Origin of the sequence: Proteus sp. PR00224 (assembly GCF_016238105.1) — a bacterium.
In the GTDB taxonomy this organism is placed as follows: domain Bacteria; phylum Pseudomonadota; class Gammaproteobacteria; order Enterobacterales; family Enterobacteriaceae; genus Proteus.
Window position 1 is genome coordinate 230,685 of sequence record NZ_JAEHQU010000002.1, and the last position, 57,671, is coordinate 288,355.

53 protein-coding genes, 1 other RNA gene and 2 pseudogenes (2 of these 56 cut by a window edge) are annotated in these 57,671 nt (G+C 36.4%); 29 read left to right on the forward strand and 27 right to left on the reverse strand.

The window, feature by feature from the left end; all coding sequences use genetic code 11:
* Positions 1 to 1,219, reverse strand: partial view of a phosphoribosylformylglycinamidine synthase gene (purL, locus tag JEP71_RS04440; protein ID WP_198619727.1) — the beginning only. The gene continues 2,672 nt to the left of window position 1, outside the view; the window shows 1,219 of its 3,891 coding nt (coding positions 1-1,219); it begins with the start codon at positions 1,217 to 1,219; its stop codon lies off the left edge, out of view.
* A 264-nt stretch (positions 1,220 to 1,483) separates the two neighbouring features.
* Between purL and mltF the strand changes: the two genes are divergently transcribed.
* The 6 genes from mltF to JEP71_RS04470 all read left to right on the forward strand — a co-directional run bounded on the left by mltF (position 1,484) and on the right by JEP71_RS04470 (position 9,420).
* Positions 1,484 to 2,956, forward strand: coding sequence for a membrane-bound lytic murein transglycosylase MltF (mltF, locus tag JEP71_RS04445; RefSeq protein WP_109370972.1), 1,473 nt, complete (start codon positions 1,484 to 1,486; stop codon positions 2,954 to 2,956).
* An 811-nt stretch (positions 2,957 to 3,767) separates the two neighbouring features.
* On the forward strand, positions 3,768 to 4,316 hold the full coding sequence (locus JEP71_RS04450; RefSeq protein ID WP_109370973.1) for a fimbrial protein: 549 nt from the start codon (positions 3,768 to 3,770) through the stop codon (positions 4,314 to 4,316).
* 178 nt (positions 4,317 to 4,494) lie between these two features.
* Entirely contained in the window at positions 4,495 to 6,981 is a 2,487-nt protein-coding gene (locus tag JEP71_RS04455) for a fimbria/pilus outer membrane usher protein (RefSeq protein ID WP_198625821.1), read from the forward strand.
* 30 nt (positions 6,982 to 7,011) lie between these two features.
* Complete coding sequence (locus JEP71_RS04460; protein WP_198625822.1) at positions 7,012 to 7,776, forward strand: fimbrial biogenesis chaperone; 765 nt, start codon at positions 7,012 to 7,014, stop codon at positions 7,774 to 7,776.
* Between the two features lie 25 nt (positions 7,777 to 7,801).
* Positions 7,802 to 8,872: a fimbrial protein gene (locus tag JEP71_RS04465; RefSeq protein ID WP_198619723.1), complete on the forward strand. Its 1,071-nt coding sequence runs from the start codon at positions 7,802 to 7,804 to the stop codon at positions 8,870 to 8,872.
* Positions 8,872 to 9,420 carry a fimbrial protein gene (locus JEP71_RS04470; RefSeq protein WP_109370977.1) on the forward strand — a complete coding sequence of 183 codons (549 nt, stop codon included), beginning with the start codon at positions 8,872 to 8,874 and terminating at the stop codon, positions 9,418 to 9,420. The genes JEP71_RS04465 and JEP71_RS04470 overlap by 1 nt, the downstream gene beginning before the upstream one ends.
* Before the next feature lie 7 nt (positions 9,421 to 9,427).
* Here JEP71_RS04470 and tadA read toward each other — a convergent pair whose 3' ends face one another.
* Both tadA and JEP71_RS04480 read right to left on the reverse strand, forming a co-directional pair.
* Positions 9,428 to 9,958 (reverse strand): tRNA adenosine(34) deaminase TadA, encoded by a 531-nt coding sequence (tadA, locus tag JEP71_RS04475; protein ID WP_198625823.1) that lies wholly within the window; start codon positions 9,956 to 9,958, stop codon positions 9,428 to 9,430.
* A gap of 107 nt (positions 9,959 to 10,065) precedes the next feature.
* On the reverse strand, positions 10,066 to 10,701 hold the full coding sequence (locus JEP71_RS04480; protein WP_198625824.1) for a LysE family translocator: 636 nt from the start codon (positions 10,699 to 10,701) through the stop codon (positions 10,066 to 10,068).
* Between the two features lie 206 nt (positions 10,702 to 10,907).
* Here JEP71_RS04480 and JEP71_RS04485 point away from each other — a divergent pair, with 206 nt between their 5' ends.
* From JEP71_RS04485 to JEP71_RS04495, 3 genes are all read left to right on the forward strand, one after another.
* Complete coding sequence (locus JEP71_RS04485; protein WP_115350077.1) at positions 10,908 to 11,225, forward strand: type II toxin-antitoxin system RelE/ParE family toxin; 318 nt, start codon at positions 10,908 to 10,910, stop codon at positions 11,223 to 11,225.
* Between the two features lie 3 nt (positions 11,226 to 11,228).
* Positions 11,229 to 11,537, forward strand: coding sequence for an addiction module antidote protein (locus tag JEP71_RS04490; RefSeq protein ID WP_196569581.1), 309 nt, complete (start codon positions 11,229 to 11,231; stop codon positions 11,535 to 11,537).
* A 242-nt stretch (positions 11,538 to 11,779) separates the two neighbouring features.
* On the forward strand, positions 11,780 to 12,040 hold the full coding sequence (locus JEP71_RS04495; protein WP_069367827.1) for a YfhL family 4Fe-4S dicluster ferredoxin: 261 nt from the start codon (positions 11,780 to 11,782) through the stop codon (positions 12,038 to 12,040).
* Between the two features lie 40 nt (positions 12,041 to 12,080).
* On the opposite strand, the gene acpS is transcribed toward JEP71_RS04495, so the two are convergent.
* The 12 genes from acpS to trmN all read right to left on the reverse strand — a co-directional run bounded on the left by acpS (position 12,081) and on the right by trmN (position 22,663).
* Entirely contained in the window at positions 12,081 to 12,461 is a 381-nt protein-coding gene (gene acpS / locus JEP71_RS04500; protein ID WP_069367826.1) for a holo-ACP synthase, read from the reverse strand.
* On the reverse strand, positions 12,461 to 13,192 hold the full coding sequence (gene pdxJ, locus JEP71_RS04505) for a pyridoxine 5'-phosphate synthase (RefSeq protein WP_075673670.1): 732 nt from the start codon (positions 13,190 to 13,192) through the stop codon (positions 12,461 to 12,463). The genes acpS and pdxJ overlap by 1 nt, the downstream gene beginning before the upstream one ends.
* Before the next feature lie 69 nt (positions 13,193 to 13,261).
* Positions 13,262 to 14,002 carry a DNA repair protein RecO gene (recO, locus tag JEP71_RS04510; RefSeq protein WP_099073674.1) on the reverse strand — a complete coding sequence of 247 codons (741 nt, stop codon included), beginning with the start codon at positions 14,000 to 14,002 and terminating at the stop codon, positions 13,262 to 13,264.
* A gap of 9 nt (positions 14,003 to 14,011) precedes the next feature.
* Positions 14,012 to 14,920 (reverse strand): GTPase Era, encoded by a 909-nt coding sequence (gene era / locus JEP71_RS04515; RefSeq protein ID WP_023581601.1) that lies wholly within the window; start codon positions 14,918 to 14,920, stop codon positions 14,012 to 14,014.
* Complete coding sequence (rnc, locus tag JEP71_RS04520) at positions 14,917 to 15,597, reverse strand: ribonuclease III (RefSeq protein ID WP_075673668.1); 681 nt, start codon at positions 15,595 to 15,597, stop codon at positions 14,917 to 14,919. Before rnc ends, era begins: the two co-directional genes overlap by 4 nt.
* Positions 15,598 to 15,792: 195 nt before the next feature.
* Positions 15,793 to 16,764, reverse strand: a complete 972-nt coding sequence (gene lepB / locus JEP71_RS04525) for a signal peptidase I (protein WP_198625825.1) — start codon at positions 16,762 to 16,764, stop codon at positions 15,793 to 15,795.
* A 14-nt stretch (positions 16,765 to 16,778) separates the two neighbouring features.
* Positions 16,779 to 18,575: a translation elongation factor 4 gene (gene lepA, locus JEP71_RS04530; protein WP_109370984.1), complete on the reverse strand. Its 1,797-nt coding sequence runs from the start codon at positions 18,573 to 18,575 to the stop codon at positions 16,779 to 16,781.
* A 301-nt stretch (positions 18,576 to 18,876) separates the two neighbouring features.
* Positions 18,877 to 19,341, reverse strand: coding sequence for a SoxR-reducing system protein RseC (gene rseC, locus JEP71_RS04535; RefSeq protein WP_165122850.1), 465 nt, complete (start codon positions 19,339 to 19,341; stop codon positions 18,877 to 18,879).
* Positions 19,342 to 19,354: 13 nt separating this feature from the next.
* A complete protein-coding gene (gene rseB / locus JEP71_RS04540) occupies positions 19,355 to 20,323 on the reverse strand; it encodes a sigma-E factor regulatory protein RseB (protein WP_198619718.1) in 969 nt (322 codons plus the stop codon).
* 44 nt (positions 20,324 to 20,367) lie between these two features.
* Positions 20,368 to 20,994, reverse strand: coding sequence for an anti-sigma-E factor RseA (gene rseA / locus JEP71_RS04545; RefSeq protein ID WP_232797511.1), 627 nt, complete (start codon positions 20,992 to 20,994; stop codon positions 20,368 to 20,370).
* A gap of 38 nt (positions 20,995 to 21,032) precedes the next feature.
* Positions 21,033 to 21,611: an RNA polymerase sigma factor RpoE gene (gene rpoE, locus JEP71_RS04550; protein ID WP_006533574.1), complete on the reverse strand. Its 579-nt coding sequence runs from the start codon at positions 21,609 to 21,611 to the stop codon at positions 21,033 to 21,035.
* Positions 21,612 to 21,907: 296 nt separating this feature from the next.
* The gene (gene trmN / locus JEP71_RS04555; RefSeq protein ID WP_198625827.1) at positions 21,908 to 22,663 is read right to left on the reverse strand and encodes a tRNA(1)(Val) (adenine(37)-N(6))-methyltransferase TrmN; all 756 of its coding nucleotides are present in this window, start codon (positions 22,661 to 22,663) and stop codon (positions 21,908 to 21,910) included.
* A 264-nt stretch (positions 22,664 to 22,927) separates the two neighbouring features.
* On the opposite strand from trmN, the gene srmB reads away from it, so the two are divergent.
* Positions 22,928 to 24,283 (forward strand): ATP-dependent RNA helicase SrmB, encoded by a 1,356-nt coding sequence (gene srmB, locus JEP71_RS04560; protein WP_198625828.1) that lies wholly within the window; start codon positions 22,928 to 22,930, stop codon positions 24,281 to 24,283.
* A gap of 147 nt (positions 24,284 to 24,430) precedes the next feature.
* Here the strand turns inward: srmB and grcA are convergent, their stop codons facing one another.
* Complete coding sequence (gene grcA, locus JEP71_RS04565) at positions 24,431 to 24,814, reverse strand: autonomous glycyl radical cofactor GrcA (RefSeq protein WP_023581591.1); 384 nt, start codon at positions 24,812 to 24,814, stop codon at positions 24,431 to 24,433.
* Positions 24,815 to 25,148: 334 nt separating this feature from the next.
* Here grcA and ung point away from each other — a divergent pair, with 334 nt between their 5' ends.
* Positions 25,149 to 25,829 carry a uracil-DNA glycosylase gene (gene ung / locus JEP71_RS04570; RefSeq protein ID WP_196534132.1) on the forward strand — a complete coding sequence of 227 codons (681 nt, stop codon included), beginning with the start codon at positions 25,149 to 25,151 and terminating at the stop codon, positions 25,827 to 25,829.
* Positions 25,830 to 25,947: 118 nt separating this feature from the next.
* Here the strand turns inward: ung and grpE are convergent, their stop codons facing one another.
* On the reverse strand, positions 25,948 to 26,559 hold the full coding sequence (grpE, locus tag JEP71_RS04575; RefSeq protein ID WP_160230558.1) for a nucleotide exchange factor GrpE: 612 nt from the start codon (positions 26,557 to 26,559) through the stop codon (positions 25,948 to 25,950).
* A gap of 100 nt (positions 26,560 to 26,659) precedes the next feature.
* On the opposite strand from grpE, the gene nadK reads away from it, so the two are divergent.
* The 3 genes from nadK to bamE all read left to right on the forward strand — a co-directional run bounded on the left by nadK (position 26,660) and on the right by bamE (position 29,784).
* The gene (nadK, locus tag JEP71_RS04580) at positions 26,660 to 27,559 is read left to right on the forward strand and encodes an NAD(+) kinase (RefSeq protein ID WP_109370993.1); all 900 of its coding nucleotides are present in this window, start codon (positions 26,660 to 26,662) and stop codon (positions 27,557 to 27,559) included.
* 87 nt (positions 27,560 to 27,646) lie between these two features.
* Positions 27,647 to 29,308: a DNA repair protein RecN gene (gene recN, locus JEP71_RS04585; RefSeq protein WP_109370994.1), complete on the forward strand. Its 1,662-nt coding sequence runs from the start codon at positions 27,647 to 27,649 to the stop codon at positions 29,306 to 29,308.
* A gap of 113 nt (positions 29,309 to 29,421) precedes the next feature.
* Positions 29,422 to 29,784, forward strand: coding sequence for an outer membrane protein assembly factor BamE (gene bamE, locus JEP71_RS04590; RefSeq protein ID WP_198619714.1), 363 nt, complete (start codon positions 29,422 to 29,424; stop codon positions 29,782 to 29,784).
* A 205-nt stretch (positions 29,785 to 29,989) separates the two neighbouring features.
* Here the strand turns inward: bamE and JEP71_RS04595 are convergent, their stop codons facing one another.
* Both JEP71_RS04595 and JEP71_RS04600 read right to left on the reverse strand, forming a co-directional pair.
* Positions 29,990 to 30,286: an RnfH family protein gene (locus JEP71_RS04595; RefSeq protein ID WP_369961909.1), complete on the reverse strand. Its 297-nt coding sequence runs from the start codon at positions 30,284 to 30,286 to the stop codon at positions 29,990 to 29,992.
* On the reverse strand, positions 30,276 to 30,710 hold the full coding sequence (locus JEP71_RS04600; protein WP_006533588.1) for an SRPBCC family protein: 435 nt from the start codon (positions 30,708 to 30,710) through the stop codon (positions 30,276 to 30,278). Before JEP71_RS04600 ends, JEP71_RS04595 begins: the two co-directional genes overlap by 11 nt.
* A gap of 155 nt (positions 30,711 to 30,865) precedes the next feature.
* On the opposite strand from JEP71_RS04600, the gene smpB reads away from it, so the two are divergent.
* The 3 genes from smpB (at position 30,866) to JEP71_RS04615 (ending at position 32,756) form a co-directional block, all read left to right on the forward strand.
* Positions 30,866 to 31,348, forward strand: a complete 483-nt coding sequence (smpB, locus tag JEP71_RS04605) for an SsrA-binding protein SmpB (RefSeq protein WP_109370996.1) — start codon at positions 30,866 to 30,868, stop codon at positions 31,346 to 31,348.
* A 59-nt stretch (positions 31,349 to 31,407) separates the two neighbouring features.
* Positions 31,408 to 31,774, forward strand: a transfer-messenger RNA (tmRNA) gene (gene ssrA / locus JEP71_RS04610).
* Between the two features lie 172 nt (positions 31,775 to 31,946).
* On the forward strand, positions 31,947 to 32,756 hold the full coding sequence (locus JEP71_RS04615) for a hypothetical protein (protein WP_198625829.1): 810 nt from the start codon (positions 31,947 to 31,949) through the stop codon (positions 32,754 to 32,756).
* 200 nt (positions 32,757 to 32,956) lie between these two features.
* Here the strand turns inward: JEP71_RS04615 and JEP71_RS04620 are convergent.
* Positions 32,957 to 33,356 (reverse strand): annotated as a pseudogene (locus tag JEP71_RS04620) (HumD family translesion DNA polymerase).
* Between the two features lie 210 nt (positions 33,357 to 33,566).
* Here JEP71_RS04620 and JEP71_RS04625 point away from each other — a divergent pair.
* The 7 genes from JEP71_RS04625 (at position 33,567) to JEP71_RS04655 (ending at position 42,502) form a co-directional block, all read left to right on the forward strand.
* A complete protein-coding gene (locus JEP71_RS04625; RefSeq protein ID WP_198625830.1) occupies positions 33,567 to 33,806 on the forward strand; it encodes an HTH-like domain-containing protein in 240 nt (79 codons plus the stop codon).
* Positions 33,807 to 33,958: 152 nt separating this feature from the next.
* The gene (locus JEP71_RS04630) at positions 33,959 to 35,782 is read left to right on the forward strand and encodes an ATP-dependent nuclease (protein WP_198625831.1); all 1,824 of its coding nucleotides are present in this window, start codon (positions 33,959 to 33,961) and stop codon (positions 35,780 to 35,782) included.
* Between the two features lies 1 nt (position 35,783).
* The gene (locus JEP71_RS04635; protein WP_198625832.1) at positions 35,784 to 37,679 is read left to right on the forward strand and encodes an ATP-dependent helicase; all 1,896 of its coding nucleotides are present in this window, start codon (positions 35,784 to 35,786) and stop codon (positions 37,677 to 37,679) included.
* Positions 37,680 to 38,746: 1,067 nt separating this feature from the next.
* Positions 38,747 to 39,439 (forward strand): response regulator transcription factor HprR, encoded by a 693-nt coding sequence (gene hprR / locus JEP71_RS04640; RefSeq protein WP_099074890.1) that lies wholly within the window; start codon positions 38,747 to 38,749, stop codon positions 39,437 to 39,439.
* Entirely contained in the window at positions 39,414 to 40,772 is a 1,359-nt protein-coding gene (locus JEP71_RS04645; RefSeq protein WP_160230560.1) for a heavy metal sensor histidine kinase, read from the forward strand. The genes hprR and JEP71_RS04645 overlap by 26 nt, the downstream gene beginning before the upstream one ends.
* Before the next feature lie 108 nt (positions 40,773 to 40,880).
* Positions 40,881 to 41,891 carry a protein-methionine-sulfoxide reductase catalytic subunit MsrP gene (gene msrP / locus JEP71_RS04650; RefSeq protein ID WP_196534133.1) on the forward strand — a complete coding sequence of 337 codons (1,011 nt, stop codon included), beginning with the start codon at positions 40,881 to 40,883 and terminating at the stop codon, positions 41,889 to 41,891.
* Positions 41,891 to 42,502: a protein-methionine-sulfoxide reductase heme-binding subunit MsrQ gene (locus JEP71_RS04655; protein ID WP_198625833.1), complete on the forward strand. Its 612-nt coding sequence runs from the start codon at positions 41,891 to 41,893 to the stop codon at positions 42,500 to 42,502. The genes msrP and JEP71_RS04655 overlap by 1 nt, the downstream gene beginning before the upstream one ends.
* Before the next feature lie 113 nt (positions 42,503 to 42,615).
* On the opposite strand, the gene JEP71_RS04660 is transcribed toward JEP71_RS04655, so the two are convergent.
* The 4 genes and pseudogenes from JEP71_RS04660 to JEP71_RS04670 form a co-directional block, all read right to left on the reverse strand.
* A complete protein-coding gene (locus JEP71_RS04660; RefSeq protein WP_196534134.1) occupies positions 42,616 to 44,853 on the reverse strand; it encodes a TonB-dependent hemoglobin/transferrin/lactoferrin family receptor in 2,238 nt (745 codons plus the stop codon).
* A 174-nt stretch (positions 44,854 to 45,027) separates the two neighbouring features.
* A pseudogene (locus tag JEP71_RS17525) lies at positions 45,028 to 45,117 on the reverse strand (hypothetical protein); the annotation flags it as partial.
* A gap of 774 nt (positions 45,118 to 45,891) precedes the next feature.
* On the reverse strand, positions 45,892 to 46,779 hold the full coding sequence (locus JEP71_RS04665) for a PhzF family phenazine biosynthesis protein (protein WP_198619705.1): 888 nt from the start codon (positions 46,777 to 46,779) through the stop codon (positions 45,892 to 45,894).
* 67 nt (positions 46,780 to 46,846) lie between these two features.
* Positions 46,847 to 47,428, reverse strand: coding sequence for a histidine phosphatase family protein (locus tag JEP71_RS04670; RefSeq protein WP_198619704.1), 582 nt, complete (start codon positions 47,426 to 47,428; stop codon positions 46,847 to 46,849).
* Between the two features lie 507 nt (positions 47,429 to 47,935).
* Between JEP71_RS04670 and JEP71_RS04675 the strand changes: the two genes are divergently transcribed.
* The gene (locus tag JEP71_RS04675; protein ID WP_198625834.1) at positions 47,936 to 49,486 is read left to right on the forward strand and encodes a methyl-accepting chemotaxis protein; all 1,551 of its coding nucleotides are present in this window, start codon (positions 47,936 to 47,938) and stop codon (positions 49,484 to 49,486) included.
* 109 nt (positions 49,487 to 49,595) lie between these two features.
* Here the strand turns inward: JEP71_RS04675 and JEP71_RS04680 are convergent, their stop codons facing one another.
* The 3 genes from JEP71_RS04680 to JEP71_RS04690 all read right to left on the reverse strand — a co-directional run bounded on the left by JEP71_RS04680 (position 49,596) and on the right by JEP71_RS04690 (position 51,968).
* On the reverse strand, positions 49,596 to 50,174 hold the full coding sequence (locus JEP71_RS04680; protein ID WP_198619702.1) for an NAD(P)H-dependent oxidoreductase: 579 nt from the start codon (positions 50,172 to 50,174) through the stop codon (positions 49,596 to 49,598).
* Between the two features lie 357 nt (positions 50,175 to 50,531).
* Entirely contained in the window at positions 50,532 to 51,431 is a 900-nt protein-coding gene (gene yafC, locus JEP71_RS04685) for a DNA-binding transcriptional regulator YafC (protein WP_198625835.1), read from the reverse strand.
* A 246-nt stretch (positions 51,432 to 51,677) separates the two neighbouring features.
* Positions 51,678 to 51,968 carry a putative quinol monooxygenase gene (locus JEP71_RS04690; RefSeq protein ID WP_198625836.1) on the reverse strand — a complete coding sequence of 97 codons (291 nt, stop codon included), beginning with the start codon at positions 51,966 to 51,968 and terminating at the stop codon, positions 51,678 to 51,680.
* Positions 51,969 to 52,267: 299 nt separating this feature from the next.
* Between JEP71_RS04690 and JEP71_RS04695 the strand changes: the two genes are divergently transcribed.
* From JEP71_RS04695 to JEP71_RS04710, 4 genes are all read left to right on the forward strand, one after another.
* Complete coding sequence (locus JEP71_RS04695) at positions 52,268 to 53,428, forward strand: MFS transporter (RefSeq protein WP_198625837.1); 1,161 nt, start codon at positions 52,268 to 52,270, stop codon at positions 53,426 to 53,428.
* A gap of 1,763 nt (positions 53,429 to 55,191) precedes the next feature.
* Positions 55,192 to 56,718: an L-lactate permease gene (locus tag JEP71_RS04700; protein ID WP_109371008.1), complete on the forward strand. Its 1,527-nt coding sequence runs from the start codon at positions 55,192 to 55,194 to the stop codon at positions 56,716 to 56,718.
* A gap of 119 nt (positions 56,719 to 56,837) precedes the next feature.
* Positions 56,838 to 57,557 carry a (Fe-S)-binding protein gene (locus tag JEP71_RS04705; protein WP_099659343.1) on the forward strand — a complete coding sequence of 240 codons (720 nt, stop codon included), beginning with the start codon at positions 56,838 to 56,840 and terminating at the stop codon, positions 57,555 to 57,557.
* Between the two features lie 12 nt (positions 57,558 to 57,569).
* A protein-coding gene (locus JEP71_RS04710; RefSeq protein WP_198620775.1) for a LutB/LldF family L-lactate oxidation iron-sulfur protein crosses the window boundary here: on the forward strand, positions 57,570 to 57,671 show its beginning. The gene runs 1,320 nt beyond the window's last position; only the first 102 of its 1,422 coding nucleotides appear in the window; its start codon is at positions 57,570 to 57,572; the stop codon falls past the right edge of the window.

The following is a 57,671-nucleotide window of genomic DNA, read 5'->3' on the forward strand; positions in this document are numbered from 1 at the left end:
GGTAACCGCGAATTTCAACACCATTGTGGCTATTTACTTGTTCTTCATAGGTTCTGAAATAACCTAATAATGCCGGACGACCGAATTCATTATTAAATGCCGCACCACCTAGTGGACCTTCAGTCATAATGTCTAATGCATTAACAATACGCTCTGGTTTGCCAAAATCTTCTTCCCAAGGCTGTTCAAATCCCGGAATACGTAAGTTAGAAACCGAAAATCCAACTAGACCAGCTTTAGGTTTTGCACCGCGCCCCGTTGCGCCTTCATCTCGAATTTCACCGCCTGAACCCGTTGCAGCCCCTGGCCAAGGTGAAATTGCTGTTGGGTGGTTATGTGTTTCTACTTTCATCAAGATATGTACGGGCTCTTGATGATAGTGATAATGCCCTTTTTCTGTATCAGGATAAAAACGCCCCGCCACAGAGCCTTCCATTACTGCCGCATTATCTTTATAAGCTGACATGACATAATCAGGCGTTTGCTCAAATGTATTTTTAATCATTTTAAATAATGATTTATCTTGAGCTTTACCATCAATTATCCAATCAGCATTAAATATTTTGTGGCGACAGTGTTCAGAGTTAGCTTGTGCAAACATATAAAGCTCAACATCTGTTGGATTACGCTGTAAGCGGTTAAAAGCATCGACTAAGTAATCAACTTCATCGTCTGCCAGCGCTAATCCCATTTCGATATTCGCTTTTACTAGTGCATCTTTGCCTTTTGCAAGCACATCAATCGTTTTTAGTGGTGCTGGCGTTTGCTCGGCAAAAAGTGCATTTACATCTTGATAATTTAAGAAGATGGTTTCCATCATTCGATCATGAATAAAACCATAAAGCTGTTGCCACTGATTGTCTGTCATCGTATCGCACTCAATAAAGTAGGCGATACCACGTTCAATTCGGACAACCTTGGCTAAACCACAGTTATGTGCAATATCTGTCGCTTTAGAAGACCAAGGTGAAATTGTTCCCGGGCGAGGTGTAACAACTCGCATTTCCCCAACAGGCTCATGTTCTGTTAATGAAGGTCCATAATGCAGTAGTTGACGTAATTTAGTTTGATCATCTTCAGATAACTGCCCTTCCACTTTCGCGAAATGGACAAATTCCGCGTATATACCTTGTACAGGAAGATCATTTTCCTGACATAGAGTGAGTAATTTATTAATACGAAACGCGGATAAAGCGGGGGAGCCACGCAGGATTTCCATAGTATTGAGTTCTCTCTTTTAGCAGCTAACCTGACCAATCATTCAGGGGAAACGCGCCTAGTATAATAGAATAACCGTTCAGACGAAACCGTTTGCGTGAACAAAATAACGGCATTTAACTTAGAGTGTTTTAATGATTAATTGGTGTAATCAAGTTGCGTCTTGCCAATATGTTAAGCAAAATGCTCGATTACTGGAAATTTATCCATGTTAAAATGACGATTTTACACACAACAATAAACAACGTTAACGAGAACCAACCTATTGAATAATATAAGGATAAACTATTTCGTTATCGTTATCATAGCGCTCTTTTCAGCGGCTATTATCGCGTTGAATATTACATGGCCAGATAGGCAAAAAGCGCAGATAAATAAGATTTTATCTCGTGGTGAGTTAAGAATTAGTACGATACCTTCACCATTGATAACGATGAACGATAAAAAGGACCCCGTAGGTTTCGATTATGAATTAGTGAAACGCTTTGCAGATTACCTAGGCGTGAAACTTGTCGTTAATATGCGGACAAATATCAACCAAATGTTTGATGATCTGGAGAATAATAAAGCTGACTTTATCGCCGCCGGATTACTTTATAATAAAGAGAGATTAGATACGACACGCAGTGGCCCTGCTTATTTTTCAGTTTCTCAACAGCTGATTTACCGTAAAGGGACATTAAGACCACGTAGTTTTGATTCGTTAGATGGGCGGCTTGTTGTCACTGCTGGCTCAGCTCATGCAAGTTTATTGCGAACATTAAAAGAGACGCAATACCCCGAGCTTGAATGGGAAGAATCAGATAATCAGACGACCTCGCAACTGCTAGAAGCATTATCAGAAGGTAAAATAACCTATGTTTTAGCAGATTCCATCAGTGTTGCAGTACAACAACGCATTCATCCTAATGTTGCCGTAGGGTTTGAAGTCACTGAAAGCCGTCCACTAACGTGGTATTTGCCAGATGGTGAAGATAATAGCTTATATGCAGCGATGCTCGATTACTTTAATCAATTATCTCAAGAAGATGTGTTAGCAAGACTTGAAGAAAAATATTTTGGCCATGTAGGTACATTTGATTACTTCGATACTATCTCTTTTATTACGGCGATAGATTCTATTTTGCCAAACTATCAGCCTCTTTTTGAAAAGTATGCAGATACTTTCGATTGGCGGTTATTGGCAGCTATGGCATGGCAAGAATCACATTGGGACCCTCATGCTACATCACCAACTGGAGTTAGAGGATTGATGATGTTAACTCGCCCTACTGCATCAAGTATGGGCGTTACTGACAGGCTTGATCCCGAAGAGAGTGTTCGAGGAGGAGCACAATATCTTAAGCATCTCCTTTCGCGCTTACCAGATTCTATTCCAGAAGATGAAAAAATTTGGTTTGCATTGGCAGCATATAATATGGGATTTGGCCATATGCTTGATGCCAGAAGGCTTACGGAGCAACAAAATGCCGATCCTGATAGTTGGCTAGATGTAAAATCAAGATTACCTCTACTTAGCCAAAAGAAATATTATGCAGACCTCCCTTATGGCTATGCCAGAGGCCATGAGGCTTATCGCTACGTTGAAAACATTCGACGATATCAACTTAGCCTTGTCGGTTACCTTCAAGCCAAAGAGAGCAAAAATAAAATATTATCTAAAGATAAAGAGAATGATAACGATGAAGAGCAAGAAAGCTCATCATTATCATTGACTCAAGATATGGCTTATCAATAATTTTTGTACTTAAAAACAGCCTATTAAACAACATAGCCTCTTTTATAGAGGCTTATTTATTTCATTTCTACTATTCAAAAATCACTCCAACCAATTAAAGCAATCCCTAAATTAATATTTTCTTAATATTAAAAATTGTTACATTTTGTCATGCCATTTTTTACCCAAAATAGGGAAAATTCATGTGTTAAAAAATGTAACACTCATTAGCCAAAACACTCACCCAATGAGTAAACTGTGTTTAAAATGATCCAATTAGTCATTTTAAGACTATCAGAATAGGTGAAACATAAGAAAAAATTAACTTAAATACGTAGGAATTATCTCATGTGTTATTATTCATTTTATGATTGTTATTTTTGGAGAAACTTTTTTCACGATAAAAATTAACCTAAAGGTGTCATCATTAACATCTAACTTATTGAATTATATATATTGCGATAATCTATAATTGATTTTATTAATTTTTCTAACCTAATGTTAATAACATTACTTTTTGTAAAGTTAAAATAATGTTAATTGCATTGTCTATTAAATTTATCTGCCTGATAAACTTTTTCACCCATAAATTGAGTAATAAAAAGAATAAACCTACATAAAACTCTATTAATATGGAATAGGCAAGATTAAATATGAAAATTGAGTAAATCAACAAAATGTTATATCAAATAGAATGCCTTTGTTGATATCATATAAACCAGTCATTATTCGAAACAACTCGAAATATAATGCAAATCAATTTTTATATTCCGACACTAATATTATTTTTCTATAAATAATAATACGCACGATCTTCAAGGGATTATCTATAATGAAACTGAGTAAAATTGCTTTAGCTGCTGCTTTAGTATTTGGTATTAATTCTGTTGCAACTGCTGAAACTTCTGCACCAAAAGTTGGCGCAACTAAAGGCGAAATTCAATTAAAAGGTGAAATTGTTAATTCAGCTTGTGGATTAGCAGCTTCTTCAAGTCCTGTTATTGTTGATTTCAGTGAAATCCCAACTTCTGCATTAGCAAATATGCAGAAAGCAGGTAACGTTAAAAAAGATATCGAATTACAAGACTGTGATACTACCGTAGCAAAAACAGCTACTGTTAGCTATACACCAAGTGTTGTTAATGCAACAAATAAAGACTTAGCATCTTTCGTATCTGGCTCAGCTTCTGGTGCAGGTATCGGCTTAATGGATGCTGGCAGCAAATCAGTAAAATGGAACACAGCAACAACACCAGTACAATTAGTTAATGGTGTTTCTAAGATCCCATTCGTTGCTTACGTTCAAGCTGAATCAGCAGACGCAACTGTAACTCCAGGTGAATTCCAAGCCGTAATCAACTTCCAAGTTGATTATCAGTAATCGTTTTATTTATTTAAATTAATTAAATAATAAATTAATTACTGCATTAACGCAGGGGACTTCCTCTGCGTTAAATTTGATAAAACACTTCAATTTAATAAGAATAAAATAAAAAGTAATAAAATAAATATTCATTATTTAATTACTTTTTATTTTATTAATAATTAGGCGTTTATTCATGTTAATTTCTTTTTTTCACAGCACAATATGGAAAAACATTTGTGCCATTTTGCTATTGTGCTTAGCGCTTTTCGCTCAAGCCGAGCCTGATGATTCTGTGGAATTTAACATTCATATGCTAGATGCCGAAGACAGAGATAATGTCGATTTATCTCGTTTTGCAACCTCTAACTACATTATTCCGGGTATGTACTACTTAGATATCCGTATAAATGGTCGTGACTTCCCTCGCCAAAACATTAATTATGTTGAAGTGAAACCCAATTACTCCATCGCTTGTATTGACCCTACTCTTCTAAAAAAGTTAACAGTTAACGAAGAAAATCAAAAATTTATCGAAGAAATCTCACCAGATTGTTTCAATATCAGTCAATTACCAGGTATCTCTATCAAAAATGATGGCGGTATTCTCGATATTGTTATGCCTCGCTCACTAATGAAATATGAAGATGCGGATTGGACACCACCTGAATTGTGGGACCCAGGTGTATCTGGGTTATTAGTTGACTATACCTTAACAGGTACATCAACTCGCCCAAATCAAGGCAATAATAACAACTCATTAACAGGATATGGGCAAGCTGGAATTAACCTTGGTGAATGGCGACTACGTGCTGAATATCAAGGAAACTATTCATCTGAATATTCATCAAATAATAGCTTTGATTGGAATCAGATATACGCCTATAAACCATTACCTAGCCTAGCTGCAAAATTAACGCTTGGTGAAACTTATTTAAACTCTCAAGTTTTTGATAGTTTTCGTTTTACAGGTGCCAATATACAAAGTGATGAAAGAATGTTGCCCCCTTCTTTGCAAGGTTATGCACCTGAAATTCATGGCATCGCAAACACTAATGCCAAAGTGACTGTAACGCAAAACGGTCGCTTAATTTATGAAACTACGGTACCTGCTGGCCCTTTTGCTATTAAACATTTACAAGATACAGTACAAGGCCAATTAAATGTCAGAGTCGAAGAGCAAAACGGTAAAGTAAGCGAATTCCAAGTACAAACAGCCAATCTACCTTATATGACTCGCCCAGGCTCAGTGCGTTATAACACATCAATGGGTCAGTCGTCGCTCAACAACCATAAAATGCAAGGTCCTGTTTTTTATCAAGGCGATTTTTCATGGGGTATGAACAACACATGGTCGCTGTATGGTGGGGTTTTGTTGACGGCTAAAGATTACAATGCGTGGTCATTAGGTTTAGGTCACGATATAGGGCGTTTAGGTACGCTTTCAGGTGATATTACTCAGTCTTATAGCAAAACCTATGATAATGAAAATATCAATGGGATATCATTCAAACTGAACTACGCTAAAACCTTTGATGAGTACCATAGTACGATTACTTTTGCGGGTTATCGCTTTTCAGAGAAAACATTCCGATCTTTCTCTCAATATATGGATGAGCGTTACAACGATATTAATAACAATGGTTATGAAAAAGAGATGTATACCATTACAGGTAACAAAACTTTTTGGGCTGATGATATTGAAAAATCGACAACACTTTATCTCTCTTATCGACACCAAAACTATTGGGATAAAAAGACACAAGAACAGTATGGTGTTACGGTAAGCCGTAATTTTTCTATTATGGGTATAGAGCAGATTAATACTAACTTATCTGCCTTCCGTACTCAGCATAAAGGTAATACTGATGACAGTATTTCTTTTAATATTTCAGTTCCATTAGGAAGTGGTAAAAGCATTGGTTATAGCTTGCAAGACAGTAACGGAAAAGTGAACCAAATGGCCTCTTATTCTGATAATAGCAATTATAATAATCTATGGCGTGTCCGTGCAGGTTTAAGCTCAGACAATAAAGCCAATACTGATGGTTATTATCAACACCGTTCGCAATATGCAGAAATTAATGCCAATGCGAGCTATCAACAAGATAATTATGTTGCACTAGGTGCAACAGTTAAAGGCGGATTTACTGCAACACGCCACGGCGCTGCATTACATAGCAGTAGCATGACATCAAGTACTGCTCGCATGATGGTTGATACTGATGGTGTTGCAGGCGTACCATTTAATAATCAAAGCACAACGACAAACCTATTCGGTATTGGGGTATTAACTGACTTAACTAGTTATAACAATGTTGATGCTCGTATTGATGTTGATAAAATGGATTCAGATATTGAAACACACAAAGCCATTACTTCTGCCACATTAACTGAAGGCGCAATTGGCTACTATAAATTCCCTGTTCGCCAAGGTGAGCGCCTAATGGCCATCTTACAAACAGTCGATCAAAAACACCCACCATTTGGTGCCGAAATCACCAATAAAAACGGTGAAAATATGGGAATGGTGATGGAAGATGGTTTAGTTTATATCGCCGGTGTTAACCTTAATGAATCATTAAACGTGATCTGGGGTGGTAAAACCCAGTGTACGATTACAATCCCAGCTGCAATTAACGATCCACTAAAACATGAATTGTTATTATGTCAGGGATTTTAATGAATAAAATGAATTACTAGAGATAATTGTATGAACTCATTCAACACACTTAAAACGCTTTTTTGTGGCTCATTAATTGCACTTAGCATTGTGAGTACGACTCAAGCGGGCGTGTCATTAGATAGAACTCGCATTGTACTAATGGGCAACGAAAACTCAGCTAGCGTAAACCTAAAAAATACTAGCCCTGATATTCCTTTCTTAGCACAATCATGGGTTGAAAATGAACACGGACAAAAAATCGCTTCTCCTTTAGTCGCATTGCCACCTTTACAGCGTCTTGATGGTGATCAAAAAGGCGTGGTTAGAATTACCAAAACAGCAGAAATTGGTCTTTTGCCACAAGATAGAGAATCACTGTTTTATTTAAATGTGCGTGAAATTCCACCAGCACCAAAACAAGCTAACGTGTTGCAAATGGCAATGCAGTCTCGCATTAAATTATTCTACCGCCCAACAGCCATTATTCCTGAAAAGCCAGGCATGGTTTGGCAAGATCAATTAGTGTTTAAAAAACAAGGCAATCAATTTATTGCAGAAAATCCGACACCTTATTACATCACAATTATCGGGCTTTCTAATAAGTTGAATGGTGAGGATAGCGATAAGTTAACTACCTTCCCTGGTTTAATGGTTGCGCCTAAAGCATCACTGGAAATTCCAGTTAAAACCAGTAACGTCAATCAATTTTACATGATGTATGTAAATGATTACGGCGGACATCCAGAATTAAAATTTGTTTGCCAACAAAATAGCTGTAAAGCAGCACCTAAAGAACAACAACCCAAATATTAATTAACTTGACGCCGGTAGGAATAAAATGAAATTAACAACAGCAAATTTTTATTTCAATACGCTAAAATTACTTTTTACTGGCGCAATGTTATGTACTCCAGTTGTGGCATCTGCTTATATTCATGGTGAAGTTCGCACTGTTGGAGGCCCTAATATTTTTAGAGTTGCATTAAATAACGCAACATTTCCTAATAACCGACCTGGCGAAACGGCCACAGTAAACTTTTCTTTGCCTGACAGATATTTAGCAACGGTTTATTGTCCTAAAGATCCTTTAGTTCCGAATTCTCGCACTTATTATATGGCAAATTCTGACCTACGCTATTTAGGCAATAATTACTATGAACTGAATGAATATGTCGATGTTCAGATCAAGTTTTCTATTTGGGGTCCTGAATCACTTCCTACTGTTCCTTTTATTGAAAAACCGAACAATCGAAATGGGCAACAAGGCTGCAGTGTCCCTGAATCACCAAAACCCAACATGTCATCAGGAAGTAGTGGTGTATTAGTCTTTCGCTTGAAAAAACCGATTATTAATGGGGTTTCATTAACAGGACAAGCTGTAGCTCAAATGTATGCACGTGTAGGTAATGGCTTATATCAAGAATATGGCCCTGAGCCAATTTCAAAATTAGTGATTAGTTCAGGAATATTAACCACGGAAGATAGATGTACATTTAATAATGGCTCTCCAATTACCTTTGATTTTGGCAATGTCGGTAATACCTCTGACTATTTAAATGGTCAAAACTACAAGATCACGCGCAATATTCCCATCAAGTGTGAAGGTGGTAGTTTTACTAACCCTAACAGTAGAATTATGTTCAAAATTCAAACTGGGAGCTCAGGTATCGCTAGTTTTAACCCTAATTATCTTGGCACAACAGGACCTGTAGATAGAACTAATTTAGGTATTGTTTTAAGAGACAAATCAGGAGCGATTGTGCCACCTAATCAATATTTTTCTGTCGGGAAACTGAATAATTTTAAAGGAAACTGGGAAGTCACAGCAGCTCCTATCGCAAAAACAGGTAGCAAAATTACAGAAGGTGAATTTTCAGCACATGCCACATTAGTTGCGGAGTTTATGTAATGGAAAACCCAATAACAAAATCTGCTATTTCTCTTTTATTATTACTTTCACCTTCCGCTTTTGCTGTGACCGAGCTTATTGGTGGTGATATGGAATTTAAAGGTGTTGTGGTTGCACATGGTTGTACTATTGTTGCTGGTGATGAAAATAAAGTAATTGATTTCAAACAGATATCAGCAAAAGATCTCTATACTTTTCAAAAAAGTGAACCTGTTGCTTTTAGTATTAGTTTAGAAAATTGCAGTCAGGATATTTATAAAAGCGTCACGATTACGTTAGATGGGAAAGAGCATCCTACAATGCCCGATCACCTTGCTGTTGTTGGCACAGGATCTGAAGATCCTAAAAGTATCGGGATTGTATTTACAGATGTTCAACGCAATGTTATTCAATTAAAAAAGCCGAGCTCAACTCGACTTCTTAATAATAAACGTATTCAGTTTAATTTTATGACATATGTTGAGGCATCACCCTCTGCACTGAAAAATCAAACATTGCTCACTGGCCCATTCCAAGCACAAGCAACGTATACCCTTAATTATCAGTAAAAAGGTATTATTCTTTTATGGCTGGTTCAGTATTCATTATAACTGGACTGGTTTTTTGCTTTTTAAGTTGTTTCTTTTCAGCCCTTCTCATTTTAAAAAATTGGCTTAAAAGCTGTGAACACTCTTCACCTAATACACCTGATGTTATCTCAACTTTATGGTTCATTCCGGGGTGCTGTAAAATATCAATAAATGAACCAGCTGCACCTGTTTTTAAATCTGAGGCGCCATAAACTACGCGTTTTACCCGACTATGCACAATCGCTCCTGCACACATCACACAAGGTTCTAGGGTAATATAAAGAGTTGCATCGAGTAGACGATAATTTTGTAAATGCTTTCCCCCTTTACGTAATGCCATAATTTCTGCATGTGCAGTGGGGTCGTTATCGATAATTGAATGATTCCATCCTTTAGCAATGATTTTATTATCAACGACTAACACTGCGCCCACTGGTATTTCACCGATTTCTTGTGCTTTTTGCGCTTGCTCAATCGCTTTATGCATCCAATAAATATCATCTTTAACTTTATTCACAAGGATATCTCTTCATGATCATATAGCGGGATATTGTACCCTGTTTTCTATTGATAACTAAAGAGATTGTCTTGAATTGTTTATGACAAAGATAGCAAGATGAAACTTTAGTTTACGCGCGCTTCTGTGGCTAATTTGATAGCTAAAGCCCCTAAGATTGTTGCCATAAACCAACGTTGAATGAGTGCCCAACGAGGCCTTTGCATAAAGAATCCTGCAATAGAGCCAGCGGCAACAACAATCAATGCATTTACTGCGATGCTAATAATAATTTGAATACTCCCTAACACTAATGATTGATTTAAAACGCTGCCATTTTGAATGCTAATAAATTGAGGCAACAGTGATAAATACATCAATGCAATCTTAGGATTCAATAGATTGGTAACAAACCCCATAACAAAGAGCTTTGTTGTATTACCTGAAAGCAATTTTTTGGGATGAAAGATAGAACGCCCACCGGGTTTAATAGATTGCCAAGCTATATAAAAAAGGTAAATCGCACCACAAATCTTCAACGCATCATAAGCATAAGGTACAGCCATAAAAATGGCCGTAATACCAAATGCCGCTAATAACATATAAAAAATATAGCCGACAGCCACACCGATTAGTGAAATAAATCCGGCTTTTTTCCCTTGAGAGATTGAACGTGAAATCAGGTAAATCATATTAGGACCTGGAGTTAATACTAATCCCAAAGATAAAAGCGCAAACGTCCACATATTAAACAGTGTTGGCATAGAATACCCCTTATGTTATTGCATTATTTAACATCAATAACAGAGTATTAGGTGTGCGGAATACCACAAAACATACTCTTTATAATTAATATTTACTCGCTTCTACCTAGGATTTTTGATTTTTATATATATTACTGATAAATTATCGTAGCTTATAAGCTACAAATATAGTTGTTGATTCGTAGCTTTTAAGCTACATTTTGCCAATGAAAACGATCAAACATTACTTAACAATAGATGGCAAAGACTTATATGCTGACTATTTCAAAAAAATACGCGATCCTGTTGCTAAAGCAAAAATTGCATCAAGAGTAAATAGAATGGCAAGTGAGCATTTTGGCGATCATAAACCTTGCCGTGATAGTGTTTGGGAATTACGAATTGATCAAGGAGCTGGATATCGGGTTTACTATAGTTTAATCGATGGCGAAATTATATTGCTACTTCTAGCTGGAGATAAGCGAACTCAGGATACTGATATTAATAAAGCTATCCTATGTCTAAAAGATTATTTGAAGAGGTAGATTATGCCAAATTCTCGTTTGCATGATGATGCAATGGTCGAAATTTTACGTGAAGACCCCGATTTTGCTAAAGCTTATTTACATCAAGCCTTCCTTGATATAGATGAAGATGGTGGGCAAGAAGCTTTTCTTATGGCGTTACGCCATGTCGTAGAAGCCCGTGGAGGCATGGCAACCATTGCAAAAAAAGCAGGTGTTTCACGTGAAACACTTTACCGAACACTATCACCAACAGGTAACCCTACATTAAAAACACTACGCCATGTCATTAATGCTACTGGTTTTCATTTCTCCTCATTGGCAAGCGCTTAATATTTTATTTATATAATCTGATAAGCCATTTGAGTGATGTTACTTTAGGAAATGTCATATAAATGGTAATCTTACCCTCCCTTGCTTATCTCTCATCGAGCAAGAAGATTTGGGCGATATCCCCATTTGAATGATAAAACGCTATTTTATCGGATATAGCTACATAAAACTGATAGATGGTAACATATAAGTGCAAGATATAAGTTACTGAAATTTAATAATTTATATATTAAGTGACTGATATGGCTTTACTAATTACGAAGAAATGCATCAACTGTGATATGTGTGAACCCGAATGTCCTAATGATGCTATTTCAATGGGGGATGAAATTTATGAAATTAATCCTGATCTTTGCACTGAATGCGTAGGACATTACGATAAACCGACTTGCCAATCGGTTTGTCCGATTACTAACACGATCATCACTGATCCTACTCATACTGAATCTCAAGATGAATTATGGGAAAAATTTGTGTTGATCCACCATGCAGATAAGATCTAAACCTTAGTCAATGATTTTGTGGGTGATAAATCTAAGAGAACTATTTTTCTAAAATAACTGTCGCACAAGCATAACGCTGTTCATCAGCAAGTGTTACGTGAATAGAGTTTATCCCCGCTTTCTCTGCCATCTCTTTTGCAACCGCTAAAAAATGCAGTGTAGGTTTGCCTAACTCATCATTACGCACTTCAAAATGATTAAAAGCCAATCCTAAACGGATCCCTGTTCCTAATGCTTTTGCCGCCGCCTCTTTTACTGCAAACCGTTTAGCTAAAAAGCGTATTGGCTGTTTATGGGATTGATAGATTTCCCATTCGGTATCAGTAAGAATGCGACGAGCAAGGCGTTCACCAGAACGCCCTATAATATCTTCGATACGCGATATCTCGACGATATCCATACCTAAGCCAACAATAGCCATTAGCGACGCGCTTCTCGCATTAAGCGTTTCATTTCTTCAACCGCTGGTGCTAATCCACTAAATACGGCTCTACCAATAATTGCATGACCAATATTCAGTTCATAAAGTTCAGGTAATGCGGCAATACGTTGTACGTTGTGGTAATGCAAACCATGTCCCGCATTCACTTTTAAGCCTTTAGATGCGGCGTAAGTCACTGCATCACGAATACGGACAAACTCTTTTTCTTGAGCCATTTCATCTTCAGCGTCAGCATAAGCACCAGTGTGGATCTCAATAAAAGGTGCACCAACACGATCGGCTGCGTTAATTTGCTCATGGTCAGGGTCAATAAACAGAGAAACTTTGATACCCGCTAAAGATAAGCGTTTAATTGCATCAGCAACTTTTGCTTCATTGCCAACAACGTCTAAACCACCTTCCGTTGTCACTTCTTGGCGTTTTTCAGGTACTAAGCAGCAAAAATCAGGCTGAGTTTGACAAGCTATCTCAATCATCTCTTCAGTAACTGCCATTTCCAGATTTAATCTTGTCTGAACCGTTTGGCTTATCAACATTAAATCGCGATCAGTGATATGACGTCTATCTTCACGTAAATGGATAGTAATACCATCAGCACCAGCTTGTTCTGCAATAAAAGCCGCTTGAACAGGATCGGGATACGTTGTGCCTCGGGCATTACGAAGGGTGGCGATATGGTCAATATTAACGCCAAGTAGAATATCAGACATGCTCTTCTCCTGAAAAATAACGTTGCATTACCTTAGTTTACACATTCCATAGAGAAGAAAAAGACAATATTACTGTTCTGCCATCAATGCTCTTTTCTTTGGGGATTTTTTAATGGCAAATTGTCTAAAAAGTTCTCTACTTTTTAATGGTTTTCCGCCTAAATAGGGCTTCAATGCCATTCGAGTAAACCTTTTCGCCGCTTTTAATGTTTCAACAGTAGGAAATTCGCGACTGGCTAAGGATTTTAATTCAAATCCAGTAAAACTATTATGATCAACCACTAAACTCGCAATAAAACCTTTTTCTTCCCGATAACGATAGGTCATCGAATCTGAAACAGGCTCTCCACTTCCGGCACAATGCAGAAAATCTAATCCATAGCCAAGTTGTGTTAATAACGCAAGTTCAAAGCGTCTTAGTGCCGCTTCGGGTGTGGTATCGCTAGCAGCAAGAATTTGCAAACAGGAGAGGTATTCAAAAAAAAGTACACTATAAGACGTACCATTTTCTAAAACGCGAGACAATAACTCATTAAGATACAAGCCACTGTATAGTACAGAGCCTGTCAGTGGTAATGCTAAAGAGATAGGTTCAGCATCACGAAGTGTTTTAACTTCTCCTCGCCCACTCCAACGAATGAGCAAAGGAGTAAAAGGTTGAAGTGCCCCTTTTAAGGGTGAACGACGGCCTCGCGCACCTTTTGACAATATGCGTACTCGCCCTTCATTTTCAGTGAAAAAATCGAGTAATAAACTCGTTTCACTGTAAGGTCGAGCATGGATAACGAATGCACGTTGCCAGCCATCCACTTCAGTTACCTACTTTAAATCGTCCACATAGCCAAGGCTACGTAAAGCACGTTCATCATCAGCCCAGCCCGCTTTGACTTTCACCCAAAGTTCTAAGTGAACTTTGTTTTCAAATAAGTCTTCCATATCCATACGGGCTTCAGTACCAATTTTCTTGATTTTCGCACCTTTATTACCAATAACCATTTTCTTCTGGCCTTCACGTTCAACCAGAATTAATCCGTGGATATCATAGCCACCACGCTCATTGGTAACGAATTGCTCAATTTCAACAGTGACAGAATAAGGTAATTCTTCACCTAAAAAGCGCATCAATTTTTCACGAATAATTTCTGATGCCATAAAACGCTGAGAGCGATCAGTAATATAATCTTCAGGGAAATGATGAGTCGCTTCTGGTAAACATTTACGTACGATTTTCGCTATCGTATCGATATTCATGTCTTTTTCAGCACTAATTGGCACAACATCAAGAAAATCCATTTGTTGGCTTAAAAAGCCAATATGTGGAAGTAACTTGGTTTTATCAGTCACGTTATCCACTTTATTAATTGCTAATAAAACAGGGCAACGTAATGATTTTAATTTATTTAACACCATTTCGTCATCAGGCGTCCAATTGGTGCCTTCAACAACGAAAATAACCAATTCAACATCACCAATTGAACTGCTTGCTGCGCGATTCATTAGTCTGTTGATTGCTCGCTTTTCTTCGATATGCAAGCCCGGTGTATCCACATAAATCGCTTGGTAAGCACCATCTGTATCAATACCCATGATACGGTGACGCGTAGTTTGCGGTTTACGTGATGTAATAGAAACTTTCTGCCCCAGTAATTGGTTCAGTAGTGTTGATTTTCCCACATTTGGGCGACCGACTATCGCAATAAATCCGCAATAGGTTTGTTCTTCGCTCATTCAAGCTCCAGTTGTATTAATGCCTGTTCAGCAGCGGCCTGTTCAGCTTTACGACGGCTTGTACCCATCCCTTTGACAGGTTGTTCGATACCGCTTATCTGACAATGGATCGTAAACTCTTGATCATGGGCTTCGCCACGAACCTGTACCACAATATAAGAAGGTAATGGTAAATGACGGCCTTGCAGATACTCTTGCAAACGAGTTTTAGGATCTTTTTGCTTATCGCCTGGACTAATTTCAGCCAAACGATTCTCATACCAGTTTAAAATAATTTTTTCGATATTTTGAATATCACTATCGAGGAAAATTGCACCAATTAAAGCTTCCACCGTATCCGCTAAAATTGATTCGCGACGAAAGCCACCGCTTTTTAATTCCCCTGGGCCTAAACGCAGACATTCACCTAATTCAAATTCACGCGCTAATTCAGCGAGTGTATTTCCACGAACAAGTGTTGCTCTCATTCGGCTCATATCACCTTCATCAACACGAGGAAAGCGATGATAAAGTGCGTTAGCAATTACATAGCTTAGAATTGAATCACCTAAAAATTCTAAACGTTCATTATGTTTACTGCTGGCACTGCGATGCGTTAAAGCCTGTAGTAATAATTCATTTTGCGTAAAAGTATAGCCCAGTTTCTTTTGTAACTGGTTTATTAATAAAGTATTCATGTGCGATCAATTTCCATAACTTAATTTGAAGCACACGCAACAAATCTGTTTAAGACAACGAGAAATTATCGAGTTGGATAACAGAACTGTTGCGTTTGCACTGGCTCCTGTCAATAACAGGAGCCAATCATATTTAAAGAAGCGACACATTCTACACTTAGATAAGAAGGAATGCTGTCGCTATTTTGTTAATAATTACTTAATGCCACCGATACGGCTAAAACGAACGCCTGTTGGCCATTCATTCTCTACTTTTTCAAAGCTCATCCAAATTGTTGTCGCTTTACCTACTAAATTTTTCTCAGGAACAAAGCCCCAGAAGCGACTATCTGAACTACCGTCTCGATTATCACCCATCATAAAGTAATGACCTTCAGGAACAATCCACGTACCGACAGGTAATCCAGGTTGGATAAACTCAGGCATCGTCATATCACCAGGTATTGTCATAATACGGTGAGAGACTTTATCAATAGTTTCTACTCTTTCTTCTTCACGTAATTGAGTTGCTGTTGAAATAGGCTCCTCAATTGGAATAGATTTCATACCATTAATACGCTGACCACCCGGTACATTTTGTAATAATAACGTCCATTCACTTGGATAAGCAGTACCATAAGTTACTGATATTTCCTCATTACAAATGGCTTTATCACAATTTGGATAGATATGAAGTTTTTTCGACACCATATCATAAACAATTTTATCGCCCGGTAATCCAATAACACGTTTAATAAAGTCAGTAGAAGGATCACGAGGATATTTAAATACAGCGATATCGCCTCGTTTAGGTTTCCCTGTATTAATTAACGTGGTTTGTGTAATTGGATCTTTTAATCCATAAGCAAACTTTTCAACCAAGATAAAATCACCAACCAACAAAGTTGGCATCATGGAGCGAGAAGGTATTTGAAACGGCTCATACACAAATGAACGCAGAACCAAAACAATAATCAAAACTGGGAATAAAGAGCCTAATGTCTCTGCCCAGCTTGGTTTATTAATTGATTTTGCTAACTCTTGCTGATCCTCGGTCCCTTGCGTCATCTCTTGAAGACGCTTTAGTTTTGCTTTTCGGGCTGGCTTGAGCTTAAAGCGCTCAATTCCCCAAAAAACTCCCGTTATTAGCGTTGCCAGTGTTAGGATCAAGGCAAACGTGTTAGCCATGTTTTCTCCTTAAATTATTTATCTTTACCAACATGAAGAATGGCTAAAAACGCTTCTTGTGGTAGCTCTACGTTACCAATTTGCTTCATACGTTTTTTACCATCTTTCTGTTTCTGTAACAGTTTTTTCTTACGGCTAACGTCACCGCCATAACATTTGGCTAATACGTTTTTACGTAACTGTTTAACAGTTGAACGAGCAATAATATGGTTACCAATTGCCGCTTGGATAGCGATATCAAACTGTTGGCGTGGAATAAATTCTTTCATTTTTTCCACCAGCTCACGACCACGATAAGGTGCATTATCGTTATGTGTAATCAATGCTAAAGCATCAACGCGATCACCATTAATCAAGACATCGACACGTACCATGTTAGAGCCTTGGAAACGAATAAAGTTATAGTCTAAAGAAGCATAACCGCGTGATGTTGATTTTAAACGGTCAAAGAAATCTAATACTACTTCAGCCATCGGAATTTCATAAGTTAATGAAACCTGATTACCATGATAGACCATATTGGTTTGAACGCCGCGTTTTTCGATACATAAAGTAATTACGTTACCTAAGTATTCTTGCGGTAATAACATATGACATTCAGCAATAGGTTCTCTGATTTCTTCGATATTATTCAGTGGTGGTAATTTAGACGGGCTATCCACTAACACAATATCACCGTTAGTCATTTCAACTTCATAAACTACGGTTGGAGCTGTTGTGATCAGGTCGAGGTCATATTCACGTTCTAAACGTTCTTGAATAATCTCCATATGAAGAAGACCCAAGAAACCACAACGGAAACCGAAACCTAACGCTGTTGAGCTTTCTGGCTCATAGAATAATGAAGCATCGTTCAGGCTTAATTTGCCTAATGCATCACGGAATGATTCATAGTCGTCAGAGCTAATTGGGAATAAACCTGCATAAACTTGTGGCTTAACTTTTTTAAAGCCAGGCAATGGCTTATCTGCTGGTTTTTGCGCTGCTGTTAAAGTATCCCCAACAGGTGCACCTAAAATATCTTTAATACCACAAACAACCCAGCCTACTTCACCACAATTAAGCGTGGTTGTATCAATTTGTTTTGGCGTAAAAATACCAATACGGTCAATGTTATAAACCTGTCCCGTACTCATTACCTTGATTTTATCGTTTTTGCTGACTTTACCGTTTTTAACACGGATCAGTGAAACAACACCAAGGTAATTATCAAACCAAGAGTCAATAATCAGTGCTTGTAATGGAGCGTCTGCATCACCTTCAGGTGCTGGAATTTCTTTAACAAGACGTTCGATAACTTCTTTAACACCAATACCTGTTTTTGCAGAGCAACGCACTGCATCTGTGGCATCGATGCCCACAATGTCTTCAATCTCTTCAGCAACACGCTCAGGCTCTGCTGCTGGTAAGTCTATTTTATTTAAAACAGGAACGACGGTGAGATCCATATCCATCGCGGTATAGCAGTTTGCTAATGTTTGCGCTTCAACCCCTTGCCCAGCATCTACGACCAATAACGCGCCTTCACACGCAGCGAGTGAACGAGATACTTCATAAGAGAAGTCAACGTGTCCTGGGGTATCGATAAAGTTAAGCTGATAAACTTCACCGTCATCAGCGGTGTAATTCAAGGTTACGCTTTGCGCTTTGATTGTAATACCACGTTCACGCTCAAGATCCATAGAATCAAGAACCTGCGCAGCCATTTCACGATCTGATAAGCCACCACAAATTTGAATAATTCGATCTGATAACGTCGATTTACCGTGGTCAATATGTGCGATAATGGAAAAGTTACGTATGTTTTTCATTCTGAAATTATTTTTCTCTATTGCTTTGCTCTATAAATCTGGCTTTGGCGTCATTCATGGACACAAAGCGAAAACTCTATATTGCAGGAGTTATTATTGATGACGCATTCTACACACTAGAGACATTATACTCAAAGAAACGTTCATCAAACACAAACATTTATGCTAAGACTTACATTTATTTGTAATTTTTTGCGGGTAATTTCCAGATATAGAAACGTGTTAATTTAAGATAGATATTATTACAAAAGTAGCATGACAAGAATAATGGGGCTGATGCCCCATTATTTTAATCAACTCATTATTCTTGAAACTGAACTTTAAGTTCATGAGGAGGAAGCCCTATTTGCAATACAATAGGTTCAAAACCTTCATCTTTGCTCCACCAAGTCGCCACTTTTTTGGCAAATAAAAAACCAAGAGCACCACCCACAAGTCCACTGCAAAAAATAGCAAATTCACTCGAAAGCCAAAGGCTCGCAATGCCTGCGACAATAAATAAGCCAATAAGTGGCGTTAAATACACTAGCATTGCGGAAAGAAGTAGATTATTTTCAGGAATACCGACTTCCACTTTTTGCCCTTCAACTAAAGGTTGTGCAACGGGAAGTTCGAGTTGATGAACTGTCTCTGGCCCTATTTTATTTAATAAATAAGAGCCACACGCAGCGCGAGCTTGGCAACTACCACAGCCAGAAGAAGATCCGTAGCGTAATAACGCCCGTCCTTCATGCCAATGTATAACTGTTGCCCACTCTTTAACCATAACTTATACCCTTTTACTTTTTCGTAAATACAACACTATTAACTATTGCTTGTGCCGTAGGAAATGGTAGCTGACCAATAAAGGTAATTTCATTACCTTCTTTGTCATAGGTATAAATTGTATTACGACCATACCTCAACATTTTATCGCGTTCGGGCGAATTAACGTGTTGACCACTTTTATTAACATAAATAGAGAAGTCAAATAATCCATCACTAAATAAAATAGACTGACTAAACTCAGTCTCAGAAATTTGATGATTACTGCGTTTTACCTCTTTAAAACCTTCAGGCAATTGGCTAACCGACCAGTTATAAACCAAGGGCTTAGCTTTTGGTACAAGTAATAAAGGTGGCATATTGACGGTACGTAACGAATTAAGTTCTGCTCCGACTTCACTCCCTTCATTAACTGTAATCACTCGAAATTGTTCAATGATGTCATTATTCTTATCTAGTAGATCGACTCTTAAAGGTAGATATCTTTCTTCATCTATAAACAAGACATAATCATAACGGTCATTATTTTTTGATAGCACGCGAACAACTCGGCTTGGAATATCACCAATATGCGTTCTACCTGCATCAATAAAATTATAATAACCTGATAATTCATTGAAATCTTGGTAAATGATAGAAGGGATATAATCAACGATATGATCATTTCTTAAGCTGAAAGCATCTAAGCCTGGCTCAAAATAGCTGATCTCATCACCACGTTGAACTATTTCACGGCGAGTACTATCCATTTGCATTAATTGTGCAAGCGGTTTGCCATCGATAAGAGTGTGGCGGTAGCGAATAGGAACAATACCTTGAGAATTGATATTGATAAAAGATAATTCATAGGTAGAGCTTTGACTTGTCTGACCCATCTTTTGCAACAAAGCCTCGACACTACCTGTTTGAGGTTGCGCCAAGGCTTGTATCGGCATTGACAGGCTGCCCACCAGCAATAAGGTGGATAACCATGATTTTTTCATTACGACTATTTCATTCCCACACGTTATTTATACATTCACATCTATTACTGTGCAGCTACGGGTTGAGTTTCACCTTGAGCGCTAACTGGCGCTTCATTTTGTGGTGCATTATAAATGCGACGATCTAACTCATACTGTTGCAACATTAATCCAAGGCGCTGATTACGCTCTTGTAAACGTGTTTGCTGGTCTTTACCTAAAGTATCATTTTGAAGATTTAAGCTTACTGGTGAACCTGAACCCATAATAGGTTGAGTATTAAATACAGGTGTATCTACTTGGAAATCTTCAGAACCACTTTTTCCATTATATTGCTGAACACCAACAATAACAGCTAATGAAACACAAGCCGCGACACCGATTTGAGTTAACTGACTTGCCCAAGGACGTAACGTTTGTAAGAAAGAGTGCTGACGCCATTGTGATGGCGCAGGTTGCTGCTCTTGTTGTTGTTCAGGACTTATGCGAACAGGTTCATTCTCTAAAGCGAGCGCAACGCGACTTGCGATATCGAAGTGGACTACTTCACCTACATCACCACGCATTGTGTCACGAATTAAATGGTAGCGTTGCCATGTCTCTTTCATGGAGTCATCACGAGCAATTGTACCCATTAATTCTTTATCAAGAACTTCGCCATCCATAAATGCAGAAAGTTTTTCTTTTTGCATGTAAAAGTACCCTTCAGTCAATGATGGTTCACCCACAATTAAAACTCTTGTATTAATGGTTGAACCTTATTATCAATAGCTTCTCGCGCCCTAAAAATACGTGAACGTACTGTTCCGACAGGGCAATCCATAATGACCGCTATCTCTTCATAGCTTAGCCCGTCAAGTTCCCGAAGTGTAATAGCAACCCTTAAATCTTCAGGTAATGACTCTATGGTGTGAAAAACCACTCTCCGTAACTCTTCAGACAACATTAAATTCTCAGGGTTCGAAATTTCTTTTAGTGCATTGGGTGATTCGAAATTTTCAACATCACTCGCATCTAAATCATTCGAAGGCGGACGTCGCCCCTGTGCGACCAGATAATTTTTTGCTGTATTCACAGCAATGCGATAAAGCCATGTATAAAAAGCACTATCTCCACGGAAAGAACCGATGGCACGATAAGCTTTAATAAAGGCTTCTTGCGAAACATCTGGTACATCGCCCTGTGGTACATAACGGGAAATCAGGCTTGCTACCTTGTGTTGATAGCGGATAACCAGCAAATTAAAGGCTTTCTGGTCACCATTTTGTACCTTTTCAACCAACATTTGGTCCGTTAACTGCTCGCTCATTAGAGATGGACTCTCCCGAAGTCAAGCTTCGCACTATTTTTAAATGACTCCGTCATATTTACTCTCGTTATTCCTTCTCGTTTTTATGAGCTACAAGACTTAGAGCGCAAAAATAGTATGAAGTTCAATTCAATCATTATTTTAAGAGATGAATCACAAAAAAATCATCATGATGATCACCCAACCAAAATGCAATCTGCCAATAAAAAAACGATAACACAATGATATTATTTGAATATATACGATTACTTACAACAATATATATTATCTTAAACAAGATATTATTAAATATAGATTTAATAATATAAATAAAAGTCAGTCACCCAAGATTGGAACTTGTCGGTATAATGCCCTTCATTATTACGAATAATAAGTTCATCTATACTACATGCAACACTGCCTTGATTTTGTCTTTGAAATGCTAACAAAACTCGATGATAAGGCTTATCTGCACTGTCTTTAATATTAACGCGTTTCGCAACATTCCACTCTTTTTTTTCTGCAATTTCAATAAATTGCTCACCAATAGAATAAGGTAATACAACACAGAACAAACCATCTTCGGTGATAAGTGATTGCGCACTATCCAGTAATCCCTCATGCGTTAAAGTTTTGGTATAACGCGCTTGCTCACGAACATCATTACGACAAGCAATTGCTGGCTCAAAATAAGGAGGATTACTAACAATCAAATCATACTTATTTTGCGTTTGCTCTGCATAATGATGAATATCACTATGATGGATATGAATAAATGAATGCCATTGTGACTCCTGAGCATTTTCCGTCGCTTGTAATGCGGCTTTCTCATCAAGTTCAATGCCATCAATACACTCAATTTTAGTCGCTCGTTGAGCTAGCATTAATGCAATTAGTCCACTTCCTGTACCAATATCAAGTGCTCTTTTTACATTATCGATAGGCGCCCAAGCCCCTAATAAAACACCATCTGTACCCACTTTCATTTCACACTTATCATGAGCAACAAAAAATTGTTTAAATGTAAAACCACCTTTGCGTAATCCTGCTTTTTTCACTTTCTTTTGATTCATCTATTGGCTCTATTGATTTGTACAGCAATCTCTTTTTTATTGCTTATCAATCATGTCACGGAAAAAGAGATATATGATAAGATAACGTTTCTACAACCCCTATCTTAACATTAAACTATTTGTATACGATGCACGCTTATTTAGATTAAGCCTAAAAACAACGAATACCTTCGTCTATCGGTAATATATAATGTGATAGCGGTAAATCCTCTGGCTTTTAGCGGGGGATAATGTCAAAATCCGCGCCCTAAACAGAGGTATACAATGACAGCCACGACATTTTCCAGTCTTGAACTTGATGAAAGTTTATTGACCGCATTAGAAGAAAAAGGATATCAACGTCCTACAGCTATTCAAGCAGATGCAATTCCTGCTGCAATGGATGGACGCGATATTTTAGGCTCTGCGCCAACAGGCACAGGGAAAACTGCGGCCTTTTTGCTTCCGGCAATTCAACACTTGCTTGATTATCCACGTAAAAAATCAGGCCCGCCGCGTATTCTTATCCTGACACCAACACGCGAACTTGCTATGCAAGTTGCCGAGCAGGCAAAAGAATTATGTGCGCACACACATTTAGATATCGCCACAATCACGGGCGGTGTTGCTTATATGAATCACGCTGAAGTCTTCAGTGAGAACCAAGATATCGTTGTTGCGACAACAGGTCGTTTATTACAGTACATCAAAGAAGAAAATTTTGACTGCCGCGCAGTGGAAATGCTGATTTTAGATGAAGCAGACCGTATGTTAGATATGGGTTTCGCTAACGATATCGAAACTATTGCAGGCGAAACTCGCTGGCGCAAACAGACATTACTGTTCTCTGCAACACTGGAAGGTAATGCGGTTATTGATTTTGCACAGCGCATCCTCAACGAACCTGTTGAGCTTAATGCCGATCCTTCTCGCCGTGAACGTAAAAAAATTCAGCAGTTCTATTATCATGCTGATAATCTTGAACATAAAACAGCGTTACTTGCTGCATTACTTAAGCAAGACGATGTTAAAAAATCGATTGTCTTTGTTCGTAAAAGAGAGCGTGTAAGAGAGCTTGTCACTGCGTTAGAAAAACAAGGTATTAAATGCAGCTACCTTGAAGGTGAAATGGCGCAAACACAGCGTAACGATGCAATCAAACGTTTAGAATCAGGCAAAATGAATGTGCTTGTTGCCACAGACGTTGCTTCTCGTGGTCTTGATCTAGATGATATCACACACGTTTTCAACTTTGACTTACCTCGTACTGCGGATGTTTACTTGCATCGTATTGGTCGAACAGGACGTGCGGGCCGTAAAGGTATCGCAATTTCATTAGTTGAAGCTCATGATCACCCATTATTAGGGAAAATTGGCCGTTACGTTCAAGAGCCAATTAAATATCGTGTTGTTGCTGAACTACGTCCAGAAACCAAAGCACCAAGCCTGAAAGCAACATTCAAACCTTCTAAAAAAGTACTTGCTAAACGCAAAGCGAAAAAAGAAGAAGAGAAAAAAGCAGTTAAAGAAAAAGTGCGAACTCGCGATCGTAAAAATATTGGTAAACGTCGCAAAGCAGTTGCTGAACATACAGAAAAAAAATGTTGCACCTACTGCACCAGTAAAAGAAACGAATACTGATAACGAATAATCTGTGCTCTTTCTGAACCTATAAAAAAACCGTAGCTATATAATATAGTTACGGTTTTTTATTTTTTTCTTTTGTATAGAAAAAAAGCCCGATATTTTCATATCGAGCTTATTATTAACTTATTACTTTAGTGAAAATTACAGACTTTCTGTGAAAGTACGAGTAATAACATCACGTTGTTGTTCTGGAGTCAGTGAGTTAAAACGCACAGCATAACCAGAAACACGAATAGTTAATTGAGGATATTTCTCAGGATTGTTAACAGCATCTTCCAGTGTTTCACGGCTTAATACGTTAACGTTAAGGTGTTGACCACCTTCTACACGAACAACCGGTTTAGATTCTACAGGCACTTCACGATATTCGATATTGCCTAACTCTTTACGGTTAATCACTTGGCCTTCTTCAAAACCTTTTTTAGCACAGATGCAACGAGCTTCGCCGTTTTCATCATCTAATAACCAGAAAGAGTGTAATAAATCGTCGTTATCAGCTTTAGTAATTTGGATACCAGTAATCATTTCGACCTCCAATTTGGGCACAAAATCAAATTCCAATCTCATATCAGAACTTGGGTATTTGGTCTAACCAATGTTTCTGTCTACTTATATACCAGTATAAATGGCGCCATTCTTTGATAAATATCAATAAAATTCATAAGCACTTTATCCAAGAGGGTGCAAAGTGTTGTTTTAAATCAATAATCATTTATCACTGATTTGCAATTTTTTTTGTAAATTTTCAAATAAAAGTTGAGGACTCAATTAATTTTTATTTTTAGCCCGTAATATTTTCATTCCCTTGATGAAATCGGTAAGCTTAGACACTATAAGATATCAACAAGGATTTTAGGTTATGACTACACCATTAACTTGGCATGATGTGATAGGCGCTGAAAAAGAAAAGCCTTACTTTCATCAAATTATGTTTCAAGTCGCACAACAAAGAGCCGCTGGTAAAATTGTTTATCCTCCTCAAGAAGATATTTTTAATGCTTTTCGTTTTACGCCTTTTGATAATGTGAATGTAGTTATTTTGGGGCAAGATCCTTATCACGGCCCTAATCAAGCACATGGACTCTCTTTTTCAGTACGACCAGGCGTGCCAGCACCACCTTCATTAGTCAATATGTATAAAGAACTAGAAAAAGAATACCCTGATTTTAAACGCCCTAACCACGGCTATTTAGAAAGCTGGGCAAAACAAGGTGTTTTATTACTTAATACCGTATTGACGGTAGAGAAAGGCCAAGCACATTCTCACGCTAACTATGGTTGGGAGATCTTTACTGACGCAGTAATCGAACAGATCAATCAGCGTAGAGATGGGGTTATTTTCTTACTTTGGGGCGCTCATGCTCAGAAAAAAGGACGTTTTATTGATACAAATAAACACGTTATTTTAAAAGCACCTCATCCATCCCCGCTTTCTGCTCATAGAGGCTTTTTAGGTTGTGGTCATTTTAAACAAGCCAACGATATTTTACAGCAGCAAGGCCGCAAACCAATCAATTGGCATCTTGATCCCATTGAATAAAATTCCCCTATAAAACATAAAACCGCACAATAACAAGAATATTGAATAATCTTCGTATTGTGCGGTTTACTTTATCTACATGTAATAACTCATGTGATAACGAATGTTTTAATCAATGTTATTTAGAAACGATAACCATAGCTGGGCGCAGTAAACGGCCGTTTAAGGTGTATCCTTTTTGCATAACATCAACAACATGATTAGAGTCATGTGCTGGGCTATCAATTAATGTCATCGCTTGGTGAACTTCAGGGTTAAATACCACATTTTTTTCTTCAACCACTTCAATGCCAAATTTATGAACAGCATCTAAGAATGATTTCAGCGTTAACTCTAACCCTTCAATCATAGGTTTTAGCGATTCATTTTCATGATCAGCCGCAGATAAAGCACGCTCTAAATTATCAAGTACAGGCAGTAACTCATTAGAAAATTTCTCAAGCGCAAATTTATGTGCTTTCTCAACATCTTGTTGAGTACGGCGACGAATGTTCTCAACTTCAGCTTGAGCGCGGATCATTGCTTCACGCTCTGTCTTTTGAGATTGCTCAAGTTGTTTTTCAAGAGAATCAACACGCGCTAATGCTTCCACTAATTCAGCTTGAGCATTAAAGTCCGCTTGTGCTTCTTCGGTCATTGTTGGCTCTTGAGACTCATTCATTGCAGATCCCATTCCTTCTTTTTCTTTTGAGGCTTGCTCTTCATGTACATTTTGTTCTTTACTACTCATGAACATCTCCGCGTAGTTTTGGTATTCATCTTCATATTTAGTTTATTATGGGGATCAATAAACGGGTTTCAAGGAATTGGCGCAAAACGAGGGTAAAAAAATGCCAGATAATACCGTAACAGAAGAAAAACACTTTAAATGCATTGGCATTGTCGGCCATCCCCGTCATCCTGAAGCAATTTCAACGCATGAAATGCTCTATCATTGGCTATTGGCTCAAGGTTATGACGTTATTATTGATACACAAGTTGCTCAAGAACTAAAACTAGAAAATGCACAAACAGGTGATTTAACACAAGTGGGCAAAGTTGCTGATCTTGTCATTGTTGTTGGTGGTGATGGCAATATGCTTGGCGCTGCGCGCGTTTTATCTCGCTATAACATTAAAGTAATTGGCGTTAACCGAGGTAATTTAGGTTTTCTTACCGATCTCGACCCTGATAATGCCTTACAGCAATTAACCAATGTGTTAGCTGGGCACTATCATGAAGAAAAGCGTTTTTTACTTGAAGCACGCGTCTATGCTGAAGGTCAAAGAAATCGCATTGGTACAGCAATCAATGAAGTCGTGCTTCATCCTGGCAAAGTTGCTCATATGATCGAGTTTGAAGTTTACATTGATGATCGTTTTGCTTTCTCTCAACGTTCTGATGGCTTAATTATCGCAACACCAACAGGATCAACGGCCTATTCACTCTCTGCCGGTGGTCCTATTTTAACACCCAATCTTGATGCTATTGCGCTTGTGCCTATGTTTCCACATACCTTGTCAGCACGCCCTTTAGTTATCAGCAGTGATAGCCAAATTCGCTTAAAATTCTCACAAACAAATATCGATTATGAAGTCAGTTGCGATAGCCAATTAGTGTTACCCATTAAAGAAGGTGATGAAGTTATTATTAAGAGAAGTCGTCAAAAACTCAATTTAGTTCATCCGACTGATTACAATTATTTTAATACGCTCAGCTCAAAATTAGGTTGGTCGAAAAAAATGTTTTAATTTTTGTGCCTCACTACTTTACTGTATAAAAAACCAGTTTATACTGTATGTAATTACAGATATGTTTTTATACACAGGAGAGGCACTATGCTGACTCAATTAACCATTAGTCATTTTGCCATAGTCCGTGAACTTGAAATCGATTTTTCTGGTGGCATGACCACCATTACAGGCGAAACTGGCGCAGGTAAGTCTATTGCAATTGATGCACTAGGTTTATGTTTAGGTAACCGTGGTGATGCCAATATGGTGCGCCCAGGTGCAACTAGAGCCGATTTATGTGCACGATTCTCACTCTCTGACACGCCATCAGCACAACGTTGGCTTGAAGAACATCATCTTGATGATCATAATGAATGCCTATTAAGAAGAACTATCTCTGCTGATGGGCGTTCTCGTGGTTTTATCAACGGCACTTCCGTACCACTTTCACAATTAAGAGAGCTTGGTTCTTTACTTATCCAGATCCATGGACAACATGCTCACCAACAACTTCTAGAGCCTCGCTATCAAAAACAACTGCTTGATATCTATGCCCATGAACCGGCTTTATTAAAAAGCATGAAGTCGGCTTATCAAACATGGCATCAAAGTTGCCAAACTTTAGCCGCTTTTCAACAACTCTCTTTAGAACGAGAAGCAAGGCAACAACTGGTTGATTACCATTTAAAAGAACTCAATGAATTTCAACCAGTACAAGGCGAATACCCAGAATTAGATCAAGAATATAAACGTCTTTCTAACTGCGGGCAATTTTTGACTTTAAGCCAAAATAGCTTACAAATTTTAAGCGATAACGAAGAGCAAAATATTTTAAGTATGCTCAATGTGGCTAAACATGAAATTGCTGAACTGACCTCTATGGAAAGTCAGTTCAATTCACTATTAGAGATGCTGGAAGAAGCTACTATTCAAATTAGTGAAGTGAGTGATGAACTTCGTCATTATAGCGATCGCTTAGAGATGGATCCTAATCGCTTATTTGAAGTTGAAAAACGCATGTCTAAGTACATTAGTTTGTCACGTAAACATCGCGTTGCACCTGAAGAATTATACGATCTTCATCAGCAATTAATTGAAGAAAAAAATGCCCTACTTCGTCAAAATGATGATTGTGACGCTTTAATAGAACAAGTTAAAGCTGACCATTTAATTGCATTAGATGTCGCAAAACAGTTACATCAGGTTCGCCAGCAGTATGCGAATGAATTAAGCCAGCTTATCACCAACAGTATGCATCAATTATCAATGCCTCATGGCTATTTTACTGTTGATACTCATTTTGATGATAGCTCACTGCAAATCGATGGTGCCACAAAAGTTGAATTTAATGTCACTACAAACCCAGGACAACCGCATCAAGCCCTTTCTAAAGTTGCTTCTGGTGGTGAATTATCACGTATTGCACTTGCAATCCAAGTGATCACGGCGAAGAAAATGGATACGCCTGCTCTTATTTTCGATGAAGTTGATGTTGGTATCAGTGGTCCTACTGCTGCTATTGTGGGTAAATTATTACGCGAATTGGGTGAATCAACTCAAGTAATGTGTGTCACTCACTTACCTCAAGTCGCGGGTTGTGGTCATCAACACTATTTTGTCAATAAAGAGACAAATGGTGAAGAAACTGAAACAACCATGAAACTATTATCGAAAAAAGAACGTCTACAAGAGCTCGCTCGTTTATTAGCAGGTAGTGAAGTCACCAAAAATACCTTAGCAAATGCGAAAGATTTGTTGGCTGCATAACGATTAACAAACTTTTATTGATATTTAGGGTCATAGGCAGAGCGTGAAAGGTTTTCAATTGCTGCGTTGTCGATTATCATCGTCACTATGACCCTAAAAGGAATGTAATAATCATGCGTTTTAAACTGTTAAAAGTTGCCGCCTTATCTTTAGTCGTAATGACTTCAGGTTGCTCTATGTTCGAGAGACTGGTTTATCACCCAGATATCAATCAGGGAAATTATTTAACGCCAGCCGAAGTCGCAAAAGTTCAGCAAGGAATGACACAGCAGCAAGTTCAATTTGCCCTTGGTACGCCAATGCTAAAAGATCCTTTCGGAAGCCAGACTTGGTATTATGTTTTCCGTGAAGAGCCTGGTCATCAGAAAGTACGTCAAGAGACTCTTACCCTGACTTTTGATAGCAATGGCATACTGACTAAGATTGATAAACAAGGCAATATGCCTAACTTCTCAGCACCTGAAACAAAATCGTAATGCGATAACAGCGCTAAGAAAGCTTAGTTTTGTATAGATTGGCAAAAACGAATTGCACCCCATACGTTAGATTTGACGTTGGGGTGTGTTTTTATAAAGAGAAATTGCTTTATAACAGTGTTGTCTTGTATTGTGTCTGTCTGTAATCAAACGGCCTATCAATGCAATATATGATGCTCACCCCTATTGGGCAAAAAGCATAATATTAATCCGCTTTTTGTCGCGCTTTCTCAGCACGTTTACGACGCATTTCTTTAGGATCGGCAATTAAAGGTCGATAAATTTCAACTCTATCACCGTCTCGCACATTATCGCTTAACTTTGCTGGTCGACTATAAATACCCACTTTATTCTTAGTCAAATCAATATCATTACAAATCGTTAAGATATTTGAAGCAATAATGGCTTGTTCAACAGTATCCCCTAATGTTAGTTCCACAGGGATAAGGTACTGTTTGTCAGGTAACGCATAGGTTACCTCTACCCATATTTTAGTCACGATAGATCTCTTTCGCTCTGTGAGTAAACGCCTGCACCATATTGTTCGTTAAATCCTTAAAAATACGACCAAAGGCTAACTCAATTAATTTATTGGTAAACTCAAAGTCTAGCTGAAACTCTATCTTACACGCATTATCATCAAGTGCGGTAAACACCCATCCCCCAGTTAATTTACGAAAGGGACCATCAACAAGACGCATATCCACACGTTCATTTGTCTTTAAAAAATTATGGGTAGTAAATGTTTTACTGATCCCTGCTTTAGAGACATTTATTGATGCAATCATTTCTTCTGGTGTGCTTTTGATCAGTTTACTTCCAACGCATCCTGGTAGAAAATCAGGATAAGTAAGAACATCATTAACCAGTTTAAACATTTGCTCTGTACTAAAAGGGACAAGAGCAGATCGACTAATCTGAGGCATAGTTATTCCTGTACGACAACACTGTGCGGATCATATCATTGAACAGTGACTAATTTAAAATCTAATGGAATATAGCTTAAGTTTTATGCAATTGAAAAGAAAACAGTCGGTTAAATGATTTCTTTCTATTGCTCATACAGTATAATGTGGACATTATGACAAAGAAAAAATCACACAAACCTGGTTCTGCGACCATTGCGTTAAACAAACGTGCTCGCCATGAATATTTCATCGAAGATGAGATTGAAGCGGGCTTGGCGCTCCAAGGCTGGGAAGTTAAATCACTGCGAGCCGGTAAAGCAAACATCAGTGATAGCTATGTTATCATGCGTGATGGCGAAGCTTATCTTTTTGGTGCAACTATTACTCCTTTAAATGTTGCATCAAGCCATGTCGTTTGTGATCCGACACGTACCCGTAAACTATTATTAAAACAGCGTGAACTTGATAACCTTTATGGTCAAATCAACCGTGATGGTTATACCGTTGTTGCACTTTCTCTTTATTGGAAAAACGCTTGGTGCAAAATCAAAATTGGCGTTGCAAAAGGTAAAAAAGATCACGATAAACGTGAAACCATTAAAGATCGTGAGTGGAAATTAGACAAAGCACGTATTATGAAAAATGCTAACCGCTAAATTGCGTTAAGTACTAGCAATGACAAGTATTTTTCTGATATACTCGCTGTCAACAACTTGGGGCTGATTCTGGATTCGACGGGATTTGCGAAACCCAAGGTGCATGCCGAGGGGCGGTTGGCCTCGTAAAAAGCCGCAAAAAAGATAGTCGCAAACGACAATCAATATAAAGCACTAGCAGCTTAATAACCTGCTTTGAGCCCTCTCTCCCTAGCTTCCGCTCTTAAGACGGGGATAAAGAGAGGTCAAACCCAAAAGAGATCGCGTGGATGCCTAGCTTGGGGTTGAAGCGTTAAACTTAATCAAGCTAGCTTATTCATGGCGCGTCTGTCCGCAGTGGGTAAGTGAAATTAAAGATAGACTAAGCATGTAGTACCGAGGATGTAGAAATTTCGGACGCGGGTTCAACTCCCGCCAGCTCCACCAAATTTGGTGGGTCAGTGGTAGGACGACGGTTTCAAAAACAAGAAGTTAGCGAAATCATCAAGACTACACACTGACACAGATAGGACTCTAAATCATACGCAAATCGTAGGCGGATTATTTAGAGTTCAAAAAGGCTCACTTCGGTGAGCCTTTTTCATATAGGAGACCAAGAGTGGATACAGTTAATAATATTTTATCAAATTCCGCGCTGGGTACAGTGATTGGGATCATTGGTATTCTTATAGCCATTTTTATTTATGTTTTAACTCGTAAAGTTTATAAAATCTCTAGCTGCCATGAATTTTCAAACCTCATAAATAAAAACCACTCGAACCTACCACAGCAAATAAGTGTAATGTATGATGGCTCATTAGTAGAGAGTGTATCTTCTTCTGAATTTGTTATTTGGAATTCGGGTAACTCTGTTATAACAAAAAGTGCATTAGCTACTAAAGAACCACTAAGAATTGAATTTAGCAGGGAAATTCAATTATTGCGTTATCAAGTAGTAACATCAAATAATCCTATTAATAATATAGAGCTAAAGACTGACAGCGAATATCCTAATTGTATTCTTATTGATTTCGATTTTATTGAAAAAAATGAAGGTGCTAGAATAGAAATTCTCCATACTGGAGATAAAAACGATGTTAAGGAGAAAGGAAAACTAATAGGTGTAAAATCTATTTTTAGTAAACAGAAAAAACTATCAATAAAAAAGAAAAAACCCAAAAAAACTTTTAGTAAAAAAGTATTAGATGTAATTCTTTTATTGTTGTCACTATTGTTTCCAATAATGATCCTATTAATGATTATTTACTCATTCGCATCTCCAGAAGCTTTTATTTCTACAGCCCGCCCCGTTAGAGATAGTAGTTCTCCATGGGTGATGCGTATTATGGGATTTTCCGTGATATGTGTATTTATTTTTCAATATATTAGCCAGCGCCCCCCTTACCCATCAAGTTTAAAAAAGCCTTAAATTAATATTATATTACACACCGTCATGGGGTGTCGGGGAGAGGAAGTTCAAATGCTCTCGTGCCGACCAAAAAGATTATATAAACCAGCCTGTTATGGCTGGTTTTTTATGCCTGCTTTCCTTATGGGGGAAGCTATGGGGAATTACTGGGGAATCCCCCCCCGTTTTTTGACACCGTTATAGCAGCAAAAAACAACGCTTTACATCACTGGGCAATCATCAAACTCTCCCGTTCTGGCATCATTGATGATGTACGTAATCCCCTCAAAACAGGATGCGGTCCCGTATACCCTCCTTCATATTCAGGTAGCTCTTTTCTTCGCCCATTTTCCAAGTTGATCAGATGCTGAGTTGGGTATAGGCGATAACGCTTTATCCTGAGTTCCCCCTTCGATAGTACACACAAGCAGCGAACCATCACATGGAGAAAGCGAAGAGTCGACCACTAGCAAGGCCCCTTGTATAAAGCCTTCACGAAAATGAGAGCCGCAACTCGCGTAAAGTAAGTCGCAGCAGGCTTGCTGATAAATAACCTATAAAGGAAATACTTGTTTCAGCGAAATCAGCAGCTGTATTCCCATATGAACTAATTCTGCTCATGTCTTGTCAATCCTGATAGGAATTCAGTTGTTTCGGATTATCACAAAAGTACCGCAATTGGCCCTATACATGATTGATCACCATATTAGTTTAACTATGTTTACGGTGCTTAGAATGCCTTTGAACGGCAAAACGACTTAACTTGCCTTTGTATGATTCTTTAGATAATTTAGCTAAATTATATAGCAAATTACTTTGTACAGGCTAAAGATGAACGAAATTGAGATTTACACGCGTATTAAGCAGGTCTTGGACGACACTCCTCGTAATCAATATACCGCCGAGATGCACCTACAAATGATCAAATATGCTGATGAGTTGGATAACATCACCTCAAAAAAGTTTTGCGAAGGAGTTAGTTTACGAAGCAGCTTTGGCACTGAGTTCAGCAAAATACGCAACTTGACCCAGCGCTTGAAGGCTGCAGGTCTTGATACGGCTAAGCTTTAACTATTCATATATAAACGTATCAAGCTCAGGCTAGCACTCGGTAAGTAAGGAATAACGATGGTCATTAAAAAAGCTGTTCTTTACACCTCCCTCATAGGTAGTAGCGATGAGTTGCTAGCTTGGATGATTACTATTAATTCAAAGGATGAAATATGAGTATCCAAATAGATATTGTTCGTATCTGTGGCTTTCGAGGCATATCTAATATCGAATTAGCCTTACCAAGAGTTACCGTATTGCTAGGGCAAAATAATGCTGGTAAAACATCGATTATAAAAGCTCTACAACTAGCCATGGGGGACTACTCAAGGTATTTAGCTGACGAAGATTTCCATATAGGCGAAGATGAAAAACGCCAAGAAACTATTACAGTCGACCTTCGGTTTATAGCTGTTGATAATGATGCGAGAGCGAGAGAGTTTTCAGAGAATTGGCAACAGGTATTTGGCGATAAAATTCAGTCAGAGCCTGATGGGAAGCAATTCGTAGCGATACGTACTATTGCAAAACCAGATCGAGTGAAAGGCGGCTATATTGTTGACCGGTTTCATTTAGATGAGTGGCCAGAACCTAGTGGATGGCAAAATGTTCGAGTTAGCAACAAGAATAGATTAGGCAAACGATTGGAGTCTGTACCGTTCATTTCGATTGATGCCCAAAGAGACATCCATAATGAACTAAAAGAAAAATCTTCTTTTGTGGGTCGTGTTTTATCCAGTGTTGAATATGATGATAAAGATGTAGCTGAACTAGAGCGGATGGTAGCTGAAGTTAATAAAGAAGCCATAGAAAAAAGCGAGCCACTTAAGCGATTGAAGACTCATCTGGATAATATGAACCAATCGTTTGAAGGCTCAGGCCAAACAGAGCTTACTCCGTTTCCGAAGAAAATTCGTGACCTGTCAAAGCGGTTTAGTGTGAATTTCGGTGAAAATGATAGAAGCTCATTTTCTATGGAATACCACGGGATGGGTACACGTAGCTGGGCGTCCATGTTGACAGTAAAGGCATTTACCGAACTGTTGGCCAAAAATCACGAAGAGGAAGCCGAACCATTTTTCCCAATTATGGCCGCTGAGGAACCAGAAGCACATCTGCACCCGAACGCACAAAGAACATTGTATAGGCAACTCGTAGATATGCCAGGACAAGTGATTATCAGCACTCACTCGCCGTACATTGCTGGCCTAGCAGAGTTACATGAAATAAGATCTCTGAGCAAACGGAAGAATTCAGTTCAAGTATACCAGTTGAGAGATGAGTTTGAAGATGATGATCTGAGGAGATTGAAAAGAGAGGTAGTCCACTCCCGTGGTGAACTATTATTTTCCAAAGCAATAGTTCTTTCTGAAGGAGAAACTGAAGAGCAAGCCTTACCTGAGCTGTTTGGTGCCTATGCAGAAAAACACCCCTTCTCACTCGGAATTAATTTTGTCGGTGTCAATGGCTCAGGAGCGAAGTATCGCCCATTTCTCATTTTGGCGAAAGACCTCAACATACCAGTATTTATATTTAGTGATGGAGAGCCTAAAACGATTAAAGATCTCAAGAAAAATTATGAAAAAATTTTCGGAGCTACTGACATAGAGAAAGCCGATAATATCACCATACTCGATGGGACTGATTTTGAGGGATATTTGTTGAGTCAGGGCTTTGGCGATTTGATAGAAGAAACTATCAATAAAGTTGACGGTGATGGTACCATAGACAAGTGGATCGAGAAAAAAGATGGAGTGCTTTTAAAACGAATCAAAACTGATAAGCCAAGTTGTCAAACCTGTAATCAGCCTATTTTTAAGGATGTGCTACGAGATTACAAAGGTGATGCTGGGCGAGTTCGCGCAATCCTTGAAATTCTTGATTCAAGCAAACCGCTTTATGCTAAGGCAATTACAGATAACCTGATTAAATTGTCAGCAGATAATTTTCCCGAGAAGATCATTGAATTATTCAAAAAAATTGAGTCTGGAGTCTGATATGAACCTATCAAATGCTCAGCGTCAGATTGTTGAAGCTCCTATGAATTTAGCTGTCCAGGTGCTTGCATCAGCTGGTTCAGGTAAAACACGAGTGTTAACAGAGCGTGTTCGTCATATTTTGGATAAAACTAAAAAAGAAGGCATCATAGCTCTTACCTTCACGAATAAAGCAGCGGAGGAAATGAGTGCACGTTTAGCTGACTTTGAACAAGTAGAAGATAGGGTTTGGATCGCTACAATACATTCGGTAGCACAGCGTATTTTGGAGAAATATGGACACACCGTTGGTTTACCCACGGAGTTACACATATATGATAGAGACAAAGACCGAATGGAGGTCTTCATTCAATCTTTACGTGAAGATGGCATTAATATAGATGAGTATCTAAATATCACTGATTCAAGAGAATTAAAAAGCAGAGAGAAAAATCTGCAATCCTTTATGGATATATTCTCGAAAATCAAACGAGAGTTACTTACAGATCTTGAGGTGGCCGAACTATATCCAGATAATAACATCTGGAAAATATATCAAGACTATCAGTCAGCGTTGCTTAATAGTGGCGGTATCGACTATGACGATATTTTGGTATATGCACATAAAATCCTCTTAACACATGATTGGATCGCAAAAATATACCGAGCCCAGTATAAACATATTTGCGTTGATGAAGCTCAAGATCTTAATAAAGCGCAGTATGAGTTTATCAGGGTTCTTTGCGGTGATGCTATAAAAAGTATTTTAATGGTAGGTGATCCTAATCAAATGATTTATGGGTTTAACGGGTCCTCGAAAGATTATCTCTGCACCAACTTTGTAGATGATTTTACTCCACAACGATTTGAACTTAAAGAAAATTATCGTAGTACTAAAGCTGTTATACGTGCAGCAAACAAATTACGGCCAGGCTCACAAGCAGAAATTGATTATGCCTTAGAAGGTGGTGTATGGATTTCAGAATTTGATACGGAAGAGGATGAGGCTGCTGCGGTTGTTGCCACTATTAAAAAACTTTTGAAGTTGAAAGTGAACGATGAAATTGAAGGTGAAATTTCATTGAGCAATATGGTGATAATTGGTCGTAATCGTTTTGTTTTTGGCAAGCTTGAAAGTTGTCTTAAAGAAAACTCAATACCATTCTCTTTGAGAAAAGGTGAGAAACAACTAGAGCCTTCAACTAGATTCGGTAAGGTATTAGACTATGCTATTCGCGTGAAACTGAACTCTAAAGATTGGGTGGATGGAAGAAAGTTATGTCAAGTATTGAATATTTCTGAGCCGAAAAATTGGACAGCTAATGTATTACGGGAAATGGCAATTCAAATTTCATCATCAGCTGACGAGTACTCTGATGTATTCGCAAAGCTTCTTTCTGCTGTAGATGTATTGGATGTTGAAAGCCCCAAAATCCCTAAGCTTGTAAAGAATTTTAATAGTCTACTAACCTCATTGGTTGAAAATCACAGCGGTATATCAAATGATAAAATCGAAGATATTAAGCTGAGTATTGAAGAGCTTGAAGAATTTAATCAGACTTGGACACGCTTTAAGCGAAAAGGAATCGGAGATTCGCTGGTTACATTTCGTAATGCATTAGCTCTTGGGCAACTGTCACACGATATCCTTGAGAATGGCTTAACATTAAGCACAGTTCACACCATGAAAGGCCTAGAAAAGGATATCGTATTTTTAATTGGTATGTGTGAAGGAGTTTTCCCAGACTATAGAGCGAATACTGCAAAGGAACTTGATGAAGAGAGAAATAATGCGTTTGTTGCCGTTACAAGAGCAAAGCGATGGCTCTACGTATCTTATCCTAAGCAACGAATGATGCCATGGGGCGACAGAAAGTTTCAGCGGAAATCTCGCTTTGTAACGGAAATAGAGTCATGAACAATATAGGCCAGCACAAGCGTGTATCCCAAAATCGTATTGTGCAGTTTTTTCAAATTGACTTGGGTTATAACGTTCTTGCTCGCCCACTTCAAGAGCGCTGTACTTGCAGCGCTCTTGGCTGTACTCCCTCGGTTAGTTGCGGTTACCTGTTTGAAACTAACCGTCGTATTAAGTACCCGTACAAATAGTACATCACCGTTCGATAGAAATTGAGGCTTTACTCAATCCTTCTAACGCCATATTAACGCAATCGCTTAATAGAAGGCTGGGTTCAAAAATAACGTCCTTGAGATTAGATTGCAAGGATTCAACAGCTAGCCTTACTTTAATTAAATCCAAAGTGGTTCCAAAATTTGCCACTTCATCGAATGCAAAATGTATATAGGGCTCAAGGCTACTAATTGATGTATGCCCAGTGTAGCAAACAACTTTTTAGTCCAAATCAAAAAACAGCAAAATAAACTTTAGGCCTAACAATAGGCCCAAATTAAAAGTTGAATTGGATTTTATTATTTTACAATCAATGTACTACAAGCTTAATTCAGACTCCGCCAGCTCCACCAAATTTGGTGGGTCAGTGATAGGACAACGGTTTCAAAACAATAAGTTAGCGAAATCGACAGAACTACACACTGACAATAAAAAGACTTTAAAGTGCACGCCCAATGCGCGTGCATTTTAAAGTTTAGAAAAGCTCACTTCGGTGGGCTTTTTTAGTTTCAATGACCAAGCAAATACATTCTTCCTCTTCAACTTTTATAGCATATTCATCATAAATTATTGCTAAACCCTAGCCGCATACATATAAGTTTTACAATTTTTTCTTAAGAATGAAAATACAAAAACGAGTAAATCTACTGTCATAAAAAATTTCTGGAATAAAATTAGTTACTTACTCTTTTACATAAAAGCTATTTAATAACAATGTTATGAGTCTCTAAAATCTATTATTACAAGGTCATTTTTAGTAAAAACTATCATATTTAATTAGCTCTATTAATCCTATATATGACTGGTTTAAAATAATACAAAATACCTATTCTAAAGAGTTTAAGAGGATCATAATGAAAATACTCTTAATTGAAGATCACGAAAAAACAGCCAATTGGGTTAAAAAAGGGCTAGAAGAAGCTGGATATACTATTGATATTACGAATGATGGTCGTGATGGCCTCTATTTAGCATTAGAAAATGATTACAAATTGATTATTCTTGATATCATGCTTCCCGGAATGAACGGTTGGAATATTTTAAAAATATTACGCACATCAAAGTCAGTCCCTGTGATTTGTTTAACAGCAAGGGATGCTATAGATGACCGAGTTAAAGGATTAGAATTAGGTGCAAACGATTATTTAGTAAAACCTTTCTCATTTTCAGAATTATTGGCAAGGGTCAAAAATCAATTAAGAGTTCAAAAAAATATTTCAACAATTATTGAAATTGCTGACTTAAAAATCAATTTATCTCGTCATGAAGTGGAGCGTAATAATATACAGATCCCAATGACTCGCCAAGAATATTCTTTATTACTTTTTTTTGCTTTACATATTAATGAAATATTACCAAGGACATTAATTGCAAGCGAGATTTGGGGAATTAACTTTGATAGTGATACTAATATTGTAGATGTTGCTATCCGTCGTTTACGAAAAAAAATTGATGATGGATTTGAAATCAAATTAATCGAAACGGTTAGAGGAATGGGATATAGGTTAAATGGAGTCAATAATGAAAACAAAATCACTGAGATTTAAAATTATCTTTTTATTTATCATATTGATGATTGCAAATGCAGGTTTTATGTCTTTAACGCTTTATCAATCGCTTAAAAATGAATTAATATCTCGTGATAATAACTTACTTGTAAATCGTGCAGACCAATTAGTAAAGTTAATTAATAGTGGAATTGATATCAAAACATTACCTATCTATTTTCAACGTATGATGGATATGCAACAAGATATTATTTATATTACGGATGCTAATAATAAAATTTTAGTTGATACTAATTCAGATATTTTATTTGCAGATCATCTAAAAACCACTGATACAAAGAATATAGATTTAAACATGATTACCTCCTGGGAAACAGAATCAGGTGTTCCTGTTTCGGCTATTAACTTTACAATAGAATCACCAATAGGTGTGCTAAATGTAGTGATCGCCAAAGCATCCTTTGTGCGCATCAGTATGCTAAGCGAATATTTAAGTAAAATATTGATTATCTCATTAGCTTCTATTTTATTTATGGGAATATTAAGTTTTTGGTTAATTAAACATGGATTGAGAGATATCCGTTTTCTTAGCCAAATTACGGCTAAAACAGACAGACATACTCTTAGCCAAACCATAAATATCTCACAACTTCCCAATGAACTGAAAAGTTTAGGTGACTCATTAAATATAATGAGAAAAAGGTTAAAAAATGATTTTGTAAAGCTAACTCAATTAGCCGATGACTTGGCTCATGAACTCAGAACACCCATTAACGCTATAAAAGTTCAAAATGAAATTATGTTACAACGCTCTCGTAGCGTAGAAGAATATGAATCAATTATTATTAGTAATATTGAAGAACTGGATAAACTTGCAAAAATAATTGAAAATATTTTATTTATCGCTCGTGCTGAAAATAAAAATATCATTTTAAATAGAGAAAGCTTGGATTTATCGGATCTAATTGATGAAATTTATAACCTATTTTCATTTTATGCAGAAGAAAAACAGATTACCTTATTAAAAGAGCCTACAACATTAACAGTTAGTGCAGATCACTTACTTTTTACTCGCATATTAATGAACCTCATATCAAATGCAATTAAATATTCTCCCGCTAATACACAAGTCGTCACTCAATGTAAAAAAGAAAAAAATCAGTTACTGATTTGTATCAGTAATATTGGTGATGAATTGAATCAACATGAACAAATATTTACTCGTTTTTGGCGTGGTGATAATGCAAGAACAACAGATGGAAATGGCTTAGGCTTATCAATTGTGCAAGCGATTATGACATTACATGAGGGTAAAGTCAGTTACGAGCGTATTGGAAAACATAATGTATTTATTTTAACCTTTCCATGCTAATTACGCGATATGACAAAATTGTCATCTTTTTGTCAGCTTTTTTATAAAACATCTCTGCATAATTAATTTATCAATCAAATATCTTCTTAATTATGTAGAGGTAACTTCATGAAAAAAAACAGGAAAAACAACCTATCAGAAATTACACCTGAATCTGTTTTTATGATGAAACGACGTAATTTACTAAAATTATTAGGCATCGGCGCTGCTGGAATAGCGGTTTCATCCACTGTAAAAGCCGATTTATTTTCATGGCTTACTGAAGATAACAAACCAACAATACCAAAATCATCCCGTAAAGAATTACAATTTATTCAACCTGAAGAATATCAATCTTCATTACAATTAACTCATGAAGATAAGGTAATTGGATATAACAATTTCTATGAATTTGGCCTTAATAAATCCGATCCTGCTAAGTATGCACACACAATGAAAACAGAAGAATGGACATTAACTATTGATGGTGAAGTTAATCGCCCACTTACTTTAAACTTAGACGATATTAATCATAAATTTCAATTAGAAGAACGTATCTATCGTATGCGTTGTGTTGAAGCATGGTCGATGGTCATTCCCTGGGTCGGTTTTCCATTAGCGAGCTTACTTTCTTTGGTTGAGCCCAATAGTCGTGCAAAATATGTTGCCTTTGAAACGCGTTATGCACCACAGGAGATGCGCGGACAAGATAGTCGCTTCATTGGCGGCGGTTTACAATACCCGTATGTCGAGGGATTAAGACTCGATGAAGCGATGAATCCACTCACATTATTGGCGACAGGGGTATATGGAAAATCCTTGCCAAACCAAAATGGTGCACCTATTCGCCTTGTTGTTCCGTGGAAATATGGATTTAAGGGGATCAAATCCATTGTCAAAATTCGTTTAACTGAGTCAATCCCACCAACAACGTGGAATCTTTCAGCACCGCATGAATATGGTTTTTATGCAAATGTTAATCCAGATGTTAGCCATCCTCGTTGGTCACAAGCAACAGAACGCTTTATAGGCACAGGTGGATTAGGTCAAGTTACAAGACAACCAACATTATTGTTCAATGGCTATGGCGACCAAGTCGCACATTTATATAAAGATTTAGATTTGCGGAGAAATTTTTAATGCAACCAATATATGGAATAAAAGTTAAGTTATTAAAAACCATATTCCATCTTATTGGTTTATTGGCTTTCACTTGGCTTATTTATACAATTTATACGCAAAATTTCAGCGCAGATCCTTCAAAAGATATTCAGCATTTTACTGGAATTACAACGTTACGTTTATTAATTATATTAGCTCTGATCCCTATGGTTGCCTTTTACTTAAAATTAAACACATTATTTCAAGTAAGAAAACTATTAGGATTATGGTGTTTTTTTTGGGCTAATTTACATTTAGCAAGTTATCTGCTACTTGAAATAGGTTGGGAAAATATTACTTTCTTTTTTAGCGAAGTTTTTTCCCGTATTTATCTTATTATAGGCGCTTTATGTTGGATAATTTTATTATTGATGGCTATAAGTTCATTTGATTGGTTAAAAAATAAATTTAATCAAGAATGGAAAAGAATACATAGTCTGTTTTATCCACTCTTATTATTAGTCTGTATTCATTATTTTTTATCATTAAAATCGCCAACACCAGAGCCTATTATTTATCTAATTATTATTGGATTAACTTACCTTTTTCGCTTTTGGCAACAGAAAAAAAACAAATCAACTAATATATAAAATAGCCTACCCACCAATTTAATTCTAATATTATATAAATGATCTTGTTAAAGCCTCATTTAAGAGGCTTTAACAAATTGTAATAAACTAAATAGTTGCCTATCAATTCAGTATTAGAAATACAATGATATATCCATAGAAAAATTACGCCCAGGAGCAGTAAAACGTTGTAAACCAAGACGATCACGATCTATTTGATTTGTTGTACCAAATTCTGGCAGACTTCTTAATGCATCCCAAGTACTATATTTTCTATTAAATAAATTAAAAACCCCAGCACGTAATACAATATTTTTATTTACATTATAGTAAGCTGTTGTGTCAAATATAGTATAAGAATCACTAAGATATGGCCATTCACGACCATTCCGTATTGCTTGATTACCTTCTTTTCGTGCTGAATAAGTCATAAATATCCCTGCACCATATTTTTTATCCGCATTATCATAAGATAAGGAAGAAACCCATTTAAAAGGTTGTACAGAAAGTAATGAATCTCCAGAAGCATCTTTTCCGCGTGTATAATTAAATGTATTACGCAATATATATGTATTATCTAAGCCGAATATTTTAGAAAGCCGAATTTCATTCGTTAGCTCAAAACCATAAACGTATGCTGAGGCAACATTACTATATTGAAGATGATTTTGTGGTAATGTTGGCTTATTCCAATAACTATCGCCCATATTAGGATCATACCACGGATTAGGAACTTGTTTTTCGCTCTGCTTAAGATCAATAAAGTTATTGTATTTAGTATAATATACATTTACTTTATTAAATAATTTATCATTATTATAACTTAATGATATTTCATTACTTAATCCTTTTTCTTGCTTTAAATTAGGGTTAGGCTCTAAGCGATTACGAGCATCATTACCTCCATAATCAAAATAAAGCTCTTGAGCTGTTGGAATACGAAAACCCTGCCCAATTTTATATTGGAAAGTATAATTTGGTGTTATGTTATAACTGGTTGATAATGCCAAAGATAAAGCCTGATAATGATTATCAGTGAGATCGCTATCTTTCGCTAAAGATAATTTAGCATTATCTGTATGATGAGAAACATTATCATATCTACTGCCTAAAACTACATTTAATTTGTCATCAAACATTTTTATTTCATCAACAAAAGCAATACTAATATCTTGAGTATATACAGGTCTGATGATGCTATAATTAGATTGATAAGGAACTTTAGGCTTTCCTAGATATTTAGTATCTATATTTTTATTGTTAAGTGTTTTTGTAGAATATGAAGTTCGTAGTGCTAATGAGTGCGTTGTATTAAATAAAGATAATGGCATTAATACTATTTCATTATTAATAAACCTACCATATTGAATGATATTCCTACTATTTTCTTCAAAAATATCATAATAATGACCATTATAATGTTCATCAAACGTAGAGCTAAATGCTTTTTGTTCTATTTTTTGCCAATTAAAGCTTGTCGTCATACTGTCAATATATCTTTCTGGAGTCCACGTATCAGAGAGTGTATATCTAATTCTTTTTGATAAATCATCACCAGTACGATAATAGGAAGAAAATAAGTACCAAGATTTTTCATCTGTATATGTTTTACCCTCACTGTATTCAAAAGTAGCACCTATTTTATGGTTTTGAATACCTAATAGATTAATTTTTGATAGTAAAGAATGACGCGTTTTTTCTTGAGGATCTGGTGTTCCCCTAGCAGAACCGAATATATCATTTTCATGTTTATAATTATTAGTTTCATGCCCATTACGATAAACATATAAGAGCATCCCTTCTACATCTTGTTGGGAAGTTGCAATACCTATCGTTTGCATTTTTTCATTATTTTTAGAAGTATAAACACTACGAGAAACAAATCCCCAATTACCTTCACTAATCAAATCAGCAGGATCTTTAGTAACGTATTTTACAGCCCCTCCTAATGCTCCACTACCTGAAAATATAGAATCAGCACCCTTAGATATAATTACAGACTTTAAATGTTCTGTTTCGATATCATTCATACTTCCATTAAAATAACCATAACCTTTATAAATGGTATTATCGAAGGTTTCTGCTTGAGGGATATCATCAACCTGTATAGCAACACGATCTTTATCAACACCTCTTATTGCATATCCATTATTACCAAAACGTCCTTCGGATGAGACACCGACACCAGGAAGATGGCGAACAATATCTTCCATGCTAAATATTAAATTTTTTTCCAATTGTTCTGAATTTAATGTTTTTTCATTAATTTTTTCTTCTTTTTTTTCAATCACATAAAGAACATCTTCAGATATAGCTTTATTATTAAAAAAAACTATCGAGGTAACAACTAGATAGAGTAACGTTTTTTTCATAAACACTCCTTAATTAATGTATTGAATGATAATTATAATCATTATCATTCAATTCAATAAAAGGAATTGTAATACAATTGAAAATTTAGTTGTTTTATCTAATTAATAACAAATTAATTATATTTATGTTTACATATATTAATTTAAATGCATTCTTTAAGAATAAAAAAGCACAAAATCATAAGTTGCAGTCTTAACCTCAATTGCCTCTTCCATACCTTTAATAATTAAATCAGCTAATTCACTCCAACTCATATGGCGTAGCCATTATATATCGCCATTACTTTTAACTATCTGTTTATGTTGTTTTATGAAAATCACTGGTAAGCCTATTACAAACGTCAAGATATGTCTGATAAACGGGCTTATCATCGAACAACACTCTATCACCATCATTGAAACCATCAATCTCATTACTTGCGAAAAGGAGAGAACTGGTAATCAACAATATATACCCCCATAGACCCTGTTTTTACTGTTACCCATACTGTTCCTTGGTTTTCGATTTTGAATTGCTAATACAAAGTAATTTCCACCGTTCTGTAGAAATTTCTTTTATCCATATACCGTAGTCACATCGGCCAAATTGGTTAGTGCTAAAGCCCGGCGATGTGATCTCATATTCAGTTTGAATATCAAAATACCCACAATGGTATTTCTTTATGGCAGAAAAATAGGTACTGCAAAGGTAATGTAACGACATCTAAAGCTAATGTCACAGGAAGTAATACTCGGGCAATTTTTTCCCCAAACGAGTTTAATTTAGTATGATTAATTTAACACAACTCACCAAACTAGATTTACGTTGGAACAACTTCACCAAAGAACCATCAATAATAAAAAAATTAAGAAATAATGGATGTATTGTTTTTATATAAAAATTAACTAATTAATTATATATCTATTCTCGACTATAAAAATAATTTTCCAGTGCTTCTTCCTATTTTAGGATAGATACACTGGATTTATTTTATAGCTAGGATCAAATCGGATTTCAATTTTAAATAAGTTTTCGAAATTAAAAATCTTTTATTTTCTCTAAAGAGTAATAATCTTCGTGCCTATCATTGTCGCTTTTCCACCTACTCTCACTCGACTAATCGTATTTTCTGTTGAATCAATAATAACGTGAATAAGAGAGGAACATTGCATTGCACGCCCTTGCTCTAATAAAAAATGTGTTTGATGAGGGAAAACATGCTTAACAAGATAGCAGCCTAAAGCGCCACTAGAACTCCCTGTCGCAGATTCTTCATTGATGCCATATAAAGGTGCAAAATTACGGCAATGAGCAGTAATTTCTTTATCTTGACTAAGTTCAAAAACATGAAAACCGATAGTATTAAATTCACGGCTTAAGTTTGCAATCGCTTCAAAATTAGGTTTTAGCGTATCTAATTTCCCAAATTGTACAGGGATCAAAATATCAGGTAGTCCCGTTGAAAATATCTCAATGGGTAAGCCTGTTTCTGAAATAGTTTCGCAATTTATTCCCAGTGCTGCAGCCACTGCATCGATATTTGGAGCTTGACGTGAAACAGGTAGTGTTTGCTCCATAACGATATTTTCAGCATTAATTGCGACACTTAGAATACCTGCTTTCGTTTTTTGTGTGTAATGACCAGAAGCCAATAAGTTGAGTGAAGATAAAGTGAAAAATACCGCTAATGTCGCATGACCGCAAAAATCGACCTCACCTTCAGGAGTGAAAAAATCAACCTTAAAATCCGTCTCTTCACCTTGATAAACAAAAGCTGTTTCAGAAAATCCGACTTCTTTAGCGATGGTAATTTTCTGTTCATCACTTAATTTAGGAGGATTAAGTACCACGCCAGCAGGATTGCCACCTTTATTATTTCGAGTAAATGAGTTTATAAGGTGTACTTTGATCTCGTGCTCTACTGAGCGTATAGCTTCATTTTGCATATATTTCCCGCATTGCTTCGAATAGCATTAAATCTGTGTGTAAAAATAGAGTGTTATAAAATACGCATTAATTAGGGCAAACTTCTGACACGCCATCTAGCCCTTGTTGTCTTTGTTCAAATACGACGTTTTTTTTATCCCCTTCTCGGATAATTTTTAAGATATAAATACTATCAAAATCACTACTTTTCCATTTAGGAATTAATTTAGGATCGCCTCCCTCTTGTTTCATAATATCTCGCGCAACCTTGGTTAAATTATCATGCTCCCAGGCAATAAAAATAACCGAGTTTTCATACTGTCGACTTAACAGTTCCTCTCGTAATGCTTTTATCTCTTTAGCGTGATATTGAAGATGAATAGGCAATGAGGTTTTAATAGCGATAGGTGAAATCGTTTGGAGTGAACGCAATGAATTCCCTAACTTACTCTGTTTAGGTGCCGCGGCGAATAATGCATCAGGTTTGCCAAATTGATTTATAAGCACATCGGGTAGGGCTAATGCTCTATTTAACCCTTTACAGGTCAGTTGCCCACTATCATTATCAGGTTTTTCACCATGTCTTATAAAAACCAGTGTTTGATCGGAATACGCCATATGACTAAATCCTAGAATAAATACGCTCAAAAATATAAATACACTGCGCATACAGCGTTACCTTTAAGTCAATTGAGTATAAGAAATATGGGAAATTAAAACACATCTAATATTAACCATAAACTCACTGAGTTTAAGTCACTCAGTCTATCATAGCCAAAAGTGTTTCAGCGGTGAGCAAATCTTAGATAGCGCATATTTAGCCACTTTTATACTCTATTGACCTTTATTCTACCTTCTAAACGCCTCAAAACTAATTAACAAATATTAAAATCAATCAAACAATTGTTAACAAAAAATAAAGGATTTTTTTTAATTTTTTATTACTTTACACCCAATTTTATAAAGCTAAATGAAACTTAAATACTCAGTACATTTAGATAAAAAATGGAAGAGATCTCTTTTTAATAGAAAAAATAATGTGTTAAAAATCAATACAAGCCTTTTTATCTCCCTTTATTTAGTTTAATGACTAAAGTTCTTCCTCTGCTTACCGATACTGTTTGTTCTTAAATAAGTTACCAATACTTATTAATTATTATTTATCCAGGGTTAAGCATGTTCTTTAAAAACTTTAAAATTCGTACAAAGTTAACCATCGCATTTACAACTTTTGTGATGCTAATTATGTTGGGTTCCAGTTTCGCATTAATGGGTTTAAATAGTGCGAATCAAGATATTCATGATGTCGTTGATGATATCTATCCAGCCACAGTCAGAGCCAACTTACTGATTAATAATTTCAATGAATTTATTATATTTCAGCAACTTACTATGCTTGATGAGCAAGGAAGTTTAGCGGCTGAGCAAGAGAGCAAAAAAGCAGAGATCACCGCTAAAGTTGCGCAATTACTGAAAGAATTAGACGAAACCACACACGATGCTGAATCAAAAAAAATCTTAGCTGAGGTTTATGAGATCCGTCAGCAATATATAAACTCTCAAAACTTTGTGGTGAAGGCATTTAATGAAAATAACAAACACGCCGCTGTCAATGAACTGATCACAAAAACTTCCGCTATTCAGTTAAAGTATCGCGATAAAATATTAGAGTTTATCAAATTACAAGACAAAAAAATGGAAGAGGCAGGTGACGCTGTTGAACGTGATTTTATTGAGAAAAGGATCTTTTTAGTCTTATTAACCCTCATCAGTATTATTGTGGGTAGTATTTTAGGATGGTTTATTACTAAAGGCATTACTCTTCCATTAGAGAAAGCAATAAATTTTGCTAAAGCGATTGCCAATGGTGATTTAACACAAGAAGTGAATATTGATTATCATGATGAAGCAGGAATATTATTACAAGCCCTTGCTGAAATGAAAACGCACCTATTAGAAGTTGTGCAAAATGTACAAAACAGCGCTGAAAATATTTCGTCAGCAGCAGAGCAAATTACAGCTGGTAGCCAAAATTTAGCAGCAAGAACAGAAGAACAAGCAACATCAGTAGAAGAAACGGCAAGCTCAATGAAGCAAATGACATCAACTGTTAAAAACACCGCAGATCATACTCATGATGCGATTAATGTTGCTGAAAAAACTGAAATCGCCGTACATCATAATGGCGAAATAATGCTTCAGCTAACTGAAAAAATGAGAGCCATTAATAGCTCATCATCTCAAATGACAGATATTATTAACTTAATTAATGCCATTGCATTCCAAACTAATATTCTTGCACTAAATGCCGCTGTTGAAGCCGCTAGAGCGGGTGAACATGGTAAAGGTTTTGCAGTTGTTGCTGGTGAAGTCAGACTACTGGCACAAAAAAGTGCAGACTCCGCTAATGATATACGCACTCTTATCGATAATTCATCAACTCAAACACAAGAAGGAATGGAATTAGTTGAACAAGCTGGCTCACAAATCCAAAAAATGATCGCTGATGTCGAAGAGATCAGTGCGCTATTGCGTGAAATTGGGCAGGCAAGTAATGAACAAAGTGATGGTATATCGCAAATCAATAACGCTATAAGTCAGCTTGATTCAACAACTCAACAGAATGCGGGATTAGTTGAGGAATCGGTAGCTGCTGCAAGTTCACTTAATGAACAAGCACTTAATCTGAATAAATTAGTGAATTACTTTCAGATTAAAAGTATCTAATATTTAGTTGAATAAGTTTATTGAAAAAATAAAGGTCACTAGTCTTCTATCATAGTGACCTTTAAACGTGTTTTATGTATGTTCCAAACGGCTATACGAATAAATAAACTCAACCAAAGACGTGAGTTAAATGTGCTTTATATTCAGCAATATCATTCTCAACCGTTGGCTCTTTAATAACATCATTGACCATAAAAGTCGGTAATTGAGATAATCCTAAAAATTGTTGTGACTTGTGGAAAGCGAAATAAACACCATCAACACCTCTGCCATCAAAAAAATTACCAAATTCATTAAAGGCTTCAACAGGCGCATTCCACGTTACAGAGATCATGTATTTCTTACCTTGTAACAGCCCCCCTGTACCGTATTGCTTTTTAGGATCACGACGCGTACGCCCATCGTTCTCATATAACTTGCCATGACCAAATGTATACACATCATCCATATATTTTTTTACTTTCCACGGCATCATCATCCACCAGCCAGGCATTTGATAAATAATGGTGTCTGCCCATAGAAATTTCTCGATTTCGTCGTCAATATCATAGCCATCTTCTATTTGGGTTTCTTTAACGCTATGACCTAATGTAACTAAATGCTCAGCAGCAACATCATGTAGTGTACGGTTTAATTGACCAGCAGAATGACCGAAGTTTTGACCACCATTAATCAATAAAATATTCATGCCAACTCCTAAATTTTCTCTTGCGATACGTTTAATAGAGTTAATTTAACAGGAAATAAAAAAATTCGCACACAACATCAAAATCTATAGAAAATTAAAATTCAGGATTATTTTCTTATTATTAAAAATTAACAAAGATAATTAAGAATAAAAAACCAAAATAGACCACTTTTACGATTGGGTATATTAATAATAGAGATTATTGCTTTTTAGGCAAAAGTCTATTGTTGTTCAGGCTATTTTGTTAAACCGTTGGCTGTTATAACATTAATAAGAATATCTTCTAATCTGATAGGATCGTCTTACTATCACACCAAGATAAACTGTAAGAAATTAAGGATATTAGTGTGCTAAAAGTTACAGCTTTAATGTGTCAGATAAATATTGAGTTAAACTATCAATAAAAACGCGGATACGTTGGCTCACCACGCGATCACTATAATAAACAGCATGAAAAGGTAATGGTATAGATTGTAATTTATCGCTAAATAGCTCAACTAGTTTGCCTTCTTGAATATCTTTATTCACCATAAAATCAGATAAACAAGCAATCCCTTCACCACTCACGCATAATTGCCTTAATGTTTCGCCACTGTTTGAAGATATCCCTTCTGTTACCGTAATTAATGCATTTTTTTCGATTTCTAAAGGCCATGTATTTAATGAAACTGGCTCAGTAAATGTTAAACAAGTATGTTCGCTCAATGCTTGCGCTGTTGTCGGAATTCCTTTTCGCTCTATATATTTTGGCGAAGCAATAATTTTACGATAGCTATTAAATAAAGGGCGAGCACGTAAACTTGAGTCTGTTAAATGGCCAACTCGTATGGCCACATCCACTTTACGCTCAATTAAATTCACAAAAGTTTCTGATGAGACTAATGACAAAATAATATCAGGGTATTGTTGGCGAAAAATAGAAATAAAAGGGATCAACAAATGTAATACAACAGGAGTTGCCGCATCGATACGCAGTAAACCTTTAGGTGAATTTTGTGTGCCATATAACTCATTTTCAGCGGCTTGCATTTCCTGCAAAATAACTTTCATTCGCTGAAAATAAAGTTCACCTTCTATGGTAAGATCAATTTGGCGGGTCGTTCTATTCAGTAAATTAACACCTAATTTATCTTCTAATTTCTTCACTGTTCGGCTGACGGCTGAATTAGCCAGATTCAGTTTATCAGCTGCTTTTGTAAAGCTTTTATGTTCAACAACTTCAACGAATACTCTCGCTTCTTCTGACGTTGCTTTCATACAATAAGTTCCAGTGCTATTAGGTAGTATATTGGGATTTAAGGATACGGACATTTTTTTATTATTGCAATTAAGTTAATAATCAGGGGAGAATAGTGAGTTATTGTAAATAGTGTGAATGGTATAAATAAGCGTTACTACTTAAAAAATAAGCAGATATACATAATGTACATCTGCTTAAATCATGGTTTAAACATAAAATTTTTATTTAAAATAATAAGACACATTAACGGAGGGTAAATAAAATCAGGCTAATTTTTCAATAAATTTGATATCTAATAATTCAATTTTATCTTTTAGGTTTTCAACAAACGCTTTCATATGTGCCGTTTCATTGTGTTTATCGATAGCGCTCTGGTTTTCCCATATTTCAAAGAAAATAAAGGTTCTTGGTTGAGTGGTATCCTTATGAAGTTCATACTGGATACATCCTTCATCTTTATGGCTTGGTTTTATCATTGCTTTGCAAGCAGATAACACTTCATTTTCATGATTTTCTTTTGACACAATTGTGGCAATTAATCTGACATTATTCATATGAAATCCTATATTCCAACATAAGTGTAAATGACAAATAAATAACAACCTGAAATTACTCTAGCATAATTTTTTATTTCATTATTTACATTTAGGCAAAAATAAGTTGCTGATATTGTTATTATCATAATGATTATTATTTTTATTAAAAAGCAATTCAATAATATAAACACCACAATCATTATTGCCATTAAAGCAATAGTCTATTGTTTTTTTCATTATTTATTGCATTTTTTTACTTCATTACACTAGCACCCTATTAAATTTCAAATTTATTATTCACCTTATTAGGATGCGCTATGAAAACCTTTCTCCCTTTATTAGCTCTGGCTACTGGGGCATTTGCAATAGGAGCCTCTGAATTTACACCAATGGGATTACTACCTAATATTGCTTCAGGGCTAGATATCTCGATCACAACAGCAGGTGGCCTCATTACAGGTTATGCTGTCGGTGTTATGGTTGGCGCTCCTATTATGACATTGGGCTTAGGTCGATTAACAAAACGACATGCTTTAATTTTCCTATTATTGCTCTTTATTGCAGGCAATTTATTCGCCTCACAATCTGATAGCTATTGGGGATTAATGGTTGCAAGGCTAATAACGAGTCTTAATCATGGTGCTTTTTTTGGTATTGGATCAGTAGTAGCCGCAAGTCTTGTTGAAAAACATAAACAAGCTGCTGCCGTTGCCGCTATGTTTATGGGATTAACTCTTTCAAACTTGATCGGTGTTCCTTTTATTACTTGGATTGGTCAAGTTTATGGCTGGCGTTTAGCCTTTGTCCTTATTTCTGGATTAGGTGTTGTGACACTGATGGGTTTATTAATGCTGCTCCCTGCGATCCCTAAAGGAAACAAGCCTAATATCAAGTATGAATTAAAAGTACTCACTCGTTTACCTGTTGTGTTAGCACTACTGACTACCGTATTTGGCGCCTCTGCTCTTTTTGCTCTTTATACATACATCGCCCCTTTCCTTATTAATATTGTTCATATCAGCGAAAGCGATGTCGCAATGCTACTTGTTGTGATTGGATTAGGATTTACCGTAGGTAATTACTTAGGGGGTAAGTTATCGGCAAAAGGAATTGATAGAACATTAGTGATGTTTTTTATATTACTGATTTTATCAATGATCCTTTTACCCTTAGTTTCAAATCATTTGTTCTTAACGATTATCACTCTTTTTATTTGGAGTGTGGCGAGCTTCGCCCTTGTTCCACCACTGCAAATAAAAACAATGCAGATAGCCCATGATGCGCCGGGTTTAGTTTCATCAGTAAATATCGGTGCATTTAATTTAGGCAACGCTATTGGAGCCGTTATTGGCGGAGTTGCTTTAAAATACAGTTACAACATTGTCCCTTTAAGTGCGGCCTTAGTTGGGATCATTGGTTTATTACTGGTTTTTGCTCAATATAAAGTGAAAAGAGAACCACAAAGAAGCTTGGCTTAGTCTTTAACGCCCTATTCATACTCACTAAAAAATGAACCTAGTTCACACTTTGGTTCTTTTTTTTCATGTGTAACAACGTCGACAATAAAATGTAAACAATTTTACCAATATCAGACAAACTGTTTGTTTTTGCCAACTTATTTCAACGTTTATGGATGGCGTTAAATGTTAAATCCTAAAACATCGCTAACATAATCGCTGATTTCCATTATCAAAACAGAGCTATTTAATGATGAAAATAATCTTTTCACTATTAATACTCCCATAATAATCTCAGGATAATGTCACTTATTGTGAGATAAGCTTATAGAGCTAAAACAGGCAGCAACACATTTACACACTAAAGAAAATATTCCGTTAGAGATTATTACGTAGCTGAATCGAAAATAATTATCTGTAAACTCACTTTTCAATCACCTTTTTTACTTTGAATATTTGTATGACAATTATCTAGATGAAATTAATATTTCACCTAAAAATGAGACTATTACTTCAAAAATATTTCATATCTTATCTTTGTTCTATAACAGTCAACTTAAACACTTTTAAAAAGGTAAGAAATCCCCTTAAATAAATATTTTCCTATTATTAAATAGAATTTATTTCACGTTTTCTTATTTATAAAGAATAAAAAAAATAGACTTTTTACTTTTATCAATACGATCAAGATCACTTCAATCATATCTTTAATTGAGGAACATTAGGAAGAACCATTCTCATTTATTATTTACTTTTCTTATCATGGTTCCATTATCCCACTGATTTGTATTACAATTAAATCTAGTTTGAAAGCGAGTAATTGTGCGCCTCTGGATACAAAAAGAAGTTAATCATTGATGAGAAAATCATATTAAAGTCCATTTAAACAGTTAATATAATATATATTAATTTTGTATAATTAAAATTATTATATTAAGAATAAATAAAAACAAATCAATGATAACAATTTATTTTCACACTAGATAAAAATAGATATAAATTAGAAATAAAAAAAATAAATATATTTTAATAAATGAAAAACACGTAAAGAATAGGCAAGAAATAAAAAAAACAAAATAAAGAAAACACTAAACATTAAAACAAGATAGAAAAAACAAAATAAAATATTAAAAATACAAAGTAAAATATTATCGATAATGAAAGAAAGTATTATAAAAATAAAAAAAACGATAATTTAAATTATTAAGACAACAAAATTTATAACAATAAAATATCGAAATAAAAAATTTTTAGTTTATTTGTTAATAAAATAGGTAAAAAAGCAATTCGTTAATTTAATTTATGTTTATTTTGGGAGTTGATGGTCTTTTTTTACCCTAAAAATGGCATTTTAGACTTCAATTTATCTTTTTATTACATAGCTAAAACCATCAATATCGTTCTTTTTTTCATCAAAAACCAATTTTGCAACAACATTAGCAATGCAATTACATTGATGAGTGTCAAAAAATACGACAATTAACAAGCAAATAATGAGAAAAAAGGAATTTTTTTATATTTGTCACACAATTGATTTTATTCTATTACATATCAATAAATATTCCCTACAATAGCCAACTAATCTAACCTGACAATTTCCTAAGTGATGATATCTTTCATTGTTTAGGTTAGTAACTATCTTTTTTTATTTATGATTTATCGTTTCAGCAAAGTAGAGCATTAATAAAACCTAGTACCCTACACAATTATATAATGACCAACTTATAGGTTTGCCAACGCAGTTATAAACGATAACAATTGCAAACTTAAGGATAAAAATAATCATGTCAGACTATCTATCATTCTTATTAGGCATTGTGCCTTTAGCGGTTTTGATTTTTATGATTTTAAAAATGAAATCAGCCGTTCACCATGCCGTGCTTGTATCTTTAGTGATAACTGTTGCACTTGCTATTTTCCATTGGAACAACACCATTCAATTTGCTTCAGTCTCTGTCCTTTATGGTGCAGTTAAAGGATTGTGGCCAATCATCATCGTTATTCTTGCTGCTATTTATAGCTATAACTTAATGCTAAAAACAGGTGGCATGGATGTCCTTAAAGATGTACTGGCTGGCATAAGTGATGATAAGCGAGTGCAAGTTCTGCTTATCTCATGGTGTTTTGGTGGCTTTCTTGAAGCTGTTGCGGGTTATGGTACTGCGGTTGCCATTCCTATCGGTATTTTAATTGCACTTGGATTTGATCCTTTTAAAGCAGCAGTTGCCTCTTTAGTTGCCAATACAGTTCCTACTGCTTTTGGTGCAGTCGGTATTCCAGTTTCAATTTTGGCGCAAAATACTGGGCTTGATGTATTAGTACTGAGTAAAACGATTATTATTCAGTTGGGATTATTTAATATCGTATTGCCTTTTGTCATCGTTGCCATTGCTGGTGGCGGAATTAAAGCGATTAAAGGTGTCGGATTTATTACCTTAATGTGTGGTATCAGTACACTGATCCCTCAATATATCGTTGCAGCTAATTTAGGTGCTGAATTACCAGCGTTTGCAGGTAGCTTAGTCAGCTTAATTGTGGTTATTTTCCTTGCTAAACGCATGAAAAATAGTGGTGATAAACAGAAAAATGTCAAAAAACATACTGGCAAAGAGTTGTTAGTAGCAAGTTCTATTTATCTGTTTACTTTTATCTTTATTTTAGCGTGTTCACCTTTATTCCCTACGCTCCAAAGCATGGCAAGTGCGATTTCCACAAAGATCCCATTTGTATTAAGTGAAACACAAACGGAATATCAAACCATTGCTTGGTTAAGTACACCGGGGGTATTAATTATTCTCGCCAGCTTTGTGGGGGGAACCATTCAAGGCGCAAGTGTTTCAACACTTATCTCTGTTCTGGTTAAAACGACTATCCAACTGAAAAACTCAATTATTGCCATCACAGCAATCGTAGCGATGGCAACTGTCATGGATTTCAGTGGCATGATTGGCAGTATCGCTGAAACCTTAGTCGATTTCACAGGTGCAGGATTTATCTTTATTGCCCCAGTGATCGGTGCGTTAGGAACGTTCGTAACAGGTAGTGACACCAACTCTAACGTACTGTTTGGTAAGTTACAAACCAGTGCAGCCGCTAAACTTAATATTGACCCATTCATTCTGGCCGCTGCCAATACCTCTGGTGCAACGGGCGGTAAAATGATTTCACCTCAAAGTATCGCCATTGCTGTTTCAGCGACAAAAATGGATGGCCAAAGCAGTGCCATTATGCGTGAAACCTTAAAATACTGTATTGCCTACATTGTTATTCTCGGGGCGAAGATCGGTATTATTTATCATCTAATGAACTAATTAATAAGGAGAAGTGAGCGTGTTTATTCCATTCACTTCTCCTCTTATAACGAAGCAATAAAAGAATTTTATCTTTAGTAAAAATAATAACATCTGAGCGATGTTTTGGAGTTCGATTAATGAAAGTTAATTTTTATGCGACCTGTCTTGGTGATGTGCTGAAAGCAGATTCAGCCCGAGACACCGTCTTGTTACTTGAAAAATTAGGCTGCGAAGTCTTATTTCAGGAACGCCAAGGTTGCTGTGGTCAGCCTGCGCTTAATAGCGGTTATGTTAATAACGCAAAACCCGCCATGAAATCGTTAATTGAAACATTGGAAGTGAACGACTATCCCATTATTTCACCCGCAGGCTCCTGTACTTATGCCATTAAAGGTTACCCAACTTATCTTGCTGATGAACCACAATGGGCATTACGGGCACAAGGTGTTGCCGATCGCCTTATTGATTTAACCAGCTTTATTGTTAACACCCTTGGTGTTGTCGATGTTGGGGCTCGTCTGCCAGGTAAAGCGGTTTATCACCCATCTTGCAGTTTAACCAGAAAATTAGGTGTCGTAAGTGAGCCTTTAACGCTGTTAAAACATGTTGAAGGTCTTGAAATGTTACCTTTTGCAAACTCAGAAACCTGCTGTGGCTTTGGGGGAACTTTCTCCGTGAAGATGTCTGAAATTTCAGGCGAAATGGTGACTGAAAAAGTCAAACATATTATGGATGTGAGTCCTGATTATGTCATTGGTGCCGATACAAGCTGCTTAATCAACATTCAAGGTCGTTTAAGTCGTGAAAAACGTCCTGTAAAAGTGTTGCATATTGCACAAGTTTTAATGAGCCAATAAGGGAGCCTGCTTATGTCTATCAAAACCAGTGATATAGATTTCAGACCTCGTCTAGAACATGAAATGAAAGACACAATCATGCGTAATGCGGTTGTTATGGCGCAAGAACGCATT

What these genes read in the sequence shown, in the direction of transcription:
- JEP71_RS04450 (WP_109370973.1), top strand. Translation starts at nt 3,768, where the DNA reads ATGAAACTGAGTAAAATTGCTTTAGCTGCTGCTTTAGTATTTGGTATT.
- JEP71_RS04455 (WP_198625821.1), top strand. Translation starts at nt 4,495, where the DNA reads ATGTTAATTTCTTTTTTTCACAGCACAATATGGAAAAACATTTGTGCC.
- JEP71_RS04460 (WP_198625822.1), top strand. Translation starts at nt 7,012, where the DNA reads ATGAACTCATTCAACACACTTAAAACGCTTTTTTGTGGCTCATTAATT.
- JEP71_RS04465 (WP_198619723.1), top strand. Translation starts at nt 7,802, where the DNA reads ATGAAATTAACAACAGCAAATTTTTATTTCAATACGCTAAAATTACTT.
- JEP71_RS04470 (WP_109370977.1), top strand. Translation starts at nt 8,872, where the DNA reads ATGGAAAACCCAATAACAAAATCTGCTATTTCTCTTTTATTATTACTT.
- JEP71_RS04480 (WP_198625824.1), bottom strand. Translation starts at nt 10,701, where the DNA reads ATGCCAACACTGTTTAATATGTGGACGTTTGCGCTTTTATCTTTGGGA.
- JEP71_RS04485 (WP_115350077.1), top strand. Translation starts at nt 10,908, where the DNA reads ATGAAAACGATCAAACATTACTTAACAATAGATGGCAAAGACTTATAT.
- JEP71_RS04490 (WP_196569581.1), top strand. Translation starts at nt 11,229, where the DNA reads ATGCCAAATTCTCGTTTGCATGATGATGCAATGGTCGAAATTTTACGT.
- JEP71_RS04495 (WP_069367827.1), top strand. Translation starts at nt 11,780, where the DNA reads ATGGCTTTACTAATTACGAAGAAATGCATCAACTGTGATATGTGTGAA.
- acpS (WP_069367826.1), bottom strand. Translation starts at nt 12,461, where the DNA reads ATGGCTATTGTTGGCTTAGGTATGGATATCGTCGAGATATCGCGTATC.
- pdxJ (WP_075673670.1), bottom strand. Translation starts at nt 13,192, where the DNA reads ATGTCTGATATTCTACTTGGCGTTAATATTGACCATATCGCCACCCTT.
- era (WP_023581601.1), bottom strand. Translation starts at nt 14,920, where the DNA reads ATGAGCGAAGAACAAACCTATTGCGGATTTATTGCGATAGTCGGTCGC.
- rnc (WP_075673668.1), bottom strand. Translation starts at nt 15,597, where the DNA reads ATGAATACTTTATTAATAAACCAGTTACAAAAGAAACTGGGCTATACT.
- lepB (WP_198625825.1), bottom strand. Translation starts at nt 16,764, where the DNA reads ATGGCTAACACGTTTGCCTTGATCCTAACACTGGCAACGCTAATAACG.
- lepA (WP_109370984.1), bottom strand. Translation starts at nt 18,575, where the DNA reads ATGAAAAACATACGTAACTTTTCCATTATCGCACATATTGACCACGGT.
- rseC (WP_165122850.1), bottom strand. Translation starts at nt 19,341, where the DNA reads ATGGTTAAAGAGTGGGCAACAGTTATACATTGGCATGAAGGACGGGCG.
- rseB (WP_198619718.1), bottom strand. Translation starts at nt 20,323, where the DNA reads ATGAAAAAATCATGGTTATCCACCTTATTGCTGGTGGGCAGCCTGTCA.
- rseA (WP_232797511.1), bottom strand. Translation starts at nt 20,994, where the DNA reads ATGCAAAAAGAAAAACTTTCTGCATTTATGGATGGCGAAGTTCTTGAT.
- rpoE (WP_006533574.1), bottom strand. Translation starts at nt 21,611, where the DNA reads ATGAGCGAGCAGTTAACGGACCAAATGTTGGTTGAAAAGGTACAAAAT.
- trmN (WP_198625827.1), bottom strand. Translation starts at nt 22,663, where the DNA reads ATGAATCAAAAGAAAGTGAAAAAAGCAGGATTACGCAAAGGTGGTTTT.
- srmB (WP_198625828.1), top strand. Translation starts at nt 22,928, where the DNA reads ATGACAGCCACGACATTTTCCAGTCTTGAACTTGATGAAAGTTTATTG.
- grcA (WP_023581591.1), bottom strand. Translation starts at nt 24,814, where the DNA reads ATGATTACTGGTATCCAAATTACTAAAGCTGATAACGACGATTTATTA.
- ung (WP_196534132.1), top strand. Translation starts at nt 25,149, where the DNA reads ATGACTACACCATTAACTTGGCATGATGTGATAGGCGCTGAAAAAGAA.
- grpE (WP_160230558.1), bottom strand. Translation starts at nt 26,559, where the DNA reads ATGAGTAGTAAAGAACAAAATGTACATGAAGAGCAAGCCTCAAAAGAA.
- nadK (WP_109370993.1), top strand. Translation starts at nt 26,660, where the DNA reads ATGCCAGATAATACCGTAACAGAAGAAAAACACTTTAAATGCATTGGC.
- recN (WP_109370994.1), top strand. Translation starts at nt 27,647, where the DNA reads ATGCTGACTCAATTAACCATTAGTCATTTTGCCATAGTCCGTGAACTT.
- bamE (WP_198619714.1), top strand. Translation starts at nt 29,422, where the DNA reads ATGCGTTTTAAACTGTTAAAAGTTGCCGCCTTATCTTTAGTCGTAATG.
- JEP71_RS04600 (WP_006533588.1), bottom strand. Translation starts at nt 30,710, where the DNA reads ATGCCTCAGATTAGTCGATCTGCTCTTGTCCCTTTTAGTACAGAGCAA.
- smpB (WP_109370996.1), top strand. Translation starts at nt 30,866, where the DNA reads ATGACAAAGAAAAAATCACACAAACCTGGTTCTGCGACCATTGCGTTA.
- JEP71_RS04625 (WP_198625830.1), top strand. Translation starts at nt 33,567, where the DNA reads ATGAACGAAATTGAGATTTACACGCGTATTAAGCAGGTCTTGGACGAC.
- JEP71_RS04630 (WP_198625831.1), top strand. Translation starts at nt 33,959, where the DNA reads ATGAGTATCCAAATAGATATTGTTCGTATCTGTGGCTTTCGAGGCATA.
- JEP71_RS04635 (WP_198625832.1), top strand. Translation starts at nt 35,784, where the DNA reads ATGAACCTATCAAATGCTCAGCGTCAGATTGTTGAAGCTCCTATGAAT.
- hprR (WP_099074890.1), top strand. Translation starts at nt 38,747, where the DNA reads ATGAAAATACTCTTAATTGAAGATCACGAAAAAACAGCCAATTGGGTT.
- JEP71_RS04645 (WP_160230560.1), top strand. Translation starts at nt 39,414, where the DNA reads ATGAAAACAAAATCACTGAGATTTAAAATTATCTTTTTATTTATCATA.
- msrP (WP_196534133.1), top strand. Translation starts at nt 40,881, where the DNA reads ATGAAAAAAAACAGGAAAAACAACCTATCAGAAATTACACCTGAATCT.
- JEP71_RS04655 (WP_198625833.1), top strand. Translation starts at nt 41,891, where the DNA reads ATGCAACCAATATATGGAATAAAAGTTAAGTTATTAAAAACCATATTC.
- JEP71_RS04660 (WP_196534134.1), bottom strand. Translation starts at nt 44,853, where the DNA reads ATGAAAAAAACGTTACTCTATCTAGTTGTTACCTCGATAGTTTTTTTT.
- JEP71_RS04665 (WP_198619705.1), bottom strand. Translation starts at nt 46,779, where the DNA reads ATGCAAAATGAAGCTATACGCTCAGTAGAGCACGAGATCAAAGTACAC.
- JEP71_RS04670 (WP_198619704.1), bottom strand. Translation starts at nt 47,428, where the DNA reads ATGCGCAGTGTATTTATATTTTTGAGCGTATTTATTCTAGGATTTAGT.
- JEP71_RS04675 (WP_198625834.1), top strand. Translation starts at nt 47,936, where the DNA reads ATGTTCTTTAAAAACTTTAAAATTCGTACAAAGTTAACCATCGCATTT.
- JEP71_RS04680 (WP_198619702.1), bottom strand. Translation starts at nt 50,174, where the DNA reads ATGAATATTTTATTGATTAATGGTGGTCAAAACTTCGGTCATTCTGCT.
- yafC (WP_198625835.1), bottom strand. Translation starts at nt 51,431, where the DNA reads ATGAAAGCAACGTCAGAAGAAGCGAGAGTATTCGTTGAAGTTGTTGAA.
- JEP71_RS04690 (WP_198625836.1), bottom strand. Translation starts at nt 51,968, where the DNA reads ATGAATAATGTCAGATTAATTGCCACAATTGTGTCAAAAGAAAATCAT.
- JEP71_RS04695 (WP_198625837.1), top strand. Translation starts at nt 52,268, where the DNA reads ATGAAAACCTTTCTCCCTTTATTAGCTCTGGCTACTGGGGCATTTGCA.
- JEP71_RS04700 (WP_109371008.1), top strand. Translation starts at nt 55,192, where the DNA reads ATGTCAGACTATCTATCATTCTTATTAGGCATTGTGCCTTTAGCGGTT.
- JEP71_RS04705 (WP_099659343.1), top strand. Translation starts at nt 56,838, where the DNA reads ATGAAAGTTAATTTTTATGCGACCTGTCTTGGTGATGTGCTGAAAGCA.